A 48,840-nucleotide genomic window follows, 5' to 3' on the forward strand; every position below is an offset into this window, starting at 1 on the left:
CCGCGTCGGCAGCTTTCTTGGCGGCTTTCTTCGCTCGGTCTTGCGCCTTCTTGTCGGCCGCCGCCTTCGCGACTTTCTTAGCGCGCTTGCGCTCCTCGTCGATAACTTTCTTAGCGGCCTTCTTGGTGTCTTTCTTGCCGGATTTAGCCTTCGCACCGCCCTTGGTCGCGCGCGTGTTCGCAGCCGTCTGCTTTGCAGCGTCCTTCCGGGCCTTCTTCGCTTTCTTGTCCTCTTTCTTGGACGATTTCTTCTTAGCCTTCTTGGCCACCACAAATTCCTTCAGATCGAAGCTTGATTGTCGGGAGTGTCGTCAGACGATGTGTTTATCGGGTCGCGTCCGCGAGCATCGAAAACACCGAGAAAACCAGCGGCTTGCGCTCCAGATTGTAGGCTTCGGTATCGCGCGCGGCGCGGACGATCTTTTCCCATACCTCCGCCAGCCGTGCAAGGCGCGGCAGATTGGCATTGGCATCGCCGGTTCGCATGCGCTCGCTCATCCAGCGATCGATGCCGTCGATGAAAGCGGCAAGCGCGACGCGGTCGCTGGTGCCGAGCGCATCGCCCAGCGCGTGCAGCTCGCGCGGATCGACGCTCGGAAGCGTTGCGAGCAGCGCGGCGGTGCGTTGCTGCAGCTTGAGCGCGTCGCCGCCGAGCAGCGATAGCGCTCGCCCGACACTGCCCTCGGATGCTGCCGCGGCTTCCGCCAGCGCCGGATCGTCGACCTCGATGTCGGTTGCGGCCGTGGCCGCGCGCACCACATCGCCCGTCTCCAGCGGCCGCAGCAGCAATTTGCGGCAGCGGGACAGAATAGTCGGCAGCACCCGTGACGGCGCGTGGCTGACCAGCAGGAACAGCGACTGCTGCGGCGGCTCCTCGAGGATTTTCAGCAGCGCATTCGCGGCATTGGGATTGAGCTCATCGACCGTGTCGACGATGCAGACGCGCCACCCGTCGACCGCGGCGGTCGAGCCGAAGAACGAGATCGTCTCGCGCGTTTCGTCGACCGTGATCACGGTGCGCATCACGCCGCGGTCGTTGAGGCCGCGCTCCAGCACCAGCAGCCCGCCATGGGCGCCCGCCGTGATCTGGCGCGCCACCGGATCGGACGGATCGACCCGCAGCGTCGGCGCCGCCTGAACCTGGGACGATTTAGGATTGCGGAACGCCAACACGAACCGTGCCATGCGGTAGGCCAGCGTTGCCTTGCCGATGCCCTGCGCGCCGCCGATCAGCCAGGCATGCGGAATTCGTCCGCTGCGATAGGCATCGAGCAGTGCGGTCTCCGCCTCGCGATGCCCGAACAGATCGGGGGTTTCGCGCGGGTGGCGAGCGGGGTTCTCCTGTTCGACCTTGCGTGCGCTCATGCGGGACTGTCTGCCGTGAGCGTTGCGCGCAGATGCTCGCGCAGCGCGGCCCATATCCTCGCCGCGACCGTGTCCGGATCGCCCGTCGCGTCGATCAGCACGCAGCGCTGTGGATCGTCAGCCGCGATCCGGCGGTAGGCATCACGCAAATCCTCATGGAACTTGATGCCCTCGGCTTCGAAGCGATCCGCCGTGGCATTGCCGCGGCGCAGGGCGGCGCGCTGCAGTCCGACTTCGACCGGCACATCGAGGATGAAGGTGAGATCGGGCTTGAGATCGCCGATGGTGACGCGCTGCATGGCATTGACGAGGCCGGGCGACACCTGCCCGAGCTGGCCTTGATAGGCGCGCGTGGAATCGAAGAAGCGATCGCACAGCACCCAGATGCCCTGGTTGAGCGCCGGCAGGATCACGGTGCGGACATGGTCGTCACGCGCGGCGGCAAACAGCAGCGTCTCGGCTTCCGGCCCGAGCAGCTTGCCCATCCCCGACAGTACCAAGTGACGGATGATCTCGGCCCCGGGCGAGCCGCCGGGCTCACGGGTCACGATCGCGCGCAGCTTGGCGACATCGAGCCGTTCGGCGAGCTTGCGGATCTGGGTCGATTTCCCCGATCCCTCGCCGCCCTCAAAGGTGATGAAGCGACCGCGCAAGCTCGGCCGTTGGACTGCTGCTTCCGCCATGTCAGAGCTTCTCGACCCCTGCGCGGAACATTCCGATCACGAGCTCCTGGGCGCCGTCGAGCGCGCGGCGCATCGTCGATCCCGTGCCGACGGCATCCGCCGCGAACACCGGAGTCTCCATCGCGACATTGGCGCCGCGCCAGACCCGGACGACGCCGATCTGCTGGCCGGCAGTGATCGGCGCATTGACCGGGCCGCTATAGATGACGCGCGCGAGCAGCTTGTCGTTGCCGTTCTTCGACACCATCACCTTGATCGGATCGGGGCTGACCAGCTTGACCGAGCGGGTCTCGCCGCCGAACACCCGGGCGTAGCCGACCGGCTGGTTGGCCGCGATCAGGACCCGGGTCTCGAAGCTGCGGAACCCCCATTCCAGCATCTTCTTGGCTTCGGTGGCGCGGTCGTCGGAATCCTCGAGGCCGTTGACCACGACGATCAGCCGCGTGTCGTTCTGCACGGCCGAGCCGACCATGCCGTAGCCGCCTTCCTTGGTGTAGCCGGTCTTCAGGCCATCGGCGCCGGGCAACGCATTCAGCAGCGGATTGCGGTTCTGCTGGCGGATCTTGTTCCAGGTGAATTCCTTCTCGCCGAACAGCTTGTACCGGTCCGGGTAAGTCAGGATGATGTGACGCGCCAGCACCGCGAGTTCCCGCACCGTCATCTTGTTGGTCGGGTCCGGCAGCCCGTTGGAATTGCCGAAGGTCGACTTGGTCATGCCGAGCTCGCGGGCGCGCTTGGTCATAAAGTCGGTCGCAAAGGTATGCTCGTTGCCGGCGATGCCTTCGGCCAGCGCGATGCAGGCGTCGTTGCCGCTCGGGATGATCGCACCGTGCAGGAGATCGTCGACCGAGACCTTGCTGTTGATCGCCGCGAACATCGTGGAGGTCCCGGACGGCGCCCCGCCCCGCCGCCAGGCGTTCTCGCTGATCCGGTACTCATCGGTCAGCTTGATGTCGCCCTTCTTGATGGCGTCGAACACCACCTCGGCCGTCATCAGCTTCATCATGCTGGAGGGCGCGCGCAGCTCATCGGCATTCTTCTCGAACAGCACGCTGCCCGAGGAAGCCTCGACCAGGATCGCGGTCGGCGCATCGCCATCGAACCCGCCATCTTCCTTCTTGGCGCCCTGGACGCTGTTATTGGCGGCATAGACCACCCCGCCACAGCCGATCGCCAGCACGACCGCGGCCGCGACCAAGCTACGCCAAGAACGCCCGGCGCGAGCGAACGACGTGCGGGGAATTGCGATCTGGGCTGCCATCGGCGATGTCCTGAAAGACTGCGTTCTAACAGCTGGAAGTATCGCAAACAACTGAGGTTTCGCCGCTTGTACACGGCCGACTGGATTGCCCGCCGCGCTGAACGCCCGTATCCTTGGAACCAGCGAACGACAGCAGAACCGGCAAACAAGGCGGAAACGCGAATGTCATCCTCCCGCACCATTTCCGCCAACGGCATCGACATGTTCGTGCGTGAGGCCGGGCAAGGCCCACTGGTCGTGCTCTGCCATGGCTGGCCGGAACTGTCCTACTCATGGCGGCACCAGCTCGCAGCCCTCGCCGCGGCAGGTTTTCGGGTCGCAGCCCCTGACATGCGCGGCTTCGGCCGAACCACCGCGCCTGCCGATGTCGGCGCCTATACGATCTTCGATACGGTGGGCGACATGGTCGCGCTGGTGGCCGCGCTCGGCGAGCGGAAGGCGATGATCGTCGGTCACGATTGGGGCGCGCCGGTCGCCTGGCACGCGGCCCTGTTCCGTCCTGATATCTTCACCAAGGTCGCCGGCCTGAGCGTGCCGCCGCCGTTCCGTGGCCGCGGCCGACCACTGGAGACCCTGCGCGAGAGCGGCATCACCAATTTCTATTGGCAGTACTTCCAGCCGCCGGGCGTGGCGGAGGCCGAGTTCGAGCGCGACATCGCCCACACCATGCGCCTGGTGCTCGGGCGCGGCGTCTCCGATCCGAGCTCGATGTTCGTCGACGAAGCCAAGGGCTTCCTCGGCAAGCTGCCGACCGGAATGCCGCTGCCGGCCTGGCTGACCGAGGTCGACATCGCCGAATTCACCGAGGGCTACCGGCAGTCCGGCTTCCGCAGCGGTCTCAATTGGTACCGCAATCTCGATCGCAATTGGGAGCTGACCGCGCCCTGGCAGGATGCGCAGATCCATCAGCCGTCGCTGTTCATCGCCGGCTCGAACGATTCGGTGATTACCGGGCTGATCGGTGCCAAGCGGGTTGCGGACATGGAGCGCGTGCTGCCGAACCTGCGGCAGAAGCTGATCATCGAGGGCGCCGGCCACTGGATCCAGCAGGAGCGCCCCGACGAGGTCAACGCGGCGCTGATCGCATTTCTGAAATGATCAGGCCAAAAGCTTGATTCGCAACGGCTTGCCTCAGTAGAGGCCGCGCCCGCTCAGCACTTCGGCCGGTCCACGCGCGTCGATCGGCACATAGGCCGCCGCCGGGCTCGGGGCCGCGGCGTAGCGCGCGTCACCCTCGTAGGAGACCTCGCGCGGATTGTTCGGCACACGGCGGTGTGACCGGCTCGAGGCCGACATTTCCGAGGTGGCGTTGACCGAGGCGTAGTCGGACTGGGTGTTGCCGAGGCTGTAGGGCCGCCCTTCAGGCAGCGGGACATCGCCCCGGACTCGGCCCGACGAGGACGACATCTCCGGCACGAACGGCCGCGCCGAGGCGACCCGGACCATCGACGGGGACGGCGCCGGCGTACCGGTGCGCAGGGTCGCCATCAGCTGGCGGTCGTCAGAGCCTTCCAGCGGCGCCCGGCCGACATATTCGACGCGGACGCGCGCGACGCCATTGCCTTTGAAATCAAGCAGTTCGGCGGCCTTGTTCGAGACGTCTATGAGGCGGTTGCCGTGGTACGGGCCGCGGTCGTTGACGCGAACGACGAGCGATCGGCCGTTGCTCAGATTGGTGACGCGCGCGTAGCTCGGCATCGGCAAGGTCGGATGGGCGGCCGTAAGCGAGCCCATGTCGAACACCTCGCCATTGGCGGTCAGGCGGCCGTGGAAATCATCGCCATACCAGGACGCCATGCCCTCGGCGTGGTAGTTCTCGTTTTCCTCCGGCACATAGGTGCGGCCGGCGACGACATAGGGCTTGCCGATGCGGTAGCTGCCGCCGCCCTTCGGCACGGGGTCGCCGAGCGCCACCACACGCGGGCTCGAGGACACGCCGTATTTGGGATCGACCCGGCTGGCGAACTGGTTCGAGGAGGCACAATTGGCGAGGACGAGGCACGTGGCCACCGCGGCGGCGCCGCGCGCCGTCCGGATCATCGAATCTGGCCGTCTAATCCCCATCTGCCCCAAGTACCATTCTGCCCGGACCCGCGCCTACTGCGAGGCGTCGGGATCGATTCTGTCACTGTGCGGCCCACCTCCGCACCGGATGGTGAAGATATCGCAACCGGAACACGGCGGAAATGGGGAGAGCCATCGGGCGGTGGCGTCTTGGTGAATGGTCTGTTGCGCCTCCTCCGTCCTTCGACGGACCTCCCGCGCGCGCAAAACGCCCTCGCCTGTCCCGCGATCAGACACACTGTTGCAGCAAATCATCAGTCGGGGGGCATCTTCAATTCCAACAATTGAATCTTTTTGACTGTGCAAGGCTGCAATCGTTTTCTCTCGGACGTGGGGCGCAAAGGAAGTTTGCGATGATCGAGACGGTTACAGCGGTGATGGGCTTGGTGAGTGCGGCGATCTTCTTGGCGCATGCCGTGGAAGGCTATCGGTACCGGGCCTGACAGTCCGTTGAAGGCGGAAAGACGCGTCACCTCTTTCCAGGAGCGAATGTTCGGAAAGCTTTAATCAATTCGGATGAGCATCGGTAGAAAGCAGGTGTGTCATGCGTAATCACGATTTGGTCTCCGACGGATTTCTAACCCTGACCGCAGCAAGCCTCGTGCTGCTGTGCTCGAGCCTGCTGGCCTTCGCTTTCGGCTGAACATTTGATGTCCTGGGCGCCGTCTGCGCCCATGCGACAAGCGTCGGCTACGCTCACCTCATTTCTCGCCGCCCGAACCCCGGCTTCAGCCTTAGAGTGCTGGCGATATCACCCAGGCAAGTGCTCGGCTGCTATGATCGCACGGCAGATCCGCCGTCTTCTCCCAGACCCGGTCCTGACGCATCCTCCGCCTTCCCAGCGAGAGGATTCGCGAATGACCGGCGGAGTAAGAGAGGGAACGTCTGCGCTGCTCGTCAGCACGGATGGCCGGTTGCTGATGCAACTGCGCGACGACCTTCCCCACGTTTCCGATCCCGGCAAGATCAGCCTGTTTGGCGGGCGGCGGGAGGGCACCGAGACCTTCCTGGAATGCGTGGTGCGCGAAATCCACGAGGAGATTGGCTACTACTTGCCGCCCGAACGTTTTGAGCTGATCGGTCGCTATTTCGGACCGGATTATTCGGCGCCAGGCGGCGCCCTGCACGGCGCGGTGTTCCTCGCGCGGGACGTGCCGATCGACCGGTTGAGGGTCACTGAAGGCCGCCTCGAGATCGTCGCCGTCGATGACCTCGAACGCATCAGCGGCAGGCTCGCACGCCCGGCAGAATATGCGCTGGCGATCTTCCTGAAGCGCGAACCAATTACCTGAGCGATGAAACCAACTCGCGGACGAGCTCGTCGATCATCGGCAGCGCATCCGCGGGATGGGCAACGTCGATGTCGTGCACATGCCAATAGGTCACCTTGTCGGCGACCTCGGGGAACCGCCGCTCGATCAGCGGACGATGCTCGGCCTCCTTGAGCGCGATCACCAGGTCCACGCCGTCGAAGTCAGCCAACGAACATGGCTGCGGATCGCGCGTTGCGCCCTCCGGAACGATGCCGTTGGCGCGAAGCCGGTCATCAGCAAACACCGACATGGCGCCGACATTGTCGGGCGAGCCCCGTTCAGCGGCGCCTCGCGAGGAGGCGCGCCACGGCAGGTTTTCGCCGCGCGCAAGATGATTGAACAGCTCCTCTGCGTATCGACTGCGGTAGTAGTTGCCGGTGCAAAGGAAGAGAACGCGCTTCATGGACATCATGATGGCCAACGGCGACGGTCGCGGTCAACCGTGCTGCATGCATGCAACGATGACCCGTGGCCAATTGCTGCAGCCTCGGCTCCCTTGCATCGGCTGAAGGCCGGGTTGTCCTCGCGCTCAAATTCAGTCGGTTCGCTGCTGATGGACCGGGCAAACGGCCCACTTCGCTCCGGTGTTCTCGCCAAGTTCGCGTTGCGTTCGGCGTCACCCTACGCTAAGGGCCTGATCCAATGATCCGGAAGGGTGGCCGAGTGGTTTAAGGCACCGGTCTTGAAAACCGGCGTGCCCGCAAGGGTACCGTGGGTTCGAATCCCACCCCTTCCGCCACCTGCTAATCCATCAGTGTCTATACGCGTCCATCCCTGACACCTAAGCCATTGCGCCGTAACGAAAATCTTCATTTTCGTGCCGCCCAATATCTTCGCGTGTCAACCGGCATCTACGTCGCCGACGTGGGTTGCGACGTGGGTTTAGGCGGACACTTTTGGAGATAGTCAGATGGGAATTTTGACGGCCGTGCGCGTGAAGCACGCGAAACCCGGCGAGAAACTTGCCGACGGTGATGGGCTCAGACTCGACGTCGACAAGAACGGCAACGCGAGTTGGATTTTCCGATTCAAATCACCCGTCACCGACAAAGAGCGGTTCATGGGTCTCGGCCCCCTTCGCGACATCGGATTGGCACAGGCACGTGAGGCGGCCGGCGCGGCGCGCGCGCTGATCCGGAACAGCGTCGACCCGATCGAGCATCGCCTAGCCGAGCGTGCCAAGGCGAAGGCGGAAGCCACCGGCACCATCACGTTTGAAGCCTACGCAAAGCAGTTCATCGCGGGCAAAGAGGCTGGCTGGAAAAACGAGAAGCACCGGCAGCAATGGTCAAATAGCCTGCGCGATTATGCGTACCCGATCCTCGGGCACATCGCGGTCCCCGATGTCGACACGGAATCGGTGCTGAAAGTGCTCCGCCCCATTTGGAACGTGAAGAAAGAGACCGCACGGCGCGTCCGCGGCCGAATTGAAGCGATCCTGAACGCCGCCAAGGCCGAAGGGCTTCGAACCGGCGAGAACCCGGCGCTGTGGCGCGGTCATCTTGACCAGGTGCTTGCGCGGCGCCGCAAGTCGGAAGTGAAGCACCACCCGGCCCTGCCCTACGAGGAAATGCCGCAGTTCTGGCAGTCGTTGGCGAGCGACACCAGCGACGGCGCGCGCATGCTGCGTTGGATCATCCTGACAGCCTGTCGGTTCAACGAGGCCGACGAAATGGACGTGGCCAGGGAAGTGAAAGGCGACCTTTGGACGATCCCCGCTGCCCGTATGAAGGCCGAACGTGAGCACAAAGTGCCGCTGACGGACCTTGCCTTGGCTCAGCTTCCGTTCCGACCCGTCAGTGACGTCACACTGTCAAACTGCATCGCTCGCCACACGGACTCAGTTGCGACGACCCACGGCATGCGCAGCACTTTCCGCGATTGGGCCGGCGACTGCACCAGCTTCCCACGGGATATCGCCGAGATGGCACTGGCCCACGCGGTCGACGATGAAACGGAAGCGGCTTACCGGCGGTCGACCGCCCTGGCCAAGCGCCGCGAACTTATGACGACATGGGCGGCCCATTGCAGCGGCGGCTGACGCGCAAAACTCGTTTTAGATTCGATAACTTTTGAGGCGCGTAGTTACGCATATGGACGCACGGCGACCCAGTCAGGTGTCGTGCTTCCCTCTTCATTATTGTTCAACCCGCGAATGCGTCGCTTCCGCGCACGGTTCGCTATGTCGAGAGCCCAGAGAATGGACGAGTCTTTCACGATCAACGAATTCTGTGCTGCCGAGAAGATTTCGCGCGCGTTTTTCTACAAGCTTCAAGCGCAAGGCAAAGCCCCGCGGACGTATCCCCTTGGGAGCGCTCGCCGCATCAGCCGTGAAGCATACGCCGAATGGCGATCGGCTCGCGAAATCGAAGCCGCCTAAACAATAACCCCGACCGCGTTGGCGCGCGACCGGGGCTGCATTTCGTTGGTGGACCGTCTCGACAGTCGGTTTAATAACGCAACTGGCCTCAAAAATCAAGCGCTTTGCATTCGGGGGGATCATACAGCCGCACACCGGCACATGGCCCTCATGTTTCTAAGAAATGGAAAATGGTACGACGACGGCAAGGAAATCAAAACCTACGTCGACCAGGGCGTTACCTACCGGGAAGATACCGGTGAACCGGTACCCGTCGATGCCCTGCCTTTCAAGTCCTTCGCCGACTTCGCTAACGAAGACCCCAAGACGTGGCTGATCAAAGGTGTAATCGCTCTCGAAGAGGATTCCAGTTGGTGGGGACCATCGGGCGGGCTCAAGTCCACCCTAATGGCCGAAATTGCATTACATGTCGCGGCCGCCCGCGATTGGCGAGATCACGAGTTTAACCGTGACGTCCTAGTCGGAGACGACGATACTCCGGTGCGTCGCGGCGCGATCATTTTCGCCACGGAGCGCGCGAAACTGACCCGGCGCCGATTGACGGCGTATATCATGCGGGAAAATCTGCCCCTCGATTTGCCGGTGGCCGTTGTCGACGCGGCGGTCAACCTGATGGACCCGAGTTGCGTCGCGCAAATCTCTGACACGATCCTGGCGTTCGAACAGGAGCATAAGTGCTCGACTGGTCTTGTGATCTTCGACACGTGGTCAAAATGCCTCGGTGGACAAAAGGAAGATTTGGCGGAAGTGCAGAACTGTGCTGCGACGCACGTCAAAAAAATCCGAGAGCGTCATTATAGCTCGTTCCATTGCGCCAGTGTGGGTCACACGGGCAAAAATATTGAAGCCGGCGAGCGCGGTTCCAACGCACGTCGGGCGCACGTCGACTTGGCTGTTAAAATCTATGGAGCCGGCAGCGTCAAAACCGCAAAGGTGGAAAAAGCCAACGATGGTCCGGAAGGTGTCACCCTGGCGACGTTCGAAGCGCAGGAATTCACAGTCCAGCGGCCGCCCGTCATGCTTGGCGAACGCGTCGTTACACCAGACCCTTTCATGGTCGGCATCCTTGCGCCTTACGACCCCGCTACGCTGACCAGCGAAGCACGTGCGGGCGATCCGCAAGTGCTGACCATCAGATATGCGCAGGCGCTCGACGCTCTCAAGCGGGCCATTGCTGCGCGCGGACAGAACGGCGCTGTCCATGTCGACTATTGGAAGGCCGAATTGTCTGAGGCGGGTTTGCTGAACCTCAAAGCGAAGAACCCACGCAGCGCGTTCAAGAAACTGCGCGACGGCTTAACTCAACATTTAATTGATGAACCGAACGGCCTTGTGCGGATCAAAAGCGAAAATCCAATCCCTGGACAAATACCACCTTGTCCGCCGTATGCGCCCCTCGTCCCCACGTCCCCATCCTAAAGGAATGGGGGACGGTGTGGATACGCTTCGGACTCGTATCCGAGATACGCAAAGGGACGGGGACGCTACAGGCTACAGCACAAAATCAAAGCCTTAGCGAATGCGATCATTTCACCATGGAAAATACGGATCGAAGAGCGTCGCGACGCTTCGCAGGATCAAATCAACGGATAAGTGAAGTTCAAATAGGAGTTGAGTGATGGGACGGCCGAGCACGTTCACAGGTGAGATATTCGAAGCAATTTGCGAGCGCTTGGCCGATGGTCAGACGCTCAAGCAAATCTGTCGCGATCCGGAAATGCCCGATCGTTACACCGTGCTTCGCTGGATAAAGAACGATGACGGCCGACGGCGGTTGTACGATCAGGCGCGACGAGACGGAACGGACTCGCTCGCCGACGACCTCATCGACATTGCATGGGACACGTCCAATGACAGCGTGGTCAATGAGCGCGGAACAGTCGTTTGCAACCACGAATGGATCGCCCGCAGTCGGGTCAAGACTGAAAACATCCGGTTCCTGATTATGAAACTGAACCCGCGGCGCTACGGCGACAAGCTGCCCGAAGCGATCGAGGCTCGTCAGATGGAAATCGACACTCAGGCTCAGCTTGCGGAGCAAAACAAGATCACGCAGGTCACGCGCATCATTTTGCGACCAGGTGACACGGACCTTGACGAAAACGGCAACCCTTATCCCAACGGTCGGACATCCCTGCTCAGGCGCATCGCCGAATTGGAAGCGGAGTTGGCTGGTCGGAATCCGGCGCCAAAACCGCCGGCTCTGCTGACGCACGATCCCGGCCCGCTGCCGTCCAGGATGGATCAGGACATCGCTCGGCGAATGGTGCGGCTGATCAAAGACTATGTTCGCAAAGACGATCAGCGGCCCCCTGAAACGGTTCTAGATGAGGTTCTATCGGTCTGCCGCAATGCGCTCTTGCAAGTGTACGGCCCGAGCGGCGAACTGATCGATTTTGGAGCCGCGGCGCAGTAGCGCGGCACGTTCGCGCGCGCGTGCGAGAAAAGCAGCCCTGCCCTATGCGCGTACTGCGGCGAGTTGCCGGCATCGGCGGATACAGCATCCGCCAAACGCGATTGATCTTGTTGCGAATTTGAGCGCATTGCGACGTCACCCCACGCCGCATTCCCCGTTTCGAGCCGCAAAAGGCATTGTCACTTCGGTAACCGATCGCACTCAGGCTGTACTGACAACGTAACGACGTCCCCAACTACCCCTGTTTTTGGCTGAGTGCCAGAGGCAGGGGTTTTTCAGTGCCCGAAGGATGCCCGTGACAATTTTCCAAATGCGATTGCCGTCGGAACTATCCGAAGCGATCAGCGCGGCCGCCAGGGCGCGCCGGATGACCGCCAGTGCTTGGCTTCGCCAGGCTGCCGTGACAATGGCAACGCTCGAAGGTACGTTCCGCAGCGAGCCTCCGCGGCGCCGTCGTTTCGTAGGGGTCACCTGCCTCGAAGACGGCACTCCCATCGATGTTCAGGATTTCGATGAGGACAATCTTCCGCCGATCATCAAGGCGTATGTAGAATCGAACGATGCGATGGACGAAGGCACGTTGCCGGCCGCTCCATCCCGCAGCGCTGGTGAACTCTCCGACCGCGACGAGAACGGTCACCAGCGATGGGCTCTGATTGAGGATGATCAGATCAAGGCCATCGGCGGCTACCTCGCTGCCAAGCCCGACGACCGGATGTGGGTGCCCGTGGTTCACGAGGACTCCGAGCCGTTCGACGCTGCCACGCATTGGCGCCTGAAGCCTCATTACACGCTCGTTGACGTGTACGGGACGCCCGATCGGGTCATCTGCACCTATCCGGTGGTGCTCAAGAGCATGGAGCACGCCTGATGCCTTGGTGGCGTTGGTCAAAGACCGCGAACCTCAATTCAAACAGTGATCCTGTAATCGGATGGGCTGAAGGCCAGGCGCCATCGTCCATCAATGACTCGGCCAGAGCCATGATGGCGGAAACGGCCAAGTATCGCGACGACATCGCCGGTCTCATTGTGACCGCGGGCACATCGACCGCCTACACGTTGGCGACGAGCAGCGTCTTCGATTCGTTCCCACACATGGACGGCGCAATGATCGCCTTCACGCCGCACGTCACCAATGGTCAGGGACCGGTTTCTCTGAACGTCGACGGGATCGGAGCGCAGCCGTTGCGCACCGCGCCGGCTACGGAGTTGGTCGGCGGCACGCTCATCGCGGGAACGCCCTATGTTGCGACCTACAAAAACGCTGACAATGCGTGGTATCTGCAAGGGTTTTACGGCAATCCCTACAACGTCCCTCTCGGGGCCAGCCTGGAATACTGGTCGTTAGTTGCCCCGAATAGCTCGTTTGCCTTCGTCACCGGACAAGCCATCTCGCGGACCACGTATTCGGCGCTGTTCAACCTGATCGGCACGCTCTATGGCGCCGGAGACGGTACGACCACATTCAATCTGCCGAACAAGACCGGCCGCGTCGGAGTTATGCGCGATCCGGGGCAAACGCAGATTGGTACGGGAGTTTTCAGTTCTGTCGATCTCGGTGGCGTCGGCGGCGCTCAAACTCACGCGATCGCGCAGGCAAATTTGCCGGCCGTTAATTTTCCCGTCAGCAACGGCGCGCTTTCAGTCCTGTCGACCGTTGCGGACATCGTGCGATCGACTTTTGGTACGACGTCATCGACGGCCAGCACTGGCGGCGCGCTCGGCATGTTTGCGAGTTCAAGCGGCAACCAGACTCAGCAAATCAACTCGACCGGCACCGTCTCGGGTCAAACCGCTGCTTCCGGTGGCTCCGGCACGCCTCTCATCACCGTGCAGCCATCGATTGTCTGCAACACCATCATGCGGATCATCTGACCATGGGTTCATCCAGTTCGACCACGACCAGTTCACAGCAGAGTCAAAACGGGTTCGGCACTGCGACCGCGCCGACGGTGCAATCGATCATCAATCAGCTAAACCCGCTGATTGCGAACTCGGGCACGACTGCGGCGGAGAACGGCGCTATCAGTCAGCTTACGGCGAATGGCCAGGCTGGCAATCCCTACGCGCCAGCGATCGGCAACGCGGCAACCACGCTGTTGAACGGCGGCAACGCCACGGCGGAAGTCCCTGGCCTGCGACAGAACCTGTCGACGCTGAACGGCACCTTGGCGCCCTACGTCGACCCGAACTATTCGACCATCACCAGCGCGCCGGTTCAGGCAGCCCTGCAACAGGTCAAGGATGACGTCACCAACCAGGTGAACGGGCAGTTTGCCGCAGCGGGTCGCGCGGGCTCGGGCATGAACACGCAGACGCTCGCGCGCGGCATCGCGCAGGGCGAAGCGCCGATCATCCTGAACCAGGCGAACACCGACACCGCGAACCGCATGGCGGCCGCGAATACGCTGTTCGGTGCCGGCAACACCACGGCGAACGCGATCACCGGGATGAATCAACAGGGCGTGGCCAATTCGCAGGCGGGCATTTCGGCTGCGAATGATGCGCTCACGGCCAACAATTGGGGTCCGCAAAGCGTCATCGCTGCGCAGGAACTCGCTAAGAGCATTCCGTCGCAGAATCTTGGAGTGCTCGCGCAGCTTGGTATCCCGCTTGCCGGCCTCAACATGACGCGCTCGGGCACCGGCACGCAGGACACCACCTACAACCCATCTCTGTTGTCGGACATCACGCAACTCGGCGGCCTATTCTCGTCCGGCGCTGGTGGAACGTCGGCGGCTGCCGGATTGGGACAAGCTGCCGCCGGTGCAGGTAGCGGAATTCTCGGACTGTTGAGTTTGCTCTGATGGGACTTTTTGACGCCTACGATCCAAACACTTACGCCCCTTCGCAAGGCGGCTTAATCGATCGCATTTTGCAGTCGATCGCGGCGGCTCCGACAAACACGGGTGCGGGTTTCCCCGCATCACCGATGAACGCCAACGCGGCGATGCCGCCGGCCGCTACGCCTGCGCCGCAGCCACAGAATGCCCCGATGGCCATCGGCGACTATTCCATGCCGCGCATCGGCAGCGGCTTTCTCCCTGACTATCCGCAGCATGATCCGCACACGGGCGAGACGATCGCCGCACAGCCGGCCATTCCGGCGCCCGTGGACAACGCACCGTCGCCGACTGCGCCTCCCGTAAACCCGCTGCTCAAGGCCGCTGCCGCCCTGCACAGCATCGCGCAAGGTGGCTCGATCTATGGCGCGGTCACCGGAACTCCGGACGATGCGAAGTCGGTTCAGCAGCGCTTGTTGCTGCAACAGGCACAAGCCCTGGTCAATGCGGGTATGTCGCCACAACAGGCGCAGGCGGCCGTTCTGAATCCAGAAGCCGGCAAAACGCTTATCGCGCAGAAGTTCGGTCCGCAGACGTTGACCCCGCTAGGTCAGGGATACGTCGCCGATCGTAACGGCAAGGTGACCCGCGCTTACACGCCCGAGCAGAACGACAGCTTTAGCATCGTGCAAACTGGCCAGGACGGACTTGGAAACAAGACATTCGCCAGGATGAACAAGGCGACCGGCGCCATGACGCCGCTCGCAGCCGCGCCCGGTGCCACGAACAGCGGCGGACTCGGCGATATGTCGAAGACCGGTGCGGAATATCTCGCAACGCTGCCGCCCGATGTGGCCGGCAGAGTGAAAGCGATGGTCGAAGGGCGCCAGGCGCCGCCGAGCAGCTACGCTCGGAGCAAGCCGTATTGGCAGAACTTGATGACGGCCGCACAGGTCTACGATCCGACCTTTGATGAAACGAATTGGAGCGGCCGCGTTGCCGGCGTGAAGGATTTTTCTGCGGGCAAATCGAGCGAGATGGTGCGCTCCGCCAACCAGACTTTGCACCATGTGAATGCGCTGCTCGACTCCGCTGACGCGCTCCACAACGGCAACTATCCCGCGCTGAATTGGGCCGGCAACAAGTTCAACGAAGCCACGGGCGGCGGCGAGCCTGGCGCATTCCGCACCAACGCGCACGCGGTTGCGGAAGAGATGTCCAAGGTGTTCAAGGGCGCCAATATGAGCGACGCCGAAATTCATGCCTGGGAAGAGAACCTATCGCCGAACATGAGCCCGGCACAACAGCGCGCACAGATCGCGAAGCTTTCCGAGTTGCTTCACGGTTCGCTTGATGCACTCGAAGAAAAGCGCGTTGCCGGCATGGGTCAGATTGCCGCCGACAAGGCTGGTCCGCTCATCAAGCCCGAAGGTCAGGCGGTTCTAAAGCGAATCGACGCGTGGCTGAAAGCCGGCAGCGCCGCGGGCGCATCCGGGACCGCGCCAACCGGCATCAAATGGTCGGTGGTGCAGTAATGGCGACTCTCGACATCAACGGTCAGCGCGTCACGGTCGACGACAGTTTTTTGAAGCTCTCGCCGGAAGATCAGCAATCGACCGTCGACCACATCGCCGCGAACCTGGCGCCGAAGGCTGATCCGGTTTCGATTAACAATCTCGGAAGATCCTTCGCCACCGGCGTTCCGATCGTCGGCGGATTGCTCAACAAGGCCGATGCCGCGACGAATGCCGCGCTCGCGCCCGCCCTGAACAGGTTCTTTGACGAGAAAGATCAATTGCCGGAGGCCACGTTCGGCGAGCGTTACGCGCACTCGCTCCGTGACCAGGAAGGCACCGACGCCAAGTTCGCGGCGCAGCATCCGGTCATCGATACCGGCGCGAAGCTGGCCGGCGGCGTGGCATCTATGGCGCCGGTCGTCAGTGTCGCGCCGGGCTTGTTCGGAGCCACAGGCACCTTTGCGGCTCGTACCGGCATGGGTGCCACCTCTAACGCCTTGCTCGGCGGGACTGATGCCGCGGTGCGCGGTGAAGACCCGGTGAAAGGCGCATTGGTCGGCGGCGTGCTCGGCGGCGCGATGCCGGCGGCGGAAGCCGCGGTGAGCCCGTTCATTTCCAGTATCATGGCGCGGATCAATCCGCGGGCATCTGGGGAACGCCAGGTCGCGCGCGCCATCAGCGAGAGCGGCCGGCCGGCGGCCGACATTGCTGGCGACGTCACTACGGCAGCCGCCGAAGGTCAGCCACAGTTCACTCTTGCCGACGCGATCGGGAACCCTGGTCAGCGCATGCTGTCGTCGGTCGCGCGCGCACCAGGCGAAGGCAGAACCGACGTCGTGAACGCATTGGAGCAACGCCAGGCCGGTCAAGGTCGCCGGGTAGCCAATGCGGTCTCCGAAGGTTTCGGCAGCCGAATGACGCCGGAAGCCCTGCGTGACGCCATGACGGCGGAACGCGGCGCCATCGCAGACGAAGCATATGGCGCGGTGCGGAATGACGCTGGTCGTGTGGACGTGGTGCCGACCCTCAACAACCTTGACCGGACGATCGGAACGGGACCGGGTCAAACCCTGAATGCTCCGAACGACAGCGTCGAGAGCATATTGCGCCCGTTCCGCGAGCGGATTGCCCGTGTCAATCCAGACGACTTTGAGGCCGTGCAGCGCATTCGCAGCGACATGGCCGACACTGCGCAGAACGCCCGGCAGAGCGGATATGGTAACCGTGCGCGGCTCATCGGTGCTGCGGTGCGTGATCTTGATGCAGCCCTGGAAAATGCGTCGTCCGGCTATCGTCAGGCCAATCGCGACTTTGCCGGCGCAACCCGGAACATCGAGGCGATCGACGCCGGCCGTACTGCGGCGCTTCGCGGGCGAACCGAGGATACGATTCCGGAATTCAATGCTCTTTCACCACGCGGTCAGCAGGCTTTCAGAACCGGCTACGCCGACCCGCTGATTTCGCAGGCACAAGGTGCGGCGGTTGGCGCGAACAAGGCGCGGCCGCTCATCAATGACGCCTTCACCGACGAAGCCGCGGCCATGGCGCCGGGCAACGACCTCATGCAGCGTCGGATTGCTCGCGAACAGACGATGTTCACCACCCGCAATCAGGCGCTCGGCGGCTCCCGGACTGCCGACAATCTCGCCGATCACGAGGCCCTTGGCATCAATCCGACAACGGTCATGCACGTTGCATCCGGCCATTGGAGCGCGGCTATCGGATCGATGCTGCATGCTGGAGTCCGCGGCTTGACCGGCAATACGCCGGCCGTCCGGAAAGCCATCGCTGACATCCTGTTGCAGAACGGCGCGACGATCAGCGGTCCCGCGCTCAACGCAATGGTTACGCGGACCATTGGTCAACTGCAATTCTTGCAAACGCTGGCGCGCAGCGGCGTCGGGGCGGCAGCCGTGACCACAAACGCCAATCAACCGAAACCCCCAACACCCATTTTTGTGAGGCAGCCATGACCGACACCACCGAACTCGCCCCTGTGACCACCGAGCCCGCTTTTGGTCGCGAAGGCCTTGAACGCGACGCCGGCCTTGTGCCGTTCAAGGATGAGACCAAAGCGGAGCCGCAAGACGATCTGACCAAGGACGAAGCCGCACAGCGCTTGCGGGAGTTGAGCGGTCCCGAGTCGGCCATTATCACGCACACCACCGGTTTGCCGCCGAACGTCACGCTGACCACCGACCAGGCTGCCGAGATGCTTGCCGAGGCGCGCGGCGCCGACAGGGCACAAGCGGAACTCGACGACACGCAAGCGCAGCAAGCGGAAATCGACAAGCTGCGCGGTGAGAAGCCGGCCGAGGCGCAACAGCCGCAGATCGAGACCGAAATTGACGTTGATCGCGCCCTGGCCAGTCCGAAGGTTCGCGACGCGATTGCGGAGCGTGTGACGGCCGCCGAGACGCAGCGCACGCAGCATGAAGCGGCGGTGGCGCAGGCCACGAATTTCGCGGTTGCATCGCTTTTCGGCGACTTTCCCGAATTTGAGAATCTTCCCACCACGGAGTGGGTTAACGCGATTCAGAGCATGCCGCCGGGACGTGCTCACTCGGCCATCAGCAAGTTGCAAGCGCTTGGTCGCGTTGAAGCTGCAAATCAGCAGATCAAGGCAGAGAAGACAGCGCGCGAGCAGGTCGAATTCAGGGCATACGCCGCGAAGGAAAACGCTCGATTCGCCGAGATGACCAAGGGCATTCCCGCAAAGGAAATGGCCAGGATCGAAGCGCACATTCCCAAGATGCTCAACGCGAGCGGCGCTGACGTTCAGCAGTTCCTCACTGCGGTGAGCAATCAATCCACATTCCCGCGTGCAACGGCCGAAGCCTTGTTGGTCAAAGCAGCGCGCTATGACTTGCTCATGGAAACGCCGAAGCCCGTTCCCGCACCCGCTCCGCTTCCGCCCGTACAGCGACCTGGCACCGCTGCGCCCGGCGGCGCGGCTCGTGGCGACACCAATTTGCAGGCCCTCAGCGCCAAGCTCAGCAGATCGGGATCACTCAAAGATGCGGCTGCACTTCTCGCGGCCAAACGCAGCAAAGGAAGGTAACCACCAATGGCGAACGATTTTATCGATGAGATGCAGACCGAAGCACGACTTCGCTTCGGCAAAGAACTTTCCGCCGGAGAAGTGGCCGACAAGTTTGCGCTGCACGATTTCGAATCACGAATTCAGCATCTCAAGAATCTCAGGAAGGACGAGCATGCGGATTTGCGGGCCGCGGCCGAGCGCCTGACCTTCGAGCGCGCATTGCTCGACACGCATCATCGGCTCCGCAAGATCAATCGATAACAGAAAGGTATTCTATGCCCGCACTCCGAGCACCACCAGCACAGCAGTCCAGTCTTGCGGAACGTATCGCGGCGTTGCGCGCCGAGATCGACGCAGTCATTGACCAGATGACCGCCGACGCAGCGAAGCAGAGTCCGGGCGTCCCGCTTCAAGCAATTCGAAACATGATCACCGCGCGCGGCGGATCGTGCCAGTGCAGACAATATTTGATCGCAACGGGAGAACTGAAATGACGCGCGGGCTCTTGGACCACATCGAGCAAGCGTCGCACATCGTCGCCGGCACGGGCGTCGGGTTCGATGAGGCGTTGGAGATCGTCAAGGCCGCACATCGCGAGCAAGAGTACCGCGATGCCGACGCGGAGATTGAAAATAACGTCATCTATGGCGTCGATTTTGGTCGGCGCTGATCCGGCGAATTGGTTAGAAACCGCCTTCGGGCTCAGCGGCGAAGCCGAACCCCATGCTCCGCCGCCGCCCAAGCCGCGGCGGGTTAAGCCCGAAGTGAAAGGCTTCGTCTGCGTCGTCAAGCAGCCGACCGGTGCGCCTGGCGATCTCGGCGAGACGGCGGACGCTTGGTACTACGTCGAGCATGACACTGTGTTTCTGTGCGACGAGCGCGGAAGTCCGCTCACCAAATCCGACGATAGCGCGGTGAGCCTGGCCGCAACGTTGGCGCCTGACGACGATCCCCGCGCAGTTGCGTACAGGATGCGCCGCCGCTTGTGGGCGGCGGAGAACGACCGATCGGCGTTCAATCGCCCGATCTATCAGGATGCTGCCCCGTATGGCGGATACTAGGCTGGCGATCACGCTATTGCTGGTGAATGTTGACGTTCGCGTTCACCGTCGGTCCTCCGCGGAATGCGAACGTCGGCATTCTACCGTCGGACGGTCCACACTGGTAGGTCATGACGTACCAGGTGATGGGGCCTTCTACCGCATCCGCGAAAGCTCCGCCCGCATGGCTCTCGCTGTTGATGACTTGATAGGAGCCGCCGCACGTCGCCGCGGCTTTCTTAAAGCAGGCGTCCGAAGACTGGCTGCACTTCGCGGTGTTCACCGTGGCGCCCGACGGGCCTACGAAACTGTTGCCTGACGTCACGTCGCAGGCGCCCAAGCCGATTGCTGCGACGCATAGGATTACGATTTCCAAATTTCGCATTTTGCTGCCCCTCCCCACCTTCGAAATATCCACAACCGGTGGTGGAGTGCAAGGGCGTCCGCCAAAGGAAAAGGGTCAAGCGATGGCTTCGCCTGACCCTCCGAAAGCGCCGCTAACTTGACGACAGGGGCGATTGTTAGCGCAGCCGCCCCACGCTCACATGTTGTCGAGCCTCGCTTCGATTGTCAACGGAGCGGGTAGTTCGCCGGGATGCCGTGCGCCTTGGCGAGCGCGTCAATAATGATCCGGACGCGCCTGGTGTCGCCATCGGCTTGGGAGATTTTGAGCGCCATAAGCCAACGGGCGGTGAAGGCGTCGCGTTCTTGGATGGTCATTGGGGTACCTGTGATGCTCGGGATGATTCCCGTGGAAACCTACAGATCACATCTGGCTTATATTAGCAATATCAGGTACTTAGTGTTGATTTACAACGCCGAACGTTGTCATTCAACGCGCGGCGCCTTTCGGGCTCGTTTGCCGTTGGTGAAAGGGTCAGCTAGAAATTTCGGGCGATTACAACCTGTGACCGTTCGGGGGGGCTTGTGCGTCAATGACGATTGATCCGGAGAAGATATTTATCGATTTGCCGACTGATCCACTTTTCGCGAGCTATGAGCTTTTGCAGCGGATTGAAAAAGACATCGGGAAGGGAAAGCCGAGCGAAGCTGATTACAGCGCGGCCTGTGGGTATCTCGAAGCATTTTATGAAACCAATAACTGGAAACCACCGGAGCGCTTAGGTGCAGGCGGCTACAGCGGTTCGGATACGCCCGACGAGATCAGTCGAAAAACTCGGGCGATTCCTCGGCTCCAATACGAAGCTTACGCCAACCAAATCATGCTCAACCATCGCGCGGTGATGAAGGCGAAAGGCAAAGAGGTTCTCGACGCGGCAACGGCAAAAACGATTGGTTATGCGGTACTTGAACCCGATGAGAAAACTGCAATCCTCGCGCATATCGAGAAAATCCGCACTCTCGTCGAGGCGTCTGGGCTCGATGACAGAAAGAAGAACAATCTCTTCAGTCGCCTCGCCGCATTGACGTCAGAGGTGAATCGGAATGGAACGCGCACGGACAGGTTTTTCGCGTTCGCCAGTGAACTCGGTTTTTCGATTGGGCAGTTCACAAAGGACGCCAAGCCGGCAATCGACGAGACGAAGGCAATTCTAAAAATCGTCACCAAGGCGCGAAGTCGCCACGAGGGCCTGAAGCTTCCGGAAGGTGACGTCGTCTTGTCGCTTCCAGAACCTTCGGCTGGCGAGTGATGCCGGCAAGCCGCCGTTTACTTCGCCGCCGGTTTCCCACCTGACGCCAACTTGGCGTTCAGCGCCGCCTTTTTGGCCGCCGCAACGGCCGGCCCGACATAGAAGTGCTCAAACAACTCTTCGATCGTTTCGAGACACCATTCCGCCTCGTGCGGCTCGACATCGATGATTTCCAGCGTCGCTTTGTCTTGGTTGGGATGAGCGGCAAAGTTGCCGAAGTTCCGGATCGCGTCAATCGTCTCCCGGAGCCTCAGTGGAAGCGCCTTGAGCGGGTCGCTTTCATTCAAAAGCAGATCGATTTCCCTGGCCAGGTCTTTTGCCGTGTAGCCGTGGGCGCGCAGCATATGTTGCAAACAGCGCCGAGAAAGCGCGGCCGATGCCTTGGCGCTGATCGGGAGCACATTGCACGCCTCGATGTAATCTTGTGCGATGCTCGCGGGAACTTCTGCCGGTACCGGTCCCCGTTTGGCACCGATCGGGTGCACTTGCCTCCACACTACATCGTCAGGGCTTCTGCTGGCTTGGCCGAGTTCGATCGTAGGCCTTGCGCACCGCGAACACACTGCATTTCGAGAAATCCAAGTGCCTTCGCTATCCGACAGGGCTTGGCTGTCACGCGAGAGCCAGGTTAGTTGCCAAACGTCGTGAAAATCGATGCCGCAGTGAGGACACTTCATGGGCGATTCGGCCTTGGAAAATAATGGGTTGGGCTATGTAGCAGCCCGCGACCAACAAGGCCACTTCTGATCCCCGAGCGGCCGTGGGATAGAACGTGGGTTGAACCCCCAAAACTCGAAATTCTCGCGTAAAAACAACGATCCTCGGTTGACACCCCTTCCGCCAGTACACTGTTCTCCGTTGTTCTCCGCTGTTCGGAATCCCCAGTAAAATCAGCGATTTCGTCGGCAGACTGTATTCCTTAGTTCGTCGTCGTTCCTCACAATCGAAGCGCAAACCGTAGCTTGGGACCGTAGGTTCGGAGGATGGTTTTGATCGGAGGAACACGTGGTTGGAAAACTTAAGCCGCTCGACGTCGAACGTGAAACACAGCCTGGCAAGTATGCTGAGGGCGACGGGCTCTACTTGATCGTCACGGGCCCAACGGCCAAGAGCTGGTCCTATCGTTACTGGAAGAACGTCCATCCTCTGCACCGTATTGATTTTGTTACGTTCCAAGGCAGTTGCCTGCAAAGTTACGGTTGGAATCTACGGTTATCCGCGTCGCAGGCTTCAACACGTCCGAGCGTTGGTCGCAGGACGCATCGCGAGAGAAACCCAGTACCGCTGCAATCCCCAGCTGATTGACTTCCTTCTGGCTCGCCGCGAGTCCATCTGGTTCGGCTAGCGGCAAGCGGACATATCTGCTGGCTACAATCGCTCTCGTTCGCCGCTGGTGCCAATTGTCGGATCGTTGAAACTTGCTATCGAGGATCTCTCCATGGTTCATTTGCACACGCTTAGCAATCTTGCTCCACGACTGCGCGTGTGTCGGAACATCGCCCATTTGCGGTGGGCTGCCAATTATGACGTAGCGTCGCTCTACGAAGGTCCTATCTTGTCGCATTCGGGGACTAATCGGTATTCTCTGTATTCGAGGGTCGGCACAGAAAACATGGGCGCGGGGTTGAAAATCTCGACCGGCATCATCGCCGCGGTGCTGGTCATCGCGGCGGTGGCTCAGGCACGCAATGTGCTCGCCCCGCTCGCGGCTGCCCTGTTCATCATTGCGATTGTCTGGCCCGTTCAGGAGCGGATTCAGTTGTGGCTGCCGAAACTCCTCGCGCTCGCCGTTACCGTGATTGTTACTGTTGCAACCTGCGTCGCGTTTGCCTCGCTTGCAGCGTGGGGTTTCGGCCGCGTCGGGCGCTACCTGATTGTCGATGCAGACCGGTATCAGGCATTCTACGCCGCCGCGGTGACGTGGCTGGACGTCCATGGCGTCTCATTAGCCGGCCTTTGGGCGGAGCATTTCAATGTCGGCTGGTTGTTGCGCACCACGCAATATGTCACGGGCCGCGTAAATACGACCTTGAGTTTCTGGCTGATAGCGCTGGTCTATGTTGTGCTGGGGCTTCTCGAGATTGAGGACGCTGGTCGACGCATCCGGCGCTTGGAGAATCACAATGCTGCGCGCGTGCTGCTCGAAGGCAGCAAAGCGACAGCTGCCAAGTTCCGCAAATTTATGCTGGTACGGACGCAGATGAGCGCGGTGACAGGTCTGTTGGTTGGCCTCTTCGCTGCCGCGACTGGACTGCCATTCGCATTCGAATGGGGCGTGATCGCTTTTGTCCTCAACTACATTCCCTTTATCGGCCCTTTCATCGCGACTCTATTCCCCACCCTGTTGTCAATGACGCAGTTCGAGAGGTGGCCCGCGGTATTTGGTGTCTTCGCCTGTCTCAACGTTATCCAATTCGTGGTCGGCAGCTATGTGGAGCCACGGGTGGCTGGCTCAACGTTGTCGATCTCGCCGTTTGTGGTGCTGTTTGCGATCTTCTTCTGGAGTTTCCTTTGGGGCCTGTTCGGGACCTTCATTGGCGTGCCGATCACGCTGGCCATCCTGACCTTCTGTGCCGAGTGTCCCTCGGCCCGCTGGATTGCCGATCTCTTCGGCGGATTGGACGAAGCTAAACCGGCAGCACTTTAGCTTTTGGGAATACCCACCCGCTCGGGCTCCATGAGGCAGAGCCTTCGGTCCGGCCCCACAGTCATTTGGTGGATATAAAAAATACGCGGCGTCGGCACCCATCACCGGCGACGGAGCCGAGACAATCTTCGACGCTCCACACGTACCGATCCAGTCAATATGGCGATGACCGTGCATCACAATCGAGCGGTCGGCAAAGGCCTGCAACCTGCGTACAAACCAGCTGCCGTTGATCAAGGCCGTTCCAATGCGCTCGGCAAACGTCTTCACCGGCATGGGATATTCCATCAAGTGATGGTGCAGTGCGATGATCCAGTGCGCGGTTGGAAAATGATGGATCGCAGCGTCCAGTCGGCGCGTTTGTGCCTCGGACACCAATCCCAGGGCGTTGGTGAAGGAGAAATGAGTTTCAGCATTTGAGTTCAGAATGGCGATCCCGAGGCCGCCGTTTTGATCTGGCGGCAGGATCATCGGAAATTGATCGTCGAAAAGACCACGGAGCGCCGCTGCGCGGCGGATGCCACCGTGCTGCGCGAATTGCGTTATCCGATCTCGGTGGGGCGCCAGTGCCTGGTTCAACGTCGCGGATGGTTTGCCGGAATTGTCGATGACACACACACGATCGCCCTGGACAGCCGCGATTGCCGACAGCGTACGCATCTGCCGCAACCGCTTGCCGGGGCTGAATGGTAGGTCGAGGCGCGCGGGATTTGCACGATCCACGACGTTCACGTCGTGGTTCCCCGGAAGCATAACGATGCGCGCAGCAAGCTCAGGATGACATGACAACGCATCAAGAAATTCGGCCCATTCGCTGGGGCGGCCAGCATCCGTCATATCGCCAGTAATCAGCACATGGTCAAGCGGGTCGGTGGTGTGAATTTCGGCAAGGCGTGCGAGGACGCGATTGAAACGTCCATTTCCACTCGGACCGACCGTCCCGCTTTCGATGCGGAAGCCGTATCGCTCACCGACCACGTGGAGATCAGACAAGTGCGCAACGCGCCAGAGGCTGCCTTCGGACGGCGCGGTACCGAACGTGGCGAGGTCGACCGGCTGATCCATGCTGGCGTCGGCAATGCTCCAGGCCAGCGATGCAACTGCAAGATAACCCGACATCAGCACCACGGCGTTCGCAGACGTCGGCACCACAAGATGATGGACCAGGGCAAAGTCATTCAAGCCGGCAGTCCATTGCGAAGCCGGCCAGGCAAGGACCGCGATCAGCGTCGCGCCTGCGGAGACAAGTATGCCGGCGCCGACCGAGCAATTGCGACGCAGCCGCATGCGAGCGGCAGGAGTTACGTCGGTGCGCCGGATCCGCTCCGCCAGATGGCCTAACGCCTCGCGCGCGAAAGCGTAACTCGGTTGGACTGCGAGAGCGTTCAGTGACCAGAAATTCGTTTCCGCGATTTGAATCAGCGGCCGTCCTCCAAACCATCCCAACGCTGCGATCGCAACCAGCGCGAGTGCGGCACCCATCTCGGTCAGATCAAGAGCATGTTGGGAAAGGCTTGAAATCCAGGCGGACGCTACCAACGGCGCGAGCCCGAGCAGAACGCCCGGAAGCAGAAGCGAAACCGTCCAGGCGAATAGCAGTTTCGCAGGACTTATCTCGACGAGAAGGCTGCCTACGATTGCCAGCAACGAACGCTGTTCGGGACTAGCGGCATTGTCCTCAAAATCGCCACGGCGGGGATCGAGTAGCACGCGGACGTCCTCCATTGTGCGGCGCATTTTGCCACAAACTGTTCCAGATCAACATACGTGCTGCAAACCCTGACAGGTTGTGTCGTTGTCACTATGTTTACTTGGGGATGTACTCCCGGCCCAGACCAGAGGGCCCAGGACGACCAGATGTGGTCGTCTCAGTGCAACCAAATGTGGTCGTCTCAGCGCGAATGTGTTTCCAAATGCTTGCCGGTCGGCGGCGGTGCCGGCGGCCGAGTAAGAGAAGGAGAGCCAATGGGTCTACCTTCCGTGACGAGACAAATGGAACCGCCTTACGGGGCCGGCAGCAGGCGACGGCGCTTGGCGCGCTCGGGTCGGCTCGCGCCGCCGCGGGCGTGCTCGCCTTCATCATCGGCGGCATCTTAGGCACTTACATTGGCTGGCGGCCGGTCTTCGGCATCCTCATCGCGGTGTCCGCCATAGTTTTCATGCTCAGCTTTCGCCTCAAGCTCGACCAGGGCCGTCCTGAGGTCACCATCGATGCTGTCGGCGTGCTGCTCGCCGCCGGCGCCATCATCTGCATCAGATTCGGCTTCAACAATCTAAACGGATGGGGCCTGGCGGTGGCCACTGCGAATGCGCCTTTCAGCGTTCTCGGAGCGTCGCCGGCACCATCTTGATCATAATCGGCATCGTCCTCGGACAGGCGTTCTTTCTGTGGACTCATAGGCGCGAACGGGCCGGCAGGACGCCGCTGCTTCCGCTTCAGGTCATCGACTCTCCGGAGGAGCGTGCGGCCGTGTACGCCATGTTCGCGGTCGTCGCACTCGAGGCGGCGCTCAACTTTTCGGTCCCGCTCTACATACAGATCGTGCAAGGTCGCAGCCCCATCGCGACGGCAGTCGCCATGATGCCTTTCAACTTAACGGTATTCTTCGCCGCCATGCTGGTTGTGCGCTTCTATGAGAGGCTGACGCCCCGCCAGATTGGGCGATACGGCTTCACCCTCTGCACGGCCGCCCTGCTCTGGCTCGCCTTCGTCGTGAGAAACGACTGGAGCGAGTTCGCCGTGTTGCTCGGCCTCGTCCTTTTCGGCATCGGCCAGGGCGCCCTCGTCACGCTGTTGTTCAACGTGCTGGTCACCGCATCTCCCAAGGGAGTTGCGGGCGACGTCGGGTCACTGCGCGGAACCGCCAACAATTTGGCCGCCGCGGTCGGCACAGCGGTCGCCGGCGCGCTGATGGTCGGGGTCCTGAGCGTCATCGCGCTCGCAGGCATCGCGGCGAGCCCCAAGCTGACGCCCGAGCTTCAAGCGCAGGTCGACCTCGACAACATCAACTTCGTCAGCAACGAGCGGCTGCAGACCGTTCTCGCCAGCACGAGTGCCTCCCCCGCTCAGGTCGCCGAAGCCGTCCGCGTCAACAGCGAGGCGCGGCTGCGCGCCCTCAAGATCGGACTTCTGCTGATGGCGGGTCTGGCGCTCCTGGCTATCATCCCGGCCGGCAGGCTGCCGGACTTCCGGCCGGGAGAGATCCCGAGTGACGAAGTCGAGGACCAGAGCAATTCGAGCAAGACGAGGGCGACATGACTGCATACGACAGCTCCGCCATGCGGATGACCCGACTGCAGGCCCCTCCGTTCTGGGTCTGCCTCCTGCTCGGGATCGCCATGATTATTGCTGGCTTCATGGTGCTCGGCGACGTCGTCTTCTTCGCGGTGATCAGTACCATCTTCATTGGCTGGATGGCCATCTTCGCGGGTGGCTTCGAAATCATCCATGCCTTCTGGACTAAAGGCTGGGGAGGCCTTGTGTGGCAGCTAGTGCTCGGCGCGATTTACCTCACCTTCGGCGTCGTGCTGGTCACGCAGCCGCTTACCAGCGCGCTCATCCTCACCTACGTCCTCGGCCTTCTGCTGCTGATCTCTGGAATCGTCCGCGTTCTGGTCGGAGTCAGCCTCTGGAAACAGGCACGCTGGCTGATGCTAATCTCCGGGCTCTTCGGCATCATGGCGGGCCTCGTCGTCCTGACAGGATTCCCGGCCACCGGACTTTGGGTGCTCGGGATGCTGCTCGGCGTCGACCTCCTCTCGCATGGCATCGGTTGGCTCGCCTTCGCACGGCAGCCGGCCGCCAAGGTCGCCTAAAGTGAACATCAGAACCATAATGATTGGCGCGTTTTTGACGGCGTCACTTTTCTTTTCCGCCGGCGCGCGAGCGCAAGACACGCCGGCAAATTCGATTCTCATAAAGAATGTTCGGATCTTCGACGGCAAGGGCGGCCCGCTGTCTCCGCCCTCCAACGTCATGATCAAGGGTAACCTCATCGACGGCATCGCTATGGCCCCCATGGCCGCCCATGACGGGGGGACGGTCATCGAGCGTGAGGGCCGAACTCTGATACCCGGCTTGATCGATGCGCATTGGCATTCAATGCTGATCCGGCCAAGTCCGGCGGAGTCCATTTTCGGCGACGTCGGCTACAACAACATCGCGGCCGCAGCAGAAGCGACAGATACCCTTATGCGCGGATTCACGACCGTGCGAGATGTCGGCTGGCCGGTGTTCGGGCTGAAGGCCGCCATCGACGGGGGGCTGGTGCCGGGACCTCGCATCTATCCTTCCGGCGCCATCATCACGGTTACCAGTGGCCACGGCGACTTCCGCCAACTGTCTGAGCTGCCCCGAACGATCGGCGGCATGCTGAGCCGCATGGAGCAGATCGGTGGCAGCGTGGTCGCCGACAGCCCGGACGCGGTACGGGTCCGCGTCCGCGAGCAGCTCATGCAAGGCGCGTCCCAAATCAAACTGACCGCCGGCGGAGGGGTATCGTCGCCCTTCAGCCCGATCGATGTCTCGACCTTCACAAAAGCCGAGCTGCGCGCCGCGGTTGAGGCGGCGGACAACTGGGGCACCTACGTCACTGTGCATGCCTTCACCCCCGCAGCGATCCAGCTGTCGATCGCCGCCGGCGTCAAATGCATCGAACACGGTTTCTTGATGGACGATGCGACGGCGAAACTGATGTCGGAAAAAGGAATCTTGCTCAGCACGCAACCGCTTCCGGAAGCCCTGAGGCAAGGCTTTCCGGTGGGCACCGTTCAGCGGGAGAAGGCAGACGAGGTCTGGCCTGGCATCGCCCGAACCTATGAGCTAGCCAAGAAATATAAGCTCAAGACGGCGTGGGGTACCGACGTTCTGTTCTCGCAGGCTCTAGCGAAGCAACAAGGAGCTATCCTCGCCTCTCTGACGCGCTGTACACTCCGTCGGAGGCGCTCGCCATGGCGACCGGCACTAATGCCGAGTTGCTGGCGCTCTCCGGAAAGCGCAGTCCCTATCGCGGAAAGCTGGGCGTCATCGAAGCGGGCGCGCTTGCGGATATTATTTTGGTCGACGGAAACCCGCTGGAAAACATCGGCCTGATCGCCGATCCTGATAAGAACTTTAAGGTCATTATCAAAGACGGAAAGCTCTACAAGAACACGTTGGGCTCCTGATCGACACGCGTCTCCGCGCCGTGGGCGAAACCGCAGCTTCCTTCGACCAGATTTCAGAAAGCTAAGTTGTTTCAGCACGGTTGACAGGACACCCCTTCCGCCAAATCACTGCGTGCCGCCGCTTTGCGATGTGGCGTATGCCGCAACGGTGAACCCTTCGGCTTTCTCTCCATCGCAGCATTGGCATGCTGCGCAATGGTGTGGCTGGGCGCCAACATGGAACGGACAGAACTGCTCCGTCCGTTCATATGGCCGGGACGCAGATGCTATTCGCTCTATCTATTCCATATGCTCGTCTACGATGTGTTCTTTGACTTCGGCCGTTCGCTTGCCGGTTGCCTTGCACTTCCGGTTGTCTGCCTCTTGGCGGAGATCACCTGGCGCACGATCGAGTCCCCGCTGATCGGCTATGCAAGGAGACGATTTGCGAGAGCCGGGCCAGTGACGATCAGGGTCGTTGGTGTCGTTTAGAGCAAATGCAAGGGGGGTAACCGGAGCAGCGGTATGCTGACTGGCTGGGAGCACATCTTGGTGCCGCGGTTGAAATCTCCCGCCGGAACAGACAATTAACGAATCAGCTCAAATAATAGGATCATTGCTAGGCTGGCGCTCGGCACCAAGAGGCTGAAATGAACTGGGTCAAGGCACTGCTGCTGCTCTCCGTGCTGCTCCTTGGATGCGCCGACCTCGCGACCACCAACAGGATCTTGGAGCTCGGGTTCGGCGAGGCGAACCCGTTCATGGAGATGGCCCAGACCTGGTTCGGCGCTTGGTGGCTGATCCCGAAATTGGGTTTGACGTTCCTCGTCATCGGGTTGCTTTGGCGCAGCCAAAGCCTTTCCAGGATCGCTCTTGTGGTGGCGTTTTGCTCAACGCCTGTCATCAACAACCTCGTCATTATCGCGGGCGCGAGCTGAACCTACACTGGTTGAGATATGGCGACGTGAGCGTCCTGCTCGTTTGCTGCGAGCAGGCATGACCCGATCAACGTCCGAACCCTCTGCCGCCTAACCAGCGCCATTGCTGCCCTGCCCCCACGCATGCGATCGGGCACGCAGTCAGGTCTGCCGGATGAACTCCGCGATCAGGCCGCCGATTTCCTCCGGGGCATCCTCAAGACAGTAATGCCCGACGCCGGCAAGACGCCTGACCGGTGCCGCCGGGAAGATCGCGGAAAACAGCGGCAGGAAATGCTCTGCGCCCAGCGTGCGATCCGCCTCGCCCCAGATGGCGAGCGCCGGCTTGCTGCGGATCGCCCGGTCGGCGGTGGGATCCGGCGCGTCGAACCTGTGCGCACCGGTCGCAAAGCCCCTGGCCCATCCGATCGCACCGAGGCAGTCGGCCGGACGTGCGAAGGGGGCGCCGTAGGCGGCGAGCCAGGCGTCGGTGATGACGGCGTTGTTCTCGAAGCCGTTGAGCTTGAGCGTGCTCAGGATGTTGAAGCCGAGTTGGCCGAGCACCGGCTCGAGCTCCCCGTTCGCCTCGGCCTTTGCGATCCATTGAAACCAGGGCGAGGCCAGCGCATTGGCGGTGACGCGCTCGAACAGATCGCTCTGCCCGAACGGCGTCGGCCCGTTGGCCGAGATGATGCGGCGGATGCGATCAGGATGCCTGGCCGCCAACCCCATGCCGACGGGGCCGCCGAAGTCATGCATCATGAGCGTGATGTCGGTGAGATCGAGCGCAAGGACCAGCGCTTCGAGATTGTCGACATGGTCCTGCAGCCAATAGCTGCGCTGCGCCGGGGTTGCGCTCTTGCCGAACCCCATGTGATCCGGAACGACCACGCGGTGCGTCGCGCTGAGGGCCGGCACCAGACGGCGAAACAGATAGCCCCAGGTCGGTTCGCCATGAAGGCAGAGCACCACCTCGCCGTCTCGCGGGCCTTCGTCGACATAATGCATCCGGAAACCTGGAGCCGCGCTGAAATGCGGCGTGAACGGAAAGGTGCCGTCGAAGGTGGCGTCGGGCTGGATCATGGCTTGGCCTCGGATGGTTTTAGATTGAAACCACCGTCTATCGCTTGTGGTTTTACTTTGCAACCGATATATCGAGATCCCGACGGGGCGGTCTTTCGGGCCGCGAACCGATCAGAATATGGATTGAGGAGCGTCAGGCGGACCACAATGGCGAAGCGAGTGAGCCACAGGGAGTCGATGTGCGGCGTGGCCCGGCCGCTGGATGCGATCGGAGACTGGTGGTCGCTGTTGATCGTCCGCGATGCATTCGACGGGCTGCGCCGGTTCGGCGAATTTCAGAAGAGCCTTGGGCTTGCCAAGAACATCCTCTCCGCCCGGCTCCGTAATCTGCTGGCGCACGGAATCATGGAGACCGTGCCTGCTGCGGACGGCAGCCCGTATCAGGAATATGTGCTGACCGAAAAGGGACGCGGGCTCTTTCCACTCCTTGTCGCGCTCCGGCAGTGGGGTGAGGATTTCTTCTTCGAGCCCGACGAAGCGCATGTGCTGCTGGTTGATCGAAAGAATGGACTGCCGGTGCGCCGCCTCGAGCTGAGAGCGCAGGACGGACGCGTCGTTGGTGCAGAAGACACCATGGTGCGGCTGCCGCGCGCTTCACATGAGAACGGCAGCGCGTGAGACGCGCGTGCGCCATGCGGGACCGCTGTCAGCAACTGGATCTTAACCCTCCTTGCCGCAGCATCCGCGCGTGGAGGTTCGACCAATGCAGACATTCCGGATTTCGCTGAGCGACGGGGAGCGGAAATTCCACACGGCGATTCAGGCGCCGGATCCCGCGTCCGCGCGTATCAAGGCCGCCTACTTCTTCGACATATCGAAATGGCGGATCTTGAGTGTGTCGCTGAGCGGAGCCAGCGCCGCCGCGGCGTAGTCGCTGCGCACCCTACGCCGTCCGGTCGAGTTCGGCCGCGGCAAGGTTTGCAATCTGCAGGTCGATTTCGGCGAGCGGATCGTCATCGCCGAGGAACCACGCTGCCGACAAGCCGGTCCAGGCGACGATCCATGACAGCAAGCGACGGCGATCCAGCTTTGCTGCTTCCACGACGATGTCGAGACGCCGCGCAAAACGTCCGGGTTCGGTCGCAACCGGCCGTGCCGGATCGGCAAGATCCGGATTGGTGAAGATGTTGGCGAAATCGAAGCCGCGCTCACCGACGAGATGCTTGGCATCGATCGCAAGCCAGCCGCGCGCGCCGAAGTCGAGCACATTGTCATGGTGCAGATCGCCGTGCAGCACCACGATCTCGCGCTGATCGCCGAGCAGCGCTTCGGCGATGTCAGCCGATCGGTTCAGGATGCCGCCGTGCGCCCTCGCTGCCGGCCACAGCTCGCGAAACCAGTCTTTCAGTGGCGTCAAGTCCGGCCGCGGCTTCGATCGCCGGCCGTGAAGCCGATCGGCCGTTGCACAGAGAATCCTGCAGGCCTCATCGTCCCGGCCGGTTCGCGCCATGTCGCCGAGCGAAGCCGGGCCCATCGCCCTCTCGAGCAGGAGCGCCTCGCCGTCACGGGCAAGGACGCGCGCCGCACCTTCGCCATCCCACCACTCCATGACGATGGCGCCGAGCCGTTCGTCCGGTTCGTTCGAGAGCTTGAGCATTGCCGGTTCGCCGTGTCGCCGCACCGGCAGCAACCGCGCGGCGGGCGTCACGATCGGGGGCCGTCGGGGACGAGGCTCCCGGCCGAGAGATAGGGTTCGAACATCGGGCGGGCTGATTGGGTGATCAAGGGACGCAACGGTCGTTCTAAGCATTGCCTGCGCGCGCCGCCACGCTGGTTCCCTGCGGCGCATCGTGGCAGGCGCGCCAACCGGTTCCTGGCCGCCCTGCCCATGTTGGCTGATGACAGCCCCCACCCATCTCGCGCTACAATGTCGCAGCCGGTGCGACGGAGGGTGTGGTGATGCCGCGAAAGGGAATTACCGGACACGACGATTGGGTGGTCACGGAAGCTCTGGCCACCGCGCTGGTCGCGCTCGAACAGTTGCCGTCGAAGCATCAGCCGCGCGCGCATATGGAGGACGTCCGGAAGCTCCTGACCGCGAGATGTGAGGCCGGAGCCGTCACGCTGCATCTTGCACAAGCCAAGTGCCGGTTGTTTCCCGATACCGATCCCCTGACCATCTATGAGGAATACGGCCTCAAGGACGGACTGGGGTAGCGGCCGTCGACCGAGCGGCTAGTCGTGGCTGACGCGCCAGATCGTGCCGTTGCCGTCTTCGGAGACCAGCAGCGCGCCGTCCCGCGCCACGGTGACACCCACCGGACGGCCCCAGACCTCATTGTCGCCGATGACAAAGCCGGTGACGAAATCCTCGTACTCGCCGGTCGGCATCCCGTCCTTCAACCTGATGCGAATGACCTTGTAGCCGGTGCGCTTCGCGCGATTCCACGAGCCGTGTTCGGCTGCAAACGCATCGCCGCGATATTCGGCCGGAAAGCTGCTGCCGGTGTAGAAGGTCAGGCCGAGTGAGGCCGAGTGCGCCTGCAACAGCACGTCGGGAGTAGTCACCTTGTCCTTGAGATCGGGCCGCGCGCCCGCATGCGCAGGGTCTTCGTTGGCGCCAATATAGTACCAGGGCCAGCCGTAGAACGCGCCCTCGCGGATACGCGTCACATAGTCGGGCACGAGGTTGTCGCCGCGGCCGTCGCGCTCGTTGGTCGAACACCAGGGCGTGCCGCTTCCAGGCTGGATCGCAAGTCCGACGCAGTTGCGGATACCGGTGGCGAACAGTTTCTGGTTCTTGCCGTCGGGATCGAAGGCCAGCACAGCCGCACGGTCGGTTTCCGATCCCCAGGCCGCGCCAAGCGCGTGATCGCGGCTCCAGCTTTCGATACCTTCCGGCGGCCGGCCAAGGCCCTCGCCCGCGTTGCCGGCGGAGCCGACCGACACCAGCATGCGCTTGTCGTCTGATGTGAACACGATGTCACGCGTGGAATGGCCGTAGCCGTGAGGAAGGTTTGCGACGATGCTCTCAGGCCTTCCCGACGCCCTGAGATCGCCGTTGCGGTAGGCAAAGCGCACGACGCTGTCGGTGTTGGCGACGTAGAGCCATTGCGGATTGTCGCCGTTTGGAAAGAACGCGATGCCGAACGGCCGGTTCAGTCCGGCTGCGTAGACCTCATTGGTCGCCGGCTTGGTGGCGCCGTCGGCGCTGCGCAGGACGCGGATGCGGCCGGAGCTGGTTTCCACGACGAAGACATCGCCGTTGGGCGCGGTCCGGATAATCCGCGGACCGCTCAGCCCGCTCGCAAACAGCTCGACCTTGAAGCCCGCCGGCACCTGCGGCGCCGCTGATACGGGGCGCGACACGACGCGGGATGAATTGCTGCTGGAAGCCGTTGCGCCCGGCTTGGGCAAGTCCTGCGGCGTGATCAGACGCACCGTGCCCGGTCTGTCGCGCTGCCAGTCGCCGAAGGCCTCCGCGCCCTTCAGTACAGGTTCAGCGCCCGAGCGCGCGATGCCGGTCGCTGCGAGGATGACGACGGAAATACTCACGCCGACAAGATTTGTCTTACGCATTTGCTCCTCGCGCGAGGTCCCTGTCAGACGCGCAGCTCATAGCGCAGTTCGCGCGCAGGATGCGTTTACAATGTCGTCTGTATCAATGGCCGTTGGGAAGCGCCGTCACATCAACAGGCGAGCGCTCCACAGGATGCACTACACGGCCCTGGAACGGACCATGGGCTTGCGCTCGGCTACCGACGGTTCGCGGAACGCCGGCGTGTCTCCAACAAGCGGCTTGAGGGGAACCGTGAGCCGGCAGATCAGGCCCTCGGCGCGCCAATCGAAATCGGCCCGTCCGCCGAGCTGGGTCTCGATGCTGGCGATGACACTTCGTGTGCCGAAGCCTTTCTGCTTCGGCTTGGTCACCGGAGGCCCGCCGGATTCCACCCAGGCCAGGATCAGCGTGTCGTCCGCCACTTCCCAGGTGATCGCGAGCCGGCCCGGCAATACCGACAGGCTGCCATATTTGGCAGAGTTGGTGACGAGCTCGTGCAGCGCCAGTGCCAGCGTCTGTGCGGTCGCCGGCTGCAACTGCACCTCTCCGCCGGCGATCCGGATCTGCCCGGCCTCGGAATAAGGCGCGATCTCCTCGGTCACCAGCCGCCGGATTTCGGCGCCTTGCCAGCTCGACAGCGACAGCACGGTGTGAACGCGCGCCAGCGCCGTGATGCGGCCCTCGACCGCCCGCACATAGGCAGTCACATTCTGCGCGCGCGTCAGGCGCACGATCGACTGCGCCAGCGCGAGCGCGTTCTTGGCGCGATGGTCGACCTCGCGGGTCAACAGGCTCTGCCGTTCCTCGGCCTTCTTGCGATCGGTGATGTCGACGGTGACGCCGCTGACCCGCACCACCCTGCCGCTCCTGTCGCTGGTCGCCGCGGCCGTGCCGACGCACCAGCGGATCTCGCCGTCCGGCCGCACGACGCGGAATTCGGCCTCATAGGATGTGTGGCCGTTGCCGAAGCCGGTCCAGCCCTGGCGGAGTTGTTCGACATCGTCGGGATGAAACAGCCGTTGGATATTGTCGGAGGTCAGTGCGAAGGATTTCGGATCGACGCCGAAGATCTTGTATTGCCCCTCGTCCCACATCCAGTCGCCGTTGACCCAATCCCAGTCCCACGAGCCCATCTTGCCCGCGGCAATCGCCATGCTGCGGCGCGCCTCGCTCTCGACCAGCCGGGTGGTCGATTGCTCGAGCTCGGCGGTGCGCGCGCGCACCCGGTCCTCGAGCTCGGCATTGAGGCGTTCGAGTTGCCGCGTCTTGCGGTAGAGCTCGGCGAACACGCGAATCTTTGCGCGCAACACTTCCGGCACAACCGGTACCGGCACGTAATCGACCGCGCCCATCTCGTAGCCGCGCAGCCGGTCGATGTCGCTGACCTGGATTGCCGAGATGAAGATCATCGCGGTCTTTTGAAAGCGCGGATGCTCGCGGATCATCGCGGCGAGCTCGAAGCCGTCGAGCTCGGGCATGCAGACGTCAACCAGAATGACCGCGACTTCATTCTTGAGCAGGAACTCCAGCGCCTCGCGGCCCGACGAAGCGGCCACCAGCGTCTCGCCGAGCTCCTTCAGGATGACCTCATAGGCCAGCAGCTTGGCCGGCTGGTCATCGACCAGAAGGATGTTTACCTTTTCATGGTCCATCATGTTCGATCGCCGATCAGCGGTGCAGCCACATGCGGATCGCCAGCAGCAGTTGCTCGGTGTTCACGGGTTTCGCCAGATAATCGGATGCGCCTGCTTCCAGGCATTTCTCCCGGTCACCTTTCATCGCCTTCGCGGTCAGCGCGATGATCGGCAGCCGCGCAAAGGCGGGATTTTGCCGGATGGCGCCGATGGTCTGGTAACCGTCCATCTGCGGCATCATGATGTCCATCAGCACGATCGCGATCTTCGGATTGGACTCGACCAGCGAGATCGCCTCGTGACCGGTTGTCGCAGTCAACACCTTCATACCTCGCCGCTCCAGCACGCTCGACAGCGCGAAGATGTTGCGGGCGTCGTCGTCGACCAGGAGCGCGGTCTTGCCAATAAGATCCTCATCGGAACTATTGAGCTTCTCCAGCATCCTCTGTTTTTCGACAGGCAATTCCGTGATCACACGGTGCAGGAACAGTGACGTTTCGTCGAGCAGGCGTTCCGGCGACTCCACACCCTTGACGACGATGCTGCGCGCCATCGTGTGCAGTTCCGCGTCCTCTTCGGCCGAAAGTTCCCGGCCGGTAAACACGACAACGGGAATATTGGAGAGCGTGTCGTCCTTGCGGATCTGATCCAGCACCTCGAAGCCGCTCATATCGGGCAGGCGCAGATCGAGCACGACACAGTCGCACGGATGCTCGCGCAACGTTGAGAGCGCCCCTGCCCCGGTTCCGCTGGTCACGATCTCGATATCCTCGTGGCCGAGCAACTCGGTGATGCTGAGCTGCTCCGCCGCATTGTCCTCCACAATTAGCAGACGCTTGCGACGCGGCCTGGCGTATTCCTTGATTTGCGACAGCGCCGCGCTGACGCCCTCGGTCGTGGTCGGCTTGTTGACGAAGGAGAAGGCGCCGCGTGCCAGCGCGTGTTGCCGATCCTCGTCGAGCGTAATGATCTGGACCGGAATGTGACGGGTCAGCGGATTGTGCTTGAGCTGGCTCAGCACGGTCCAACCGAGCATGTCGGGCAGGAAGACGTCGAGCGAAACCGCGCTCGGCTGGAACTGCTTGGCGAGATCCAGCGCCTCGGCGCCCCGGCTTGCGACCAGCACCTTGAAGCCCTTGTCGCGCGCCAGATCGATCAGCACCCGCGCGTAATGCGGGTCGTCCTCGACGATCAAGAGGATCGTGTCGCCGGGCTCGAGATCGAGCCGGTCGTCCGCCAGCTGCTCGATCACACGCTCCTGTGCGCCTGACAATTGCAGCGCCGGCGCCGCCGTGTGCGGCATCGCCAGCGCCTGCGGGCGCAACCCCACCGAGGGTCCGGCATATTTCAGCGGCAGATAGAGCACAAAGGTCGAGCCCTTGCCCGGTGCGCTCCGCAGATGGATCTCGCCGCCGAGCAGGCCCGCCAGCTCGCGGCTGATGGCAAGGCCAAGGCCGGTGCCGCCATATTTGCGGCTGGTACCGGCGTCGGCCTGCTGGAACGCCTCGAAGATCAGCTTCTGCTTGTCCTGGGGAATGCCGATTCCGGTATCCGACACTTCGAATGCGACCACGGCCGGTGCGGCGTTCAGGATCGGATGCTCGGCGCTCCAGCCGCCGAGTGCGGCCGACACGGTCAGGCTGACGCCGCCGTCCGCGGTGAACTTGAACGCGTTCGACAGCAGATTCTTCAGCACCTGCTGCAGCCGCTTGGAGTCGGTCACCATGCTGCGCGCAAGGTTGGCGTCGACATCGATGCTGAAGGAGAGATGCCGGTTCTCCGCCTCGTGCCGGAACGGCCGCCCGACGGTCTCGAGCAGGCTCGAGGTGAGGATCTCCTCGGCATCGACCGTCACCGTGCCGGACTCGATCTTGGACAGATCGAGGATGTCGCTGATCAGGTTCAGCAGGTCGGTGCCGGCGCCATGAATGGTACGAGCGAACTCGACCTGCTTGCCGGTCAGATTGCCGTCCGGATTCTCGGTGAGCTGCTGGCCCAGGATCAGGATCGAGTTCAGCGGCGTGCGCAGCTCGTGCGACATGTTGGCGAGGAATTCGGACTTGTACTTCGAGGTCAGCGACAGCTCGGTCGCCTTCTCTTCCAGCGCGCGGCGGGCCTGCTCGATTTCCTGGTTCTTGCGCTCGACGTCGACATTGCGTTCGGCGAGCTGCTGGGCCTTCTGCTCGAGCTGGTCGTTGGTCTGCTGCAACTCCTTCTGCTGGGTCTGCAGTTCGCCGGCGAGCTGCTGCGACTGCTTGAGCAGCGCCTCGGTCTGCATCGTCGCCTCGATGCTGTTGAGCACGATGCCGATGCTGTCGGTCAGCTGTTCGAGGAAGGTGATCTGCGATGTCGTGAATGACGAGATCGAGGACAGCTCGATCACCGCCTTGACCTGGTTCTCGAACAGCACTGGGAACACGACGAGATTCTTCGGCATGATCCGCATCAGCGCCGAATTGATCGGTACCGCATCGCCCGGGATATCCGAGACGAGGCGCTGACGCTTGTCGAGTGCGCACTGACCGATCAGTCCCTCGCCGAACTGGACGATTTGCGGATGCGGATTGCTGCTGTCGCTGGCATAGGCCGACAGCAAGCGCAGCTGCGCATTCTCGGGATTGTCGACCTGGTAGATCACGCCCATATGCGCGTTGATCAGCGGCGCAAGCTCGGTCAGCAGCAGGCGGCCGACGGTCGCAAGATCACGCTGGCCCTGCAGCATGTTGGTGAAGCGCGCCAGATTGGTCTTCAGCCAGTCCTGCTCGGTGTTGCGCTCCGTGGTGAGACGGAGGTTGCCGATCATCGTGTTGATGTTGTCCTTGAGCTCCGCGACTTCGCCGCGCACGTCGACCTGGATCGAGCGCGTCAGGTCGCCCTTGGTCACGGCGGTCGCCACTTCCGCGATCGCGCGCACCTGGGAGGTCAGGTTGGCTGCGAGCAGGTTGACGTTGCCGGTCAAGTCCTTCCAGGTGCCTTCGGTGCCGGGCACGTTGGCCTGACCGCCGAGCCGGCCCTCGACGCCGACCTCGCGCGCCACGCTGGTGACCTGTTCGGCGAAGGTCGCAAGCGTCTCGGTCATGTTGTTGATGGTGTCGGCGAGGGCTGCCACCTCGCCCTTCGACTTCACCGTCAGGTTCTGCTTCAGGTCGCCATTGGCGACCGCGGTCACCACCTTGACGATGCCGCGCACCTGCTCGGTCAGGTTCGCCGCCATGACGTTGACGGTATCGGTGAGGTCCTTCCAGGTGCCGGCAACGCCGCGCACCTCGGCCTGGCCGCCCAGCTTGCCCTCGGTGCCGACTTCGCGCGCGACGCGCGTCACCTCGCCGGCGAAAGCGTTGAGCTGGTCCACCATCGTGTTGATGGTGTTCTTCAGCTCGAGGATTTCGCCCTTCACGTCGACCGTGATCTTGCGCGACAGGTCGCCGCGCGCCACCGCCGTCGTCACTTCCGCGATGTTGCGGACCTGCGTGGTCAGGTTCGCGGCCAGGAGGTTGACGTTGTCGGTGAGGTCCTTCCAGGTGCCGCCGACGCCGGGCACCACGGCCTGGCCGCCCAGCCGTCCCTCGGTGCCGACCTCGCGCGCCACGCGCGTCACTTCGGCGGCGAACGAGCGCAGCTGCTCGACCATCGTGTTCAGGGTGTCCTTGAGCAGCAGGATCTCGCCGCGGACGTCCACCGTGATCTTCTTCGATAGATCGCCGCCGGCGATCGCGGTCGCGACCTCGGCGATGTTGCGGACCTGCGCCGTGAGATTCGACGCCATGAAGTTGACGTTGTCGGTCAAATCTTTCCAGGTGCCGGCGACGCCGGGCACTTCGGCCTGACCGCCGAGCTTGCCTTCGGTGCCGACCTCGCGCGCCACGCGCGTCACTTCGCCGGCGAAGCCGTTGAGCTGGTCGACCATCGTGTTGATGGTGTTCTTCAGCTCGAGGATTTCGCCCTTCACGTCGACCGTGATCTTGCGCGACAGGTCGCCGCGCGCCACGGCGGTCGTCACTTCGGCGATGTTGCGGACCTGCGCCGTGAGGTTGCCGGCCATCGAGTTGACGCTGTCGGTCAGGTCCTTCCAGGTGCCGGCGACGCCGGGCACGTTGGCCTGGCCGCCGAGGCTGCCGTCGGTGCCGACCTCGCGCGCCACGCGCGTCACCTCGCCCGCGAAGCGGTTGAGCTGGTCGACCATCGTGTTCAGCGTTTCCTTCAGCTGGAGGATCTCGCCGCGGACGTCGACCGTGATCTTGCGCGACAGGTCGCCGCCGGCGATCGCGGTCGCAACCTCGGCGATGTTACGAACCTGCGCCGTCAGATTGCCGGCCATCGAGTTGACGCTGTCGGTCAGATCCTTCCAGGTGCCGGCGACGCCGGGCACCTCGGCCTGGCCGCCGAGCTTGCCGTCGGTGCCGACCTCGCGCGCCACGCGCGTCACCTCGCCGGCGAAGGCGTTGAGCTGGTCAACCATCGTGTTGAGTGTTTCCTTCAGCTGAAGGATTTCGCCCGACACGTTCACCGTGATCTTCTTCGACAGGTCGCCCTTCGCCACCGCGGTCGCGACCTCGGCGATATTGCGGACTTGCGCCGTCAGGTTCGAGGCCATCGAGTTGACGCTGTCGGTCAAATCCTTCCAGGTGCCGGCGACGCCGCGCACCTCGGCCTGGCCGCCGAGCTTGCCTTCAGTGCCGACCTCGCGCGCCACGCGCGTCACCTCGCCGGCGAAGGCGTTCAGCTGGTCGACCATCGTGTTGATGGTGTCCTTCAGCTCGAGGATTTCACCGCGCACGTCGACCGTGATCTTCTTCGACAGGTCGCCATTGGCGACCGCGGTGGTGACGCCCGCGATATTGCGGACCTGCGCGGTCAGGTTCGACGCCATGAAGTTGACGTTGTCGGTGAGATCCTTCCACGTGCCTGCGACGCCGAGCACGTTGGCCTGGCCACCGAGCTTGCCTTCGGTGCCGACCTCGCGCGCCACGCGCGTCACTTCCGACGCAAACGCGTTGAGCTGGTCGACCATCGTGTTCAGCGTTTCCTTCAGCTGAAGGATCTCGCCCGACACGTTCACCGTGATCTTCTTCGAGAGGTCGCCGCCGGCGATCGCGGTCGCGACGTCGGCGATGTTGCGGACCTGGGCGGTCAGGTTCGACGCCATGAAGTTGACGTTGTCGGTCAGGTCCTTCCAGGTGCCGGCGACGCCGGGCACCTGGGCCTGGCCGCCGAGCTTGCCTTCGGTGCCGACCTCACGCGCCACGCGCGTCACTTCCGAGGCGAATGAATTGAGCTGGTCCACCATCGTGTTGATAGTGTCCTTCAGCTCGAGGATCTCGCCGCTGACGTCGACCGTGATCTTGCGCGACAGGTCGCCGCGCGCCACCGCCGTGGTGACGTTGGCGATGTTGCGGACCTGAGCGGTCAGGTTGCCGCACATCGCGTTCACCGAGTCGGTCAGGTCCTTCCAGGTGCCGGCAACACCGGGGACGATCGCCTGGCCGCCGAGCTTGCCGTCGGTGCCGACCTCGCGCGCCACGCGCGTCACTTCGGAGGCGAATGAACGCAGCTGATCGACCATCGTATTGATGGCCTCCTTCAGCTGCAGGATCTCGCCACGGACGTCGACCGTGATCTTCTTCGACAAGTCGCCGTTGGCGACCGCAATCGTCACCTCGGCGATGTTGCGGACCTGGCCGGTCAAATTGTTGGCCATCGAGTTGACGCTCTCGGTCAGGTCCTTCCAGACGCCGGTCACTTCCGGCACCTGGGCCTGGCCGCCGAGCTTGCCCTCGGTGCCGACTTCGCGCGCCACGCGGGTGACCTCGGAGGTGAACACCGAGAGCTGCTTGATCATCGTGTTGACGATGTTTGCCGACTGCAGGAATTCGCCGCGCAGCGGCCGCCCCTCGACGTCGAGCTGCACGGTCTGCAGCAGGTCGCCCTGCGCCACCGCGGCGACCGCGCGGGTGACTTCGCGGGTCGGCCACAGCAAATCGTCGATCAGGGTGTTGACCGAACTCTCCATGTCGGCCCAGGCGCCACTGGCGAGGCCGAAATTGACGCGCTGGCGGGTCTGCCCCTCACGGCCGACGACCTGCCCGACGCGCGCCAATTGCTGCGCCATGCGCTCATTGGCGGCTGCGATTTCGTTGAAGGCGTCGGCGATCTTGCCGTCGATACCGAGATAGTCGCCACGCATGCGAACGGAGAAGTCGCCGCCGCGCATCGCCTGCAGCGATTGCAGCAGATCGTGCGAGGAATCGAGGCTTCCGTTCGATGATTGGGCGCGGCGTGTATCAGCACGGGGACGAGGCGGCGAACCGAGATCGGTCATGTAATTTCCCCTACGCGCTGGCCACGAATCCAGGGACTCGGAGAAGCCAGTGTGACCATAAGAATGACTGCCCTTGATCTATTCAAGCGGGAAAACGCCAAAACCGCGATTTGTGACGCAAACCGAGGGGCTTAATCGTCGATGGAACCAAAAGTTCCCATGCGCATTGGAACTTTTTGCGCAGTAGCGTAAGCCGTTCATATTGCTTGGGCCTGATCGGCGCATTTGATCGCATTGGAACATTGGCCTCCCCGGAACGTTCCCGGCGTTGGCAGGATTGGTGATGGTTAAAAAGTCAGACCAGCTCAAGCGGGGCATTCTCGAAAGCGAACGCAGCTTCCACCTGTTGGCCGGAGGGGCAATTGACTATGCGATCTGCACGCTCGCCCCCGATGGACGGGTGATCAACTGGAATAAGGGCGCCGAGCGCATCACCGGCTATCCGGCCAAGACGATCCTCGGCAAGCACTTCTCGGTCTTCTACCCTGAGGAGGATCGAGCATCGGGCCTTCCCGCGATGGCGCTGCGGATGGCGCGGAAGGAAAAGCACGCCGTGGCCGAGGGCTGGTACATCCGCAAGGATGGCTCGCAATTCTACGCCTCTGTCGTCATCGATCCGATCTACGAGAAGCGCAAGCTGATCGGCTACGCGATGGTCACCCGCGACGTGACCGAGCGCCAACAGGCGCGCGCGGATCTCGACGCCAGCGAAAGCCAGTTCCGCCTGCTGGTGAGCAACGTCACCGACTACGCGCTGTACATGCTGACGCCGGCCGGCATCGTCGCCAACTGGAACGCCGGCGGCGAGCGCATCAAGGGCTATTCGCCAAGCGAAATCATCGGCCAGAGCTTCGCGCGGTTCTACACGCCGGCCGACCAAGCCGCGGGCAAGCCCGCCCGCGCGCTCAAGATCGCGGAGGAGACCGGGCACTACGAGGAGGATGGCTGGCGGGTCCGCAAGGACGGCTCGTTCTTCTGGGCCAGCGTCGTGATCGATCCGATCCGCGACGGCGACGGCAGTCTGGTCGGCTTTGCCAAGATCACGCGGGACATTTCCGAGCGGCGTGAGGCGCAGCAGAAGCTCGAACTGGTGCAGCGACAGCTGGCGGAATCGCAGAAGATGGATGCGCTGGGCCAATTGACCGGCGGCGTCGCGCACGACTTCAACAACCTGCTGATGATCATTTCGGGCAACCTGCACCGGATCAAGCGCGAGGTGACGAGCGAGCGCGGCCAGCTTGCCCTGAGCGCGATCGAAACCGCATCCGAGCGCGCCGCGTCCCTGACCAGCCAGCTGCTCACCTTCGCGCGCCGCCAGAGCGTCAACCCGCAGACCATCGATGTCGCCGACAGGATCACCGCGGTGCGCGAGGTGCTGAGCAGCGCGCTCGGCGGCGCGATCAAGCTGAACTTGGAGATCCAGCCGGATCTCTGGCCGATCTTCGTCGACCCGAACGAATTCGAGACCGCGCTGATCAACCTTGTCGTCAATGGGCGGGACGCGATGGCTAGTGGCGGCACGCTGACGGTCTCGGCCCGAAACGTACCCGCAACCACCGAGGTGGCCGTCAGCGTAGCCGATACCGGCGAAGGCATCCCCCAGGATGTGCTGAGCAAGGTCTTCGACCCGTTCTTCACCACCAAGCCGGTCGGCAAAGGGACCGGCCTCGGACTGTCCCAGGTCCACGGCTTCGCCCACCAGGCGGACGGCCGGATCGAGATTGCAAGCACGCTTGGCAAGGGCACCACCGTCAGCATCTACCTCCCGCGCGGCACCGAGGCCGCAACGGGTACGACCGCGGGCGACAGCGTGCGCGGCTCCGCAACGGTCCTGCTGATCGAGGACAATCCGGCGGTCGCCGATGCGAGCACGGGCCTGCTCGAACAGCTCGGCTACACCGTGCGCTGGGCTTCGAACGCAGAGGCTGCCTTATCGGAAATCGAGACCGACGGCGTCGACGTGGTGTTCAGCGACATCGTGATGCCCGGCAAGATGGATGGGCTGAAGCTGGCGCGCACGATCCGGGACAGGAAGCCCGAGCTGCCGATCCTGCTGACGACAGGCTACAGCGAGAGTGCGCGCGACGTGCGGTCCGACTTTCCGGTCCTGCGCAAGCCGTACCGCATTCAAGACCTCAGCCGCGAACTCTCGAAGCTGACGGGGCAACGCTCCGTAAGCGTGTCGGACGATCTCCCGGCAGATGAAGATCTGCCCAGGAAGGCGAGAGCGCGGTCATAATTTTCAAATGGAGGGCTAACGGTCCGCTGGCCAGGTCCGCCGCACCAATTGTACCCGTTCGATGCGGCTGCATTGTTCGCAGCGATATTGAAGGACGTCCCTGCCCTCGCTGCCCGGAGAGCTGCTCTCAAGCCTCATCGTCCTGATGCAGCTGATGCAGGAGATCAGCGTCAGCAACGGGCTGCGATCGTCATTCATCGATGTCCGCGGGGGCGCGGTCGGATCGGCGATCATGGCGCTGGGCGACGCTATGGTGTTGGCTCTCACCACAAGAAAATGCCCACCCGCGGCCAGGGTTCCCGCCTCGAAACCAGATTCGGACTCGAGCCGGTGTGTGACGCGCCCTCCCGCTCGGGCGGGCCGATCAAACCCTCGCGTTGCTCTGGCCCAGCCTGAGCCTGCCTTTGTCCGATCTGTCGGGAGCCGGCTTGCCGGTCGCAACGGCACGATCCGCAAAGCTTCGGCTTAGCCGCTCCCGCACCGTGGGGAGGCGCTCGCCGCCGCCGGCGGCCTTCCACCGGCCTATGAGCTCGGTCACTTCGGCGCGCATTGCCATCAGCCGGTATGACGCTTCGCTGCAATCCAGATCGCGGTTGACCTGATCCCGGATCGACGCCTCGACCAGGGTCATCTCAGCTCGCAAAGTGCTGATCTTACGACGAATTTCGTTGATCTTATTGTCCATAGCTTGTTAGAACAAAAATAGAACATATTGTCAAGTCACGATCCGGCAAGCGAGGTGAGCGATGAGCATGGCAGCGGTGAGATTTGGCGGGGTTGCGGAGCGGCTGGGCGGGCTGATGTCGCGAGCCCAGGCGCTGCGGTTGCGGACCCTGGCCGAGGAGGCCTATCAGCCGAACCAGTACGCACGCGACCTGACGTCGGAGGAAGCCGAACGGCGCATCGATGCCCTCCGGGCGGAGATCGCACTGGCGGATTCCTTCTGAACCGCCCAACCCGACGACCCGGACACTCCCTTAAGGCTTTGATATAGCGGGGCAGCTAGGTCTGTTCTGTTATTGCTGTTTGCCTTTTGGGGGAGCCTTTCGTGCTGGAGCTGGAGAAGCGGTCGCCGCTTGCGTTCCCGATCACGCTGAAAGACGGGCGAACACTCGCGACCGTTGGCGACGCGGCGGACTACCTGTCGGCGCTGAACATTGATCAGCGCGAGCGCGGGTACTGGAAGACGGCGATCATGATGTTCAACAACGCGATGCGCGAACCCAGCTATCTGAGGATCGCAACGATGAACCTGCGCTCTGCCCTTGTGTACGACCGCCTCGTCGACGACGTCGGCCACTGATTGTGGTGTTGGAGCTACAGCCGAATCGGCGCGCCTTTCGTAAGGCCCGTTCGTTATGGCCGCAAACAAGGTAACGGCGGTACACGCGACGACCGGGTGCGCAATGCGCTTCGGCCGCACTCTCGGGCCGCCGCGGAGGGCCAAGGCGGCCCATTTCTTTTCAAAGCAATTTGGCGCGGACGAACAGCATCCGCAGCGCCGAGGTTGCCTGCACCGTCAGCATGGCGTTACCGGCCGCGCGCTCCAGCGCGACCAGCGCGTCGTCATGCAGCGAGCGGAACTCCATCCATTCGACGGCGCTGAGATTGCTGATGAAGCGGTAGGCCTGACCGACGGTCGCGAGCGTCACCGTCTCGCCGTTCAGCCGCACTCTGAATGTCGCCTTCAGCGGCGTGTCGGATTTGGAAACGTCAGCCATGGCGCGGTTGTGCTCCGCGGCGCGTTAATGTCAATCTAATTTCTCTGCTCCCATTGAGGTGCGCCGGCTCCACGGAATCGCAATGTCTGTTAGCGTTTCGTAGGGGTGATTCGTGCCTGATGTTGCCAACACAGCCTATCTCGATGCGCTCAATTCCGAGCAGCGCCGCGCCGTCGAGCACGGGGTCGGCAAGGATGGCATCGTGGGCGCCCCGCTGCTGGTGATCGCGGGCGCGGGCTCCGGCAAGACCAATACGCTCGCCCATCGCGTCGCGCATCTGATCGTCGCGGGCGCCGATCCGCGGCGCATCCTGTTGATGACCTTTTCGCGACGCGCAGCCGCCGAGATGGCCGGCCGCGTCGAACGCATCGCGCGGCGCGTGCTCGGCGATCGCGCCTCGATCATGACCGATGCGCTGAATTGGGCAGGCACGTTCCACGGCATAGGCGCGCGGCTGCTCCGGGAATTCGCCGAACGCATCGCCCTCGACCCGGCCTTCACGATCCATGACCGCGAGGACTCCGCCGACCTGATGAACCTGGTCCGCCACGATCTCGGTTTCTCCCGCACCGAAAGCCGGTTTCCCACCAAAGGCACATGCCTTGCGATCTATTCGCGCTGCGTCAACGCGGAGATGCCGATCGAGGCTGTGCTCGGCCAGTTCTTCCCGTGGTGCTCCGGCTGGGCCAGCGAGTTGAAGCAATTGTTCGCGGCCTATGTCGAAGCCAAGCAGCGGCAGAACGTGCTCGATTACGACGACCTGTTGCTGTGCTGGGCGCAAATGGTGACGGATACGGCCCTGGCCGAGGAGATCGGCGGCCGCTTCGACCATGTGATGGTCGACGAATATCAGGACACCAACCGCCTGCAGTCCTCCATCCTGCTCGCGCTCAAGCCGGCGGGACACGGGCTCACCGTCGTCGGCGACGACGCGCAGTCGATCTACTCGTTCCGCGCCGCGACCGTGCGCAACATCCTCGACTTCCCGGCGCAGTTCAGCCCGGCCGCCGAGATCGTCACGCTCGACCGTAACTATCGCTCGACGCAGCCGATCCTGGCGGCCGCCAATGGCGTCATCTCGCTCGCCAAGGAACGCTTCACCAAGAACCTGTGGACCGACCGAACCTCGACCCGCAAGCCGCTGCTGGTCACGATCCGCGACGAAGCCGATCAAGCCCGTTACATCGTCGAGCAGGTGCTGGCCAACCGTGAGGAAGGCGCGCTGTTGAAGCATCAGGCGGTGCTGTTCCGCACCTCCTCGCACAGCGGTCCGCTGGAGGTCGAGCTGACCCGCCGCAACATTCCCTTCGTGAAGTTCGGCGGCCTCAAATTCCTCGACGCCGCGCACGTCAAGGACATGCTGGCGCTGCTGCGCTTCACCGCCAATCCGCGCGACCGGGTCGCCGGCTTTCGCATCCTGCATCTGTTGCCCGGCGTCGGGCCGGCCTCGGCGCAGCGCGTGCTCGACCGCATGGCAGAAGCCGCCGATCCGATCGCAGCACTCGTGGCGGTGCCTGCCCCGTCCCGCGCCGGCGCCGACTGGCGGCTGTTCGTCGAGGCGATCGAGAACCTTCGCTACTCGGAATGGCCCGTCGACATCGAACGCGCGCGCCTCTGGTACGAGCCGCATCTCGATCGGATCCACGAGGACAGCGAGGTCCGCCGCGCCGACCTCATTCAGCTCGAGCAGATCGCCGCCGGCTATCCGTCGCGCGAACGCTTCCTCACCGAGCTCACGCTCGATCCGCCCGACGCGACCAGCGACCAGGCCGGCGTGCCGCTGCTCGACGAGGATTATTTGATCCTGTCGACCATCCATTCCGCCAAGGGGCAGGAATGGAAGTCCGTCTATGTGCTCAACGTCGTCGACGGCTGCATGCCCTCCGATCTCGGCGCCGGCACGTCGGCTGAACTCGAGGAGGAGCGCCGCCTGCTCTATGTCGCCATGACCCGCGCCAAGGACGATCTGCATCTGCTGGTGCCGCAGCGCTTTTTCGTCCATGGCCAGGCCGCAAAGGGTGACCGCCACATGTACGCCTCGCGCACCCGCTTCATCCCGGAACGGCTGCTGCCGATGTTCGAGCGGACCAGCTGGCCGCGCGCCGCGGCCGCGCAGGCCT

General features: G+C 62.7%; 42 protein-coding genes, 1 tRNA gene and 4 pseudogenes. 30 read left to right on the forward strand and 17 right to left on the reverse strand.

Annotated elements, in window-relative coordinates:
* The 4 genes and pseudogenes from H8B02_RS11720 to H8B02_RS11735 all read right to left on the reverse strand — a co-directional run.
* Positions 1 to 268: pseudogene (locus tag H8B02_RS11720) on the reverse strand (methionine--tRNA ligase); the annotation flags it as partial.
* Positions 269 to 323: 55 nt separating this feature from the next.
* The gene (locus H8B02_RS11725; protein WP_229166382.1) at positions 324 to 1,364 is read right to left on the reverse strand and encodes a DNA polymerase III subunit delta'; all 1,041 of its coding nucleotides are present in this window, start codon (positions 1,362 to 1,364) and stop codon (positions 324 to 326) included.
* On the reverse strand, positions 1,361 to 2,047 hold the full coding sequence (gene tmk / locus H8B02_RS11730; RefSeq protein ID WP_229166383.1) for a dTMP kinase: 687 nt from the start codon (positions 2,045 to 2,047) through the stop codon (positions 1,361 to 1,363). Before tmk ends, H8B02_RS11725 begins: the two co-directional genes overlap by 4 nt.
* A 1-nt stretch (position 2,048) precedes the next feature.
* On the reverse strand, positions 2,049 to 3,308 hold the full coding sequence (locus H8B02_RS11735) for a D-alanyl-D-alanine carboxypeptidase family protein (protein ID WP_229166384.1): 1,260 nt from the start codon (positions 3,306 to 3,308) through the stop codon (positions 2,049 to 2,051).
* Positions 3,309 to 3,470: 162 nt separating this feature from the next.
* Between H8B02_RS11735 and H8B02_RS11740 the strand changes: the two genes are divergently transcribed.
* Positions 3,471 to 4,406 carry an alpha/beta fold hydrolase gene (locus H8B02_RS11740; RefSeq protein ID WP_229166385.1) on the forward strand — a complete coding sequence of 312 codons (936 nt, stop codon included), beginning with the start codon at positions 3,471 to 3,473 and terminating at the stop codon, positions 4,404 to 4,406.
* 33 nt (positions 4,407 to 4,439) lie between these two features.
* Here H8B02_RS11740 and H8B02_RS11745 read toward each other — a convergent pair whose 3' ends face one another.
* Positions 4,440 to 5,372, reverse strand: coding sequence for a septal ring lytic transglycosylase RlpA family protein (locus H8B02_RS11745; protein ID WP_376711643.1), 933 nt, complete (start codon positions 5,370 to 5,372; stop codon positions 4,440 to 4,442).
* Positions 5,373 to 6,229: 857 nt separating this feature from the next.
* Between H8B02_RS11745 and H8B02_RS11750 the strand changes: the two genes are divergently transcribed.
* Positions 6,230 to 6,664 carry an NUDIX domain-containing protein gene (locus H8B02_RS11750; protein WP_229166387.1) on the forward strand — a complete coding sequence of 145 codons (435 nt, stop codon included), beginning with the start codon at positions 6,230 to 6,232 and terminating at the stop codon, positions 6,662 to 6,664.
* Here H8B02_RS11750 and H8B02_RS11755 read toward each other — a convergent pair.
* The gene (locus H8B02_RS11755) at positions 6,657 to 7,088 is read right to left on the reverse strand and encodes an arsenate-mycothiol transferase ArsC (RefSeq protein WP_229166388.1); all 432 of its coding nucleotides are present in this window, start codon (positions 7,086 to 7,088) and stop codon (positions 6,657 to 6,659) included. The genes H8B02_RS11750 and H8B02_RS11755 overlap by 8 nt on opposite strands.
* A 246-nt stretch (positions 7,089 to 7,334) precedes the next feature.
* On the opposite strand from H8B02_RS11755, the gene H8B02_RS11760 reads away from it, so the two are divergent.
* The 14 genes from H8B02_RS11760 to H8B02_RS11825 all read left to right on the forward strand — a co-directional run bounded on the left by H8B02_RS11760 (position 7,335) and on the right by H8B02_RS11825 (position 19,885).
* Positions 7,335 to 7,424: transfer RNA gene (locus H8B02_RS11760), tRNA-Ser, on the forward strand.
* Between the two features lie 171 nt (positions 7,425 to 7,595).
* Positions 7,596 to 8,726: a tyrosine-type recombinase/integrase gene (locus H8B02_RS11765; protein ID WP_229166389.1), complete on the forward strand. Its 1,131-nt coding sequence runs from the start codon at positions 7,596 to 7,598 to the stop codon at positions 8,724 to 8,726.
* A 159-nt stretch (positions 8,727 to 8,885) separates the two neighbouring features.
* Positions 8,886 to 9,065 carry a transcriptional regulator gene (locus H8B02_RS11770; protein WP_229166390.1) on the forward strand — a complete coding sequence of 60 codons (180 nt, stop codon included), beginning with the start codon at positions 8,886 to 8,888 and terminating at the stop codon, positions 9,063 to 9,065.
* 141 nt (positions 9,066 to 9,206) lie between these two features.
* A complete protein-coding gene (locus H8B02_RS11775) occupies positions 9,207 to 10,484 on the forward strand; it encodes an AAA family ATPase (protein WP_229166391.1) in 1,278 nt (425 codons plus the stop codon).
* Between the two features lie 199 nt (positions 10,485 to 10,683).
* Positions 10,684 to 11,481, forward strand: a complete 798-nt coding sequence (locus H8B02_RS11780; RefSeq protein WP_229166392.1) for a terminase small subunit-like protein — start codon at positions 10,684 to 10,686, stop codon at positions 11,479 to 11,481.
* Between the two features lie 295 nt (positions 11,482 to 11,776).
* Positions 11,777 to 12,352 carry a hypothetical protein gene (locus H8B02_RS11785; protein ID WP_229166393.1) on the forward strand — a complete coding sequence of 192 codons (576 nt, stop codon included), beginning with the start codon at positions 11,777 to 11,779 and terminating at the stop codon, positions 12,350 to 12,352.
* The gene (locus tag H8B02_RS11790) at positions 12,352 to 13,356 is read left to right on the forward strand and encodes a phage tail protein (protein WP_229166394.1); all 1,005 of its coding nucleotides are present in this window, start codon (positions 12,352 to 12,354) and stop codon (positions 13,354 to 13,356) included. The genes H8B02_RS11785 and H8B02_RS11790 overlap by 1 nt, the downstream gene beginning before the upstream one ends.
* 2 nt (positions 13,357 to 13,358) lie before the next feature.
* Complete coding sequence (locus H8B02_RS11795) at positions 13,359 to 14,288, forward strand: tail fiber domain-containing protein (RefSeq protein ID WP_229166395.1); 930 nt, start codon at positions 13,359 to 13,361, stop codon at positions 14,286 to 14,288.
* Positions 14,288 to 15,799: a hypothetical protein gene (locus tag H8B02_RS11800; RefSeq protein ID WP_229166396.1), complete on the forward strand. Its 1,512-nt coding sequence runs from the start codon at positions 14,288 to 14,290 to the stop codon at positions 15,797 to 15,799. Before H8B02_RS11795 ends, H8B02_RS11800 begins: the two co-directional genes overlap by 1 nt.
* Entirely contained in the window at positions 15,799 to 17,754 is a 1,956-nt protein-coding gene (locus tag H8B02_RS11805) for a hypothetical protein (RefSeq protein WP_229166397.1), read from the forward strand. The genes H8B02_RS11800 and H8B02_RS11805 overlap by 1 nt, the downstream gene beginning before the upstream one ends.
* Positions 17,751 to 18,842 (forward strand): hypothetical protein, encoded by a 1,092-nt coding sequence (locus H8B02_RS11810; RefSeq protein ID WP_229166398.1) that lies wholly within the window; start codon positions 17,751 to 17,753, stop codon positions 18,840 to 18,842. The genes H8B02_RS11805 and H8B02_RS11810 overlap by 4 nt, the downstream gene beginning before the upstream one ends.
* Before the next feature lie 30 nt (positions 18,843 to 18,872).
* Positions 18,873 to 19,085 (forward strand): hypothetical protein, encoded by a 213-nt coding sequence (locus H8B02_RS11815; protein ID WP_229166399.1) that lies wholly within the window; start codon positions 18,873 to 18,875, stop codon positions 19,083 to 19,085.
* A gap of 229 nt (positions 19,086 to 19,314) precedes the next feature.
* A complete protein-coding gene (locus tag H8B02_RS11820) occupies positions 19,315 to 19,494 on the forward strand; it encodes a hypothetical protein (RefSeq protein ID WP_229166400.1) in 180 nt (59 codons plus the stop codon).
* On the forward strand, positions 19,469 to 19,885 hold the full coding sequence (locus H8B02_RS11825; protein ID WP_229166401.1) for a hypothetical protein: 417 nt from the start codon (positions 19,469 to 19,471) through the stop codon (positions 19,883 to 19,885). The genes H8B02_RS11820 and H8B02_RS11825 overlap by 26 nt, the downstream gene beginning before the upstream one ends.
* A 13-nt stretch (positions 19,886 to 19,898) precedes the next feature.
* Here H8B02_RS11825 and H8B02_RS11830 read toward each other — a convergent pair whose 3' ends face one another.
* Both H8B02_RS11830 and H8B02_RS11835 read right to left on the reverse strand, forming a co-directional pair.
* Positions 19,899 to 20,249, reverse strand: coding sequence for a hypothetical protein (locus tag H8B02_RS11830; protein ID WP_229166402.1), 351 nt, complete (start codon positions 20,247 to 20,249; stop codon positions 19,899 to 19,901).
* A gap of 185 nt (positions 20,250 to 20,434) precedes the next feature.
* Positions 20,435 to 20,584 carry a hypothetical protein gene (locus tag H8B02_RS11835; protein WP_229166403.1) on the reverse strand — a complete coding sequence of 50 codons (150 nt, stop codon included), beginning with the start codon at positions 20,582 to 20,584 and terminating at the stop codon, positions 20,435 to 20,437.
* Between the two features lie 215 nt (positions 20,585 to 20,799).
* Here H8B02_RS11835 and H8B02_RS11840 point away from each other — a divergent pair, with 215 nt between their 5' ends.
* A complete protein-coding gene (locus H8B02_RS11840) occupies positions 20,800 to 21,516 on the forward strand; it encodes a hypothetical protein (RefSeq protein ID WP_229166404.1) in 717 nt (238 codons plus the stop codon).
* A 17-nt stretch (positions 21,517 to 21,533) separates the two neighbouring features.
* Here the strand turns inward: H8B02_RS11840 and H8B02_RS11845 are convergent, their stop codons facing one another.
* Entirely contained in the window at positions 21,534 to 22,001 is a 468-nt protein-coding gene (locus H8B02_RS11845; protein WP_229166405.1) for a DUF4145 domain-containing protein, read from the reverse strand.
* 1,127 nt (positions 22,002 to 23,128) lie between these two features.
* Here H8B02_RS11845 and H8B02_RS11850 point away from each other — a divergent pair.
* Positions 23,129 to 24,163 (forward strand): AI-2E family transporter, encoded by a 1,035-nt coding sequence (locus tag H8B02_RS11850; protein WP_229166406.1) that lies wholly within the window; start codon positions 23,129 to 23,131, stop codon positions 24,161 to 24,163.
* A 528-nt stretch (positions 24,164 to 24,691) separates the two neighbouring features.
* Here H8B02_RS11850 and H8B02_RS48475 read toward each other — a convergent pair.
* Positions 24,692 to 25,900 (reverse strand): annotated as a pseudogene (locus H8B02_RS48475) (metallophosphoesterase family protein); the annotation flags it as partial.
* 329 nt (positions 25,901 to 26,229) lie between these two features.
* On the opposite strand from H8B02_RS48475, the gene H8B02_RS11860 reads away from it, so the two are divergent.
* The 5 genes and pseudogenes from H8B02_RS11860 (at position 26,230) to H8B02_RS11880 (ending at position 30,246) form a co-directional block, all read left to right on the forward strand.
* Positions 26,230 to 26,514 carry a hypothetical protein gene (locus H8B02_RS11860; protein ID WP_229166407.1) on the forward strand — a complete coding sequence of 95 codons (285 nt, stop codon included), beginning with the start codon at positions 26,230 to 26,232 and terminating at the stop codon, positions 26,512 to 26,514.
* Positions 26,445 to 27,422 carry an MFS transporter gene (locus H8B02_RS11865; protein WP_229166408.1) on the forward strand — a complete coding sequence of 326 codons (978 nt, stop codon included), beginning with the start codon at positions 26,445 to 26,447 and terminating at the stop codon, positions 27,420 to 27,422. Before H8B02_RS11860 ends, H8B02_RS11865 begins: the two co-directional genes overlap by 70 nt.
* A complete protein-coding gene (locus H8B02_RS11870) occupies positions 27,419 to 27,979 on the forward strand; it encodes an HdeD family acid-resistance protein (RefSeq protein ID WP_229166409.1) in 561 nt (186 codons plus the stop codon). Before H8B02_RS11865 ends, H8B02_RS11870 begins: the two co-directional genes overlap by 4 nt.
* Before the next feature lie 19 nt (positions 27,980 to 27,998).
* Positions 27,999 to 29,329: pseudogene (locus H8B02_RS11875) on the forward strand (metal-dependent hydrolase family protein).
* 629 nt (positions 29,330 to 29,958) lie between these two features.
* Positions 29,959 to 30,246, forward strand: coding sequence for a DUF5658 family protein (locus tag H8B02_RS11880; RefSeq protein WP_229166410.1), 288 nt, complete (start codon positions 29,959 to 29,961; stop codon positions 30,244 to 30,246).
* Between the two features lie 141 nt (positions 30,247 to 30,387).
* On the opposite strand, the gene H8B02_RS11885 is transcribed toward H8B02_RS11880, so the two are convergent.
* Positions 30,388 to 31,308 carry an alpha/beta fold hydrolase gene (locus tag H8B02_RS11885; RefSeq protein WP_229166411.1) on the reverse strand — a complete coding sequence of 307 codons (921 nt, stop codon included), beginning with the start codon at positions 31,306 to 31,308 and terminating at the stop codon, positions 30,388 to 30,390.
* A gap of 147 nt (positions 31,309 to 31,455) precedes the next feature.
* Here H8B02_RS11885 and H8B02_RS11890 point away from each other — a divergent pair, with 147 nt between their 5' ends.
* Positions 31,456 to 31,926, forward strand: coding sequence for a winged helix-turn-helix transcriptional regulator (locus H8B02_RS11890; protein WP_376711644.1), 471 nt, complete (start codon positions 31,456 to 31,458; stop codon positions 31,924 to 31,926).
* An 85-nt stretch (positions 31,927 to 32,011) separates the two neighbouring features.
* Entirely contained in the window at positions 32,012 to 32,179 is a 168-nt protein-coding gene (locus H8B02_RS11895) for a hypothetical protein (protein ID WP_176531327.1), read from the forward strand.
* Between the two features lie 12 nt (positions 32,180 to 32,191).
* On the opposite strand, the pseudogene H8B02_RS11900 reads toward H8B02_RS11895, so the two are convergent.
* A pseudogene (locus H8B02_RS11900) lies at positions 32,192 to 33,009 on the reverse strand (aminoglycoside phosphotransferase family protein).
* Positions 33,010 to 33,207: 198 nt separating this feature from the next.
* Between H8B02_RS11900 and H8B02_RS11905 the strand changes: the two are divergent.
* On the forward strand, positions 33,208 to 33,465 hold the full coding sequence (locus H8B02_RS11905) for a hypothetical protein (protein ID WP_092114459.1): 258 nt from the start codon (positions 33,208 to 33,210) through the stop codon (positions 33,463 to 33,465).
* A gap of 18 nt (positions 33,466 to 33,483) precedes the next feature.
* Here H8B02_RS11905 and H8B02_RS11910 read toward each other — a convergent pair whose 3' ends face one another.
* From H8B02_RS11910 to H8B02_RS11920, 3 genes are all read right to left on the reverse strand, one after another.
* Positions 33,484 to 34,827, reverse strand: a complete 1,344-nt coding sequence (locus H8B02_RS11910) for a PQQ-dependent sugar dehydrogenase (protein ID WP_229166412.1) — start codon at positions 34,825 to 34,827, stop codon at positions 33,484 to 33,486.
* A 138-nt stretch (positions 34,828 to 34,965) separates the two neighbouring features.
* Entirely contained in the window at positions 34,966 to 36,459 is a 1,494-nt protein-coding gene (locus H8B02_RS11915; RefSeq protein ID WP_229166417.1) for a sensor histidine kinase, read from the reverse strand.
* A gap of 16 nt (positions 36,460 to 36,475) precedes the next feature.
* Positions 36,476 to 42,760 carry a HAMP domain-containing protein gene (locus H8B02_RS11920; protein WP_376711645.1) on the reverse strand — a complete coding sequence of 2,095 codons (6,285 nt, stop codon included), beginning with the start codon at positions 42,758 to 42,760 and terminating at the stop codon, positions 36,476 to 36,478.
* Positions 42,761 to 43,043: 283 nt separating this feature from the next.
* On the opposite strand from H8B02_RS11920, the gene H8B02_RS11930 reads away from it, so the two are divergent.
* Positions 43,044 to 44,999, forward strand: coding sequence for a hybrid sensor histidine kinase/response regulator (locus H8B02_RS11930; protein WP_312000827.1), 1,956 nt, complete (start codon positions 43,044 to 43,046; stop codon positions 44,997 to 44,999).
* Positions 45,000 to 45,363: 364 nt separating this feature from the next.
* Here H8B02_RS11930 and H8B02_RS11935 read toward each other — a convergent pair whose 3' ends face one another.
* Positions 45,364 to 45,630, reverse strand: coding sequence for a hypothetical protein (locus H8B02_RS11935; RefSeq protein ID WP_229166413.1), 267 nt, complete (start codon positions 45,628 to 45,630; stop codon positions 45,364 to 45,366).
* A gap of 115 nt (positions 45,631 to 45,745) precedes the next feature.
* Between H8B02_RS11935 and H8B02_RS11940 the strand changes: the two genes are divergently transcribed.
* Together H8B02_RS11940 and H8B02_RS11945 are read left to right on the forward strand one after the other, a co-directional pair.
* Positions 45,746 to 45,946 carry a DUF3072 domain-containing protein gene (locus H8B02_RS11940; RefSeq protein ID WP_229166414.1) on the forward strand — a complete coding sequence of 67 codons (201 nt, stop codon included), beginning with the start codon at positions 45,746 to 45,748 and terminating at the stop codon, positions 45,944 to 45,946.
* Between the two features lie 101 nt (positions 45,947 to 46,047).
* Complete coding sequence (locus H8B02_RS11945) at positions 46,048 to 46,302, forward strand: hypothetical protein (RefSeq protein ID WP_176531323.1); 255 nt, start codon at positions 46,048 to 46,050, stop codon at positions 46,300 to 46,302.
* A 160-nt stretch (positions 46,303 to 46,462) separates the two neighbouring features.
* Here H8B02_RS11945 and H8B02_RS11950 read toward each other — a convergent pair whose 3' ends face one another.
* Positions 46,463 to 46,720: a hypothetical protein gene (locus tag H8B02_RS11950; RefSeq protein WP_176531322.1), complete on the reverse strand. Its 258-nt coding sequence runs from the start codon at positions 46,718 to 46,720 to the stop codon at positions 46,463 to 46,465.
* 112 nt (positions 46,721 to 46,832) lie between these two features.
* Between H8B02_RS11950 and H8B02_RS11955 the strand changes: the two genes are divergently transcribed.
* The coding region (locus tag H8B02_RS11955) for an ATP-dependent helicase (protein ID WP_229166415.1) at positions 46,833 to 48,840 on the forward strand (2,008 nt) is incomplete at its 3' end.

It is taken from the genome of Bradyrhizobium altum (genome assembly GCF_020889705.1).
In the GTDB taxonomy this organism is placed as follows: Bacteria; Pseudomonadota; Alphaproteobacteria; order Rhizobiales; family Xanthobacteraceae; genus Bradyrhizobium; species Bradyrhizobium altum.

Coding starts and splice junctions, on each gene's coding strand:
- H8B02_RS11835 (WP_229166403.1), bottom strand. CDS start 20,584: ATGACCATCCAAGAACGCGACGCCTTCACCGCCCGTTGGCTTATGGCG.
- H8B02_RS11810 (WP_229166398.1), top strand. CDS start 17,751: ATGACCGACACCACCGAACTCGCCCCTGTGACCACCGAGCCCGCTTTT.
- H8B02_RS11770 (WP_229166390.1), top strand. CDS start 8,886: ATGGACGAGTCTTTCACGATCAACGAATTCTGTGCTGCCGAGAAGATT.
- H8B02_RS11865 (WP_229166408.1), top strand. CDS start 26,445: ATGGGGCCTGGCGGTGGCCACTGCGAATGCGCCTTTCAGCGTTCTCGG.
- H8B02_RS11830 (WP_229166402.1), bottom strand. CDS start 20,249: ATGCGAAATTTGGAAATCGTAATCCTATGCGTCGCAGCAATCGGCTTG.
- H8B02_RS11780 (WP_229166392.1), top strand. CDS start 10,684: ATGGGACGGCCGAGCACGTTCACAGGTGAGATATTCGAAGCAATTTGC.
- H8B02_RS11795 (WP_229166395.1), top strand. CDS start 13,359: ATGGGTTCATCCAGTTCGACCACGACCAGTTCACAGCAGAGTCAAAAC.
- H8B02_RS11940 (WP_229166414.1), top strand. CDS start 45,746: ATGAGCATGGCAGCGGTGAGATTTGGCGGGGTTGCGGAGCGGCTGGGC.
- H8B02_RS11930 (WP_312000827.1), top strand. CDS start 43,044: ATGGTTAAAAAGTCAGACCAGCTCAAGCGGGGCATTCTCGAAAGCGAA.
- H8B02_RS11825 (WP_229166401.1), top strand. CDS start 19,469: ATGGCGTCGATTTTGGTCGGCGCTGATCCGGCGAATTGGTTAGAAACC.
- H8B02_RS11775 (WP_229166391.1), top strand. CDS start 9,207: ATGGCCCTCATGTTTCTAAGAAATGGAAAATGGTACGACGACGGCAAG.
- H8B02_RS11765 (WP_229166389.1), top strand. CDS start 7,596: ATGGGAATTTTGACGGCCGTGCGCGTGAAGCACGCGAAACCCGGCGAG.
- tmk (WP_229166383.1), bottom strand. CDS start 2,047: ATGGCGGAAGCAGCAGTCCAACGGCCGAGCTTGCGCGGTCGCTTCATC.
- H8B02_RS11885 (WP_229166411.1), bottom strand. CDS start 31,308: ATGATCCAGCCCGACGCCACCTTCGACGGCACCTTTCCGTTCACGCCG.
- H8B02_RS11815 (WP_229166399.1), top strand. CDS start 18,873: ATGCAGACCGAAGCACGACTTCGCTTCGGCAAAGAACTTTCCGCCGGA.
- H8B02_RS11910 (WP_229166412.1), bottom strand. CDS start 34,827: ATGCGTAAGACAAATCTTGTCGGCGTGAGTATTTCCGTCGTCATCCTC.
- H8B02_RS11805 (WP_229166397.1), top strand. CDS start 15,799: ATGGCGACTCTCGACATCAACGGTCAGCGCGTCACGGTCGACGACAGT.
- H8B02_RS11850 (WP_229166406.1), top strand. CDS start 23,129: ATGGGCGCGGGGTTGAAAATCTCGACCGGCATCATCGCCGCGGTGCTG.
- H8B02_RS11750 (WP_229166387.1), top strand. CDS start 6,230: ATGACCGGCGGAGTAAGAGAGGGAACGTCTGCGCTGCTCGTCAGCACG.
- H8B02_RS11745 (WP_376711643.1), bottom strand. CDS start 5,372: ATGGGGATTAGACGGCCAGATTCGATGATCCGGACGGCGCGCGGCGCC.
- H8B02_RS11890 (WP_376711644.1), top strand. CDS start 31,456: ATGGCGAAGCGAGTGAGCCACAGGGAGTCGATGTGCGGCGTGGCCCGG.
- H8B02_RS11895 (WP_176531327.1), top strand. CDS start 32,012: ATGCAGACATTCCGGATTTCGCTGAGCGACGGGGAGCGGAAATTCCAC.
- H8B02_RS11725 (WP_229166382.1), bottom strand. CDS start 1,364: ATGAGCGCACGCAAGGTCGAACAGGAGAACCCCGCTCGCCACCCGCGC.
- H8B02_RS11740 (WP_229166385.1), top strand. CDS start 3,471: ATGTCATCCTCCCGCACCATTTCCGCCAACGGCATCGACATGTTCGTG.
- H8B02_RS11840 (WP_229166404.1), top strand. CDS start 20,800: ATGACGATTGATCCGGAGAAGATATTTATCGATTTGCCGACTGATCCA.
- H8B02_RS11820 (WP_229166400.1), top strand. CDS start 19,315: ATGACGCGCGGGCTCTTGGACCACATCGAGCAAGCGTCGCACATCGTC.
- H8B02_RS11905 (WP_092114459.1), top strand. CDS start 33,208: ATGCCGCGAAAGGGAATTACCGGACACGACGATTGGGTGGTCACGGAA.
- H8B02_RS11935 (WP_229166413.1), bottom strand. CDS start 45,630: ATGACCCTGGTCGAGGCGTCGATCCGGGATCAGGTCAACCGCGATCTG.
- H8B02_RS11870 (WP_229166409.1), top strand. CDS start 27,419: ATGACTGCATACGACAGCTCCGCCATGCGGATGACCCGACTGCAGGCC.
- H8B02_RS11790 (WP_229166394.1), top strand. CDS start 12,352: ATGCCTTGGTGGCGTTGGTCAAAGACCGCGAACCTCAATTCAAACAGT.
- H8B02_RS11755 (WP_229166388.1), bottom strand. CDS start 7,088: ATGAAGCGCGTTCTCTTCCTTTGCACCGGCAACTACTACCGCAGTCGA.
- H8B02_RS11920 (WP_376711645.1), bottom strand. CDS start 42,760: ATGACCGATCTCGGTTCGCCGCCTCGTCCCCGTGCTGATACACGCCGC.
- H8B02_RS11880 (WP_229166410.1), top strand. CDS start 29,959: ATGAACTGGGTCAAGGCACTGCTGCTGCTCTCCGTGCTGCTCCTTGGA.
- H8B02_RS11950 (WP_176531322.1), bottom strand. CDS start 46,720: ATGGCTGACGTTTCCAAATCCGACACGCCGCTGAAGGCGACATTCAGA.
- H8B02_RS11800 (WP_229166396.1), top strand. CDS start 14,288: ATGGGACTTTTTGACGCCTACGATCCAAACACTTACGCCCCTTCGCAA.
- H8B02_RS11735 (WP_229166384.1), bottom strand. CDS start 3,308: ATGGCAGCCCAGATCGCAATTCCCCGCACGTCGTTCGCTCGCGCCGGG.
- H8B02_RS11915 (WP_229166417.1), bottom strand. CDS start 36,459: ATGGACCATGAAAAGGTAAACATCCTTCTGGTCGATGACCAGCCGGCC.